The 56,442-nt window shown below is 65.2% G+C and carries 54 protein-coding genes and 1 tRNA gene (1 of these 55 cut by a window edge); 42 read left to right on the forward strand and 13 right to left on the reverse strand.

Annotated features, from left to right (window positions below):
- The first annotated feature begins 219 nt into the window (after nt 1-219).
- The gene (locus DVT68_RS15480; protein ID WP_114826002.1) at nt 220-1,818 is read left to right on the forward strand and encodes an MASE1 domain-containing protein; all 1,599 of its coding nucleotides are present in this window, start codon (nt 220-222) and stop codon (nt 1,816-1,818) included.
- Nucleotides 1,819-1,842: 24 nt separating this feature from the next.
- Here DVT68_RS15480 and DVT68_RS15485 read toward each other — a convergent pair whose 3' ends face one another.
- Complete coding sequence (locus DVT68_RS15485) at nt 1,843-2,313, reverse strand: hypothetical protein (protein ID WP_233523509.1); 471 nt, start codon at nt 2,311-2,313, stop codon at nt 1,843-1,845.
- 602 nt (nt 2,314-2,915) lie between these two features.
- Here DVT68_RS15485 and DVT68_RS15490 point away from each other — a divergent pair.
- The gene (locus tag DVT68_RS15490) at nt 2,916-5,756 is read left to right on the forward strand and encodes an EAL domain-containing protein (RefSeq protein ID WP_114826004.1); all 2,841 of its coding nucleotides are present in this window, start codon (nt 2,916-2,918) and stop codon (nt 5,754-5,756) included.
- A gap of 28 nt (nt 5,757-5,784) precedes the next feature.
- Here the strand turns inward: DVT68_RS15490 and DVT68_RS15495 are convergent, their stop codons facing one another.
- Nucleotides 5,785-6,027 carry a hypothetical protein gene (locus tag DVT68_RS15495; protein ID WP_114826005.1) on the reverse strand — a complete coding sequence of 81 codons (243 nt, stop codon included), beginning with the start codon at nt 6,025-6,027 and terminating at the stop codon, nt 5,785-5,787.
- A gap of 401 nt (nt 6,028-6,428) precedes the next feature.
- On the opposite strand from DVT68_RS15495, the gene DVT68_RS15505 reads away from it, so the two are divergent.
- From DVT68_RS15505 to DVT68_RS15540, 8 genes are all read left to right on the forward strand, one after another.
- Entirely contained in the window at nt 6,429-7,811 is a 1,383-nt protein-coding gene (locus tag DVT68_RS15505; protein ID WP_114826006.1) for a tyrosine-type recombinase/integrase, read from the forward strand.
- Nucleotides 7,812-7,952: 141 nt separating this feature from the next.
- Nucleotides 7,953-8,453, forward strand: coding sequence for a hypothetical protein (locus tag DVT68_RS15510; protein ID WP_158543520.1), 501 nt, complete (start codon nt 7,953-7,955; stop codon nt 8,451-8,453).
- A gap of 211 nt (nt 8,454-8,664) precedes the next feature.
- Nucleotides 8,665-8,889 (forward strand): helix-turn-helix transcriptional regulator, encoded by a 225-nt coding sequence (locus tag DVT68_RS20885; RefSeq protein WP_425477520.1) that lies wholly within the window; start codon nt 8,665-8,667, stop codon nt 8,887-8,889.
- A gap of 313 nt (nt 8,890-9,202) precedes the next feature.
- Nucleotides 9,203-9,898 (forward strand): YdaU family protein, encoded by a 696-nt coding sequence (locus DVT68_RS15520; protein WP_114826009.1) that lies wholly within the window; start codon nt 9,203-9,205, stop codon nt 9,896-9,898.
- Nucleotides 9,898-11,706: an AAA family ATPase gene (locus tag DVT68_RS15525; protein WP_114826010.1), complete on the forward strand. Its 1,809-nt coding sequence runs from the start codon at nt 9,898-9,900 to the stop codon at nt 11,704-11,706. Before DVT68_RS15520 ends, DVT68_RS15525 begins: the two co-directional genes overlap by 1 nt.
- A complete protein-coding gene (locus tag DVT68_RS15530; protein WP_114826011.1) occupies nt 11,706-11,969 on the forward strand; it encodes a hypothetical protein in 264 nt (87 codons plus the stop codon). Before DVT68_RS15525 ends, DVT68_RS15530 begins: the two co-directional genes overlap by 1 nt.
- A gap of 364 nt (nt 11,970-12,333) precedes the next feature.
- Entirely contained in the window at nt 12,334-12,615 is a 282-nt protein-coding gene (locus tag DVT68_RS15535; RefSeq protein WP_233523517.1) for a ribbon-helix-helix domain-containing protein, read from the forward strand.
- On the forward strand, nt 12,612-14,267 hold the full coding sequence (locus DVT68_RS15540; protein ID WP_114826012.1) for an Eco57I restriction-modification methylase domain-containing protein: 1,656 nt from the start codon (nt 12,612-12,614) through the stop codon (nt 14,265-14,267). The genes DVT68_RS15535 and DVT68_RS15540 overlap by 4 nt, the downstream gene beginning before the upstream one ends.
- Here DVT68_RS15540 and DVT68_RS15545 read toward each other — a convergent pair.
- The 6 genes from DVT68_RS15545 to ftsY form a co-directional block, all read right to left on the reverse strand.
- Nucleotides 14,264-15,478 (reverse strand): phospholipase D-like domain-containing protein, encoded by a 1,215-nt coding sequence (locus DVT68_RS15545; RefSeq protein ID WP_114826013.1) that lies wholly within the window; start codon nt 15,476-15,478, stop codon nt 14,264-14,266. The genes DVT68_RS15540 and DVT68_RS15545 overlap by 4 nt on opposite strands.
- A gap of 1,561 nt (nt 15,479-17,039) precedes the next feature.
- Nucleotides 17,040-17,115: transfer RNA gene (locus DVT68_RS15555), tRNA-Phe, on the reverse strand.
- Nucleotides 17,116-17,182: 67 nt separating this feature from the next.
- Nucleotides 17,183-17,461: an oxidative damage protection protein gene (locus DVT68_RS15560; protein ID WP_114826015.1), complete on the reverse strand. Its 279-nt coding sequence runs from the start codon at nt 17,459-17,461 to the stop codon at nt 17,183-17,185.
- Between the two features lie 26 nt (nt 17,462-17,487).
- Entirely contained in the window at nt 17,488-18,519 is a 1,032-nt protein-coding gene (gene mutY, locus DVT68_RS15565) for an A/G-specific adenine glycosylase (protein ID WP_114826016.1), read from the reverse strand.
- Nucleotides 18,516-19,601, reverse strand: a complete 1,086-nt coding sequence (locus DVT68_RS15570; RefSeq protein WP_114826017.1) for an AsmA family protein — start codon at nt 19,599-19,601, stop codon at nt 18,516-18,518. Before DVT68_RS15570 ends, mutY begins: the two co-directional genes overlap by 4 nt.
- 13 nt (nt 19,602-19,614) lie before the next feature.
- On the reverse strand, nt 19,615-20,763 hold the full coding sequence (gene ftsY, locus DVT68_RS15575) for a signal recognition particle-docking protein FtsY (protein ID WP_114826018.1): 1,149 nt from the start codon (nt 20,761-20,763) through the stop codon (nt 19,615-19,617).
- Nucleotides 20,764-20,828: 65 nt separating this feature from the next.
- On the opposite strand from ftsY, the gene rsmD reads away from it, so the two are divergent.
- From rsmD to DVT68_RS15610, 7 genes are all read left to right on the forward strand, one after another.
- A complete protein-coding gene (gene rsmD / locus DVT68_RS15580; protein WP_114826019.1) occupies nt 20,829-21,407 on the forward strand; it encodes a 16S rRNA (guanine(966)-N(2))-methyltransferase RsmD in 579 nt (192 codons plus the stop codon).
- 83 nt (nt 21,408-21,490) lie between these two features.
- Complete coding sequence (gene coaD / locus DVT68_RS15585) at nt 21,491-21,988, forward strand: pantetheine-phosphate adenylyltransferase (RefSeq protein WP_114826020.1); 498 nt, start codon at nt 21,491-21,493, stop codon at nt 21,986-21,988.
- 291 nt (nt 21,989-22,279) lie between these two features.
- Complete coding sequence (locus DVT68_RS15590) at nt 22,280-22,780, forward strand: hypothetical protein (protein ID WP_114826142.1); 501 nt, start codon at nt 22,280-22,282, stop codon at nt 22,778-22,780.
- A gap of 143 nt (nt 22,781-22,923) precedes the next feature.
- The gene (locus DVT68_RS15595) at nt 22,924-23,184 is read left to right on the forward strand and encodes a YfhL family 4Fe-4S dicluster ferredoxin (RefSeq protein WP_114826021.1); all 261 of its coding nucleotides are present in this window, start codon (nt 22,924-22,926) and stop codon (nt 23,182-23,184) included.
- Nucleotides 23,181-24,908, forward strand: coding sequence for a gamma-glutamyltransferase (ggt, locus tag DVT68_RS15600; protein ID WP_114826022.1), 1,728 nt, complete (start codon nt 23,181-23,183; stop codon nt 24,906-24,908). Before DVT68_RS15595 ends, ggt begins: the two co-directional genes overlap by 4 nt.
- A gap of 2 nt (nt 24,909-24,910) precedes the next feature.
- Nucleotides 24,911-25,753 (forward strand): MBL fold metallo-hydrolase, encoded by an 843-nt coding sequence (locus DVT68_RS15605; protein WP_114826143.1) that lies wholly within the window; start codon nt 24,911-24,913, stop codon nt 25,751-25,753.
- Nucleotides 25,754-25,790: 37 nt separating this feature from the next.
- Nucleotides 25,791-26,807: a TMEM43 family protein gene (locus DVT68_RS15610; RefSeq protein WP_233523510.1), complete on the forward strand. Its 1,017-nt coding sequence runs from the start codon at nt 25,791-25,793 to the stop codon at nt 26,805-26,807.
- Nucleotides 26,808-27,098: 291 nt separating this feature from the next.
- Here DVT68_RS15610 and DVT68_RS15615 read toward each other — a convergent pair whose 3' ends face one another.
- From DVT68_RS15615 to DVT68_RS15635, 5 genes are all read right to left on the reverse strand, one after another.
- Entirely contained in the window at nt 27,099-28,361 is a 1,263-nt protein-coding gene (locus DVT68_RS15615; RefSeq protein WP_114826024.1) for an EAL and HDOD domain-containing protein, read from the reverse strand.
- Between the two features lie 93 nt (nt 28,362-28,454).
- A complete protein-coding gene (locus DVT68_RS15620) occupies nt 28,455-28,901 on the reverse strand; it encodes a flagella synthesis protein FlgN (RefSeq protein WP_114826025.1) in 447 nt (148 codons plus the stop codon).
- Nucleotides 28,898-29,218 carry a flagellar biosynthesis anti-sigma factor FlgM gene (flgM, locus tag DVT68_RS15625; protein ID WP_114826026.1) on the reverse strand — a complete coding sequence of 107 codons (321 nt, stop codon included), beginning with the start codon at nt 29,216-29,218 and terminating at the stop codon, nt 28,898-28,900. Before flgM ends, DVT68_RS15620 begins: the two co-directional genes overlap by 4 nt.
- A gap of 87 nt (nt 29,219-29,305) precedes the next feature.
- A complete protein-coding gene (flgA, locus tag DVT68_RS15630; RefSeq protein WP_233523511.1) occupies nt 29,306-29,989 on the reverse strand; it encodes a flagellar basal body P-ring formation chaperone FlgA in 684 nt (227 codons plus the stop codon).
- A gap of 2 nt (nt 29,990-29,991) precedes the next feature.
- Nucleotides 29,992-31,299 carry a methyl-accepting chemotaxis protein gene (locus tag DVT68_RS15635; RefSeq protein ID WP_114826028.1) on the reverse strand — a complete coding sequence of 436 codons (1,308 nt, stop codon included), beginning with the start codon at nt 31,297-31,299 and terminating at the stop codon, nt 29,992-29,994.
- A gap of 165 nt (nt 31,300-31,464) precedes the next feature.
- Between DVT68_RS15635 and DVT68_RS15640 the strand changes: the two genes are divergently transcribed.
- From DVT68_RS15640 to DVT68_RS15760, 25 genes are all read left to right on the forward strand, one after another.
- A complete protein-coding gene (locus tag DVT68_RS15640) occupies nt 31,465-32,397 on the forward strand; it encodes a chemotaxis protein (RefSeq protein ID WP_114826029.1) in 933 nt (310 codons plus the stop codon).
- A gap of 313 nt (nt 32,398-32,710) precedes the next feature.
- A complete protein-coding gene (flgB, locus tag DVT68_RS15645; RefSeq protein WP_114826030.1) occupies nt 32,711-33,112 on the forward strand; it encodes a flagellar basal body rod protein FlgB in 402 nt (133 codons plus the stop codon).
- Complete coding sequence (gene flgC, locus DVT68_RS15650; protein ID WP_114826031.1) at nt 33,112-33,540, forward strand: flagellar basal body rod protein FlgC; 429 nt, start codon at nt 33,112-33,114, stop codon at nt 33,538-33,540. Before flgB ends, flgC begins: the two co-directional genes overlap by 1 nt.
- A 17-nt stretch (nt 33,541-33,557) precedes the next feature.
- Nucleotides 33,558-34,229: a flagellar hook assembly protein FlgD gene (locus tag DVT68_RS15655; protein WP_114826032.1), complete on the forward strand. Its 672-nt coding sequence runs from the start codon at nt 33,558-33,560 to the stop codon at nt 34,227-34,229.
- A gap of 34 nt (nt 34,230-34,263) precedes the next feature.
- A complete protein-coding gene (flgE, locus tag DVT68_RS15660) occupies nt 34,264-35,481 on the forward strand; it encodes a flagellar hook protein FlgE (RefSeq protein ID WP_114826033.1) in 1,218 nt (405 codons plus the stop codon).
- 10 nt (nt 35,482-35,491) lie between these two features.
- Nucleotides 35,492-36,232, forward strand: a complete 741-nt coding sequence (flgF, locus tag DVT68_RS15665) for a flagellar basal-body rod protein FlgF (protein ID WP_114826034.1) — start codon at nt 35,492-35,494, stop codon at nt 36,230-36,232.
- 27 nt (nt 36,233-36,259) lie between these two features.
- The gene (gene flgG / locus DVT68_RS15670; RefSeq protein WP_114826035.1) at nt 36,260-37,045 is read left to right on the forward strand and encodes a flagellar basal-body rod protein FlgG; all 786 of its coding nucleotides are present in this window, start codon (nt 36,260-36,262) and stop codon (nt 37,043-37,045) included.
- Between the two features lie 8 nt (nt 37,046-37,053).
- Nucleotides 37,054-37,737, forward strand: a complete 684-nt coding sequence (flgH, locus tag DVT68_RS15675) for a flagellar basal body L-ring protein FlgH (RefSeq protein ID WP_114826036.1) — start codon at nt 37,054-37,056, stop codon at nt 37,735-37,737.
- The gene (locus tag DVT68_RS15680) at nt 37,737-38,894 is read left to right on the forward strand and encodes a flagellar basal body P-ring protein FlgI (RefSeq protein WP_114826037.1); all 1,158 of its coding nucleotides are present in this window, start codon (nt 37,737-37,739) and stop codon (nt 38,892-38,894) included. The genes flgH and DVT68_RS15680 overlap by 1 nt, the downstream gene beginning before the upstream one ends.
- Entirely contained in the window at nt 38,894-39,850 is a 957-nt protein-coding gene (gene flgJ, locus DVT68_RS15685) for a flagellar assembly peptidoglycan hydrolase FlgJ (protein WP_114826038.1), read from the forward strand. Before DVT68_RS15680 ends, flgJ begins: the two co-directional genes overlap by 1 nt.
- A gap of 18 nt (nt 39,851-39,868) precedes the next feature.
- Nucleotides 39,869-41,746, forward strand: a complete 1,878-nt coding sequence (gene flgK / locus DVT68_RS15690) for a flagellar hook-associated protein FlgK (protein WP_114826039.1) — start codon at nt 39,869-39,871, stop codon at nt 41,744-41,746.
- Between the two features lie 11 nt (nt 41,747-41,757).
- On the forward strand, nt 41,758-42,984 hold the full coding sequence (gene flgL / locus DVT68_RS15695) for a flagellar hook-associated protein FlgL (RefSeq protein ID WP_114826040.1): 1,227 nt from the start codon (nt 41,758-41,760) through the stop codon (nt 42,982-42,984).
- 226 nt (nt 42,985-43,210) lie between these two features.
- Nucleotides 43,211-44,635 (forward strand): flagellin N-terminal helical domain-containing protein, encoded by a 1,425-nt coding sequence (locus DVT68_RS15700; protein WP_114826041.1) that lies wholly within the window; start codon nt 43,211-43,213, stop codon nt 44,633-44,635.
- A gap of 199 nt (nt 44,636-44,834) precedes the next feature.
- The gene (gene fliD, locus DVT68_RS15705) at nt 44,835-46,343 is read left to right on the forward strand and encodes a flagellar filament capping protein FliD (RefSeq protein ID WP_114826042.1); all 1,509 of its coding nucleotides are present in this window, start codon (nt 44,835-44,837) and stop codon (nt 46,341-46,343) included.
- A 16-nt stretch (nt 46,344-46,359) separates the two neighbouring features.
- On the forward strand, nt 46,360-46,788 hold the full coding sequence (gene fliS, locus DVT68_RS15710) for a flagellar export chaperone FliS (RefSeq protein ID WP_114826043.1): 429 nt from the start codon (nt 46,360-46,362) through the stop codon (nt 46,786-46,788).
- On the forward strand, nt 46,785-47,084 hold the full coding sequence (locus DVT68_RS15715) for a flagellar protein FliT (protein ID WP_114826044.1): 300 nt from the start codon (nt 46,785-46,787) through the stop codon (nt 47,082-47,084). The genes fliS and DVT68_RS15715 overlap by 4 nt, the downstream gene beginning before the upstream one ends.
- Before the next feature lie 209 nt (nt 47,085-47,293).
- Nucleotides 47,294-47,866: a PilZ domain-containing protein gene (locus DVT68_RS15720; protein ID WP_114826045.1), complete on the forward strand. Its 573-nt coding sequence runs from the start codon at nt 47,294-47,296 to the stop codon at nt 47,864-47,866.
- 365 nt (nt 47,867-48,231) lie between these two features.
- Nucleotides 48,232-49,656, forward strand: a complete 1,425-nt coding sequence (locus DVT68_RS15725) for a sigma-54 dependent transcriptional regulator (RefSeq protein WP_114826144.1) — start codon at nt 48,232-48,234, stop codon at nt 49,654-49,656.
- A 138-nt stretch (nt 49,657-49,794) separates the two neighbouring features.
- Nucleotides 49,795-50,118, forward strand: a complete 324-nt coding sequence (gene fliE, locus DVT68_RS15730) for a flagellar hook-basal body complex protein FliE (protein WP_114826046.1) — start codon at nt 49,795-49,797, stop codon at nt 50,116-50,118.
- Between the two features lie 48 nt (nt 50,119-50,166).
- Nucleotides 50,167-51,870, forward strand: coding sequence for a flagellar basal-body MS-ring/collar protein FliF (gene fliF / locus DVT68_RS15735; RefSeq protein WP_114826047.1), 1,704 nt, complete (start codon nt 50,167-50,169; stop codon nt 51,868-51,870).
- Nucleotides 51,871-52,023: 153 nt separating this feature from the next.
- Nucleotides 52,024-53,016, forward strand: a complete 993-nt coding sequence (gene fliG / locus DVT68_RS15740; RefSeq protein ID WP_199536094.1) for a flagellar motor switch protein FliG — start codon at nt 52,024-52,026, stop codon at nt 53,014-53,016.
- Nucleotides 53,013-53,669: a flagellar assembly protein FliH gene (locus tag DVT68_RS15745; RefSeq protein ID WP_114826049.1), complete on the forward strand. Its 657-nt coding sequence runs from the start codon at nt 53,013-53,015 to the stop codon at nt 53,667-53,669. Before fliG ends, DVT68_RS15745 begins: the two co-directional genes overlap by 4 nt.
- Nucleotides 53,666-55,030 carry a flagellar protein export ATPase FliI gene (gene fliI, locus DVT68_RS15750; RefSeq protein ID WP_114826050.1) on the forward strand — a complete coding sequence of 455 codons (1,365 nt, stop codon included), beginning with the start codon at nt 53,666-53,668 and terminating at the stop codon, nt 55,028-55,030. Before DVT68_RS15745 ends, fliI begins: the two co-directional genes overlap by 4 nt.
- A complete protein-coding gene (gene fliJ / locus DVT68_RS15755) occupies nt 55,027-55,464 on the forward strand; it encodes a flagellar export protein FliJ (RefSeq protein WP_114826051.1) in 438 nt (145 codons plus the stop codon). The genes fliI and fliJ overlap by 4 nt, the downstream gene beginning before the upstream one ends.
- A 34-nt stretch (nt 55,465-55,498) precedes the next feature.
- Nucleotides 55,499-56,442 carry the 5' portion of a flagellar hook-length control protein FliK gene (locus DVT68_RS15760; protein ID WP_147281750.1) on the forward strand. 277 nt of this gene lie beyond the right edge of the window, so 944 of the gene's 1,221 nt are visible here — the first part of the coding sequence; its start codon is at nt 55,499-55,501; its stop codon lies beyond the right edge, outside the window.

Genomic DNA, 56,442 nt, shown 5'->3' on the forward strand with positions numbered 1-56,442 from the left:
CCAACGGAGGGTCGGGTGGCCACACAACGGGTGGGTGAGGCGGCGCCACAACCATGAACGGGCGCACATTTGCGGGGGTCGACTGAGTTACGATGCTACGATCGCCAGGGCGCCCTGGACCGCTTCACCGGGGTTTCACGTGCAGCTCGATGTCATCCGGGTTTCGCAGCAGGTACGCGGTCCATCAATCGGGGAATCTTGAACAGGGGTAGGGGAGCAATGCTGGAAGCATCGTGGTCGAACCCTTGGTTGCGCCGCGTGGGCGTCGCCGTCTCGTATGGATGCGGGATTGCGCTGTTCCGCCAGTTCGCTATTCCTCATTTTCTCCTTCTGACGGGCGTCCACCTTGCGGTGCTGTTGCTGGCCCCCTATCGCGACTGGCCGGCCCTGGTGGTCGGCGAGGTGGCTTCACTGATACCCATGAGCCTCGCCTATGCCGGCACCTGGGGCGCCGCGTGGGCCGTGTTCAACCTGGCGCCGGGCATCGTGGTCATGGCGCCCTTCGTCTATTGGGCCAGACAACGTTGGCCGATCATCACCTCGCGCCACACGGTGAACATGGCTGCGCTGCTTTCGTGCGCGCTGGTGGTGTCCTTTGTGATGGCGGGCTACAACCTGCTCGGCATGCTCATCACCCGGTTGCCTCCCGGATACGACTTCGATCCCACCGGACTCGCGCTGCAATGGATCCTCGGCAACTATGTCGGCATCCTCGCGATCGTGCCCACAGTGCTTTTCCTGCATCAGCTGCTTGCTGGTGCGCGCCGGCATGAACTGGTGACGCGGCTCGCCGACGACCGGACCGTGCTGGAAGGCGTGTTCCTGGTCGTGCCGGCGCTGCTGCTGCTGGTCTGGCTGGGCCTGGTCTCGGTCAATGCCCGCCAGATGGCCCAGGTGGCCATGTTCCTGCCGATCGTCTGGCTGGCCATGCGCTACGGCTGGCACGGGGCCGCCATCGGCGGGACGGCGGCCAGCCTGGCGGTGGTGGCGCTGATGCCGGCGAGATACGACCAGCAGACCATCCAGGCCGAGGCCATCATCGCCTTCGCCATTTCTTCCATGCTGCTGCTGGGCGCCCGCATTGCGGTGCTGCACCACCGCGCCGAGCGGGATCGTCTGGACGTCCGCATGGCGCTGGCGCTCGCGCAACGCAACGTGCATATCGGCGAGATGCAGCTGCGCACTACCTCGCTGGCGCTGGAGCAGATCCGTGAAACGGTCCAGGCCAGCTTCTCCATGATGATGGGGCGCCTGCGGCACCTGCAGCCGACCATGGAAGACCGCAGCTACCATCGCCAGGCGCTCGTCGCCCAGGACCAGCTGTTCCGCCTGGCAGACAGCCTTTACCCGGTGACCTGGCGCGAGCGCGGTCTGCCCGCTGCGCTTCGGGAAGGCGCCATGCCGCGTGCGCTGGCGGAGACCGGAGTGAATTACTGGTGCGACCTGCGCGGTCCGCTCAGTCGCCTGTCGCAGACGCTGCACATCGCCATCTACCGCATGGTGCTTGAAACGGTCGCCGACGCCTGCGCTAGGCGCAATGTCAGCGACGTGGTGGTGCGCCTGCGCTGTGGCGAGAAGTTTGGGCGCCGCTGGGTGCTGGTGAGCATCACGCTGCGCAGCGAGCCGGAAAAATGCACTGAAGTGCGCTGGGATGAATTGCTGCCGCGTGTGATGCGCTCCACCAGCGGTATGGGCTGGCCCGCGATCCGTGACCGCGCCCTGACCTTCGAAGGCGGCGCCCGCGAGCGGACCATGGCCGATGGTCGCCGGGTCAGCCTGCTGCTGCTGGACCCGGTGACGATCAGCGACGACTTCTGACGCCGCTGATCGTCGACACCGCGATTACTGGATGTGCGAGTTGCAGATGGCCGGGTCGGTGTCGCAGCCATTGGCGGAGAGGGCCATGATCTGCACCGTGCCGTCAGTCAGCGGCGTAGCGGTCACCGTCGTGGCGCTGTCCTGATAGACCGTCGCTGCGGTGGCCGCAGGCGCAGCCGTCGTCGTCACCGCGGGAGCCTGTTGCGGTGTGCTGACCAGCTGCGAGAAACGACCGATCGGCAGGGTGATGAACTGGCCGTTGGCCGTGCCCACCGCGCCCAGCACGTTGCCATTGAGATCATTGATCTGCACGTACTGGATACCGCCAAGCATGAACACGTAGGCGTGGAAGTGTGGGTTGGCGCTGACGTCCCTGGTATTGGGCCAGGCCTGGCCAAGGCCGGAGGCGGGCGGCTGGGCGGCATACGCGGAACCCGAGATGGCCAGTGCGAACAACCCGGCCCTGACGGCACGACTCGACAGTGTTTTCAGCATGAAAGACCCCTTTGTCTGGATGGCTGCCCAAGCGTTGAACATCGGCCCGACTCTAGCATCAACCGTTCGCTGTGCCGCGTGCCTGACGTAGCAGTTCCCGGGTCCGCTCTGCGCGATGTCCGATAGTGGGGCGTCCCACCGCGCAGCTTGGCGCTGCCGGGCATCTCCGGGCCACTTTCCGTTTGCGTTGCACGAGGCCGGGCCGCAGCCGCCTTGCATTTATCGACTTGGCGCTAGCGTCCGTCGGTTTGACCAGGGCTCGTGGTGAACGCCGCCTACATCGGGCGCGTGAGGTGCAGCAACGATACATGACGAGGCGCCTTCCCTTGTTCAAAGTTGCGCGTGAAGCACGGACGTCCAGCCGTCCGAGTGAGCTCCGGAAATCGTTTGGAGCGAGTGAAACCGGTTGCAACTTGTCGGCGGCTGCGCATCTTTCGACATAGTCATCACACGGCTTGTCGCTCCAGTCGGGCCAGGCGACATTGCGCCACCCGAACGGGCAGGCGTAACCTGAAACGGCCAAACCTCTTGCAGAGAGGGCCACGAAAGTCATGGGTGCAGCATCCGGTGAGGAGGGAGCCGCTCGGGCGATCGCATGGCTCATGGATGGGTTTGTCGCCTTAGACGCGCGGTTCCGTCTCATCCACATGAACGACGAAGCCCGCGCCATGTTCGGACGGAACGCGGCGGATTTGCTTGGGCGTCCCGTGTGGGATGCCTTGCCGCCCCCTCTGGATCAGTCGCTGCGTCTGGCCTGTGAAATGGCGATGGGCGAACAGAAATCGGTATCCATCCAACTGGTGGACGCGACGAACGATCGTCACATCGATTGCCGTATCCATCCTTCCGGCGAAGGCCTGGTGCTCGGCTTCCGTGACCCTCGTCCTGCGCAGCGGGCGGAGCAGGAAGGGCTGCGCGACGCAAACCGGTTGGCCTGGGCGCAAAAGCTCGCACAGGTGGGAAGCCTGGAGTGGGACATCGCCAGTTCACAGGTCGTGATGTCGGCCGAACTATGTCATCTCTATGGGCTGCCCGCGGAGAAGCAGGAGTCGACGTTCGACGCCTACCTCGCGTTGGTGTATCCCGACGATCGCGCCAGCATGGCCCAGCACCTGCAGCAGGCGCGCAGCGACCACCAGCCGTTTGAATTCGAAGGACGGTTTCTCCATCCGGATGGTTCAATGCGGACGCTGCTCAACCGCGGTCAGGTGAGCGTGGACGGGCATGGGCGGGCAGTGAACGTGCTGTTGGTCTGCCAGGACATCACTGCCGGCAAGCGTGCGCAACAGGTGGTGATGGGGCAGCACGACATCCTGGTAGGCATTGCCGCGCAACGTCCACTCGCCGAAAGCCTGGCGCGCATCGCCCGCCTGCACGAAGCGCTCAATCCCGGCGCGCTGTGTTCCATCCTGCTGATCGACGATGCCGGCACACGCGTACTGTGCGGCGCGGCGCCGTCGCTTCCCGCCGCCTATAGCGCCAAGCTCGACGGCCTGGAGATCGGAAACCAGCACGGTTCCTGCGGCACTGCGGCCTGGCGGCGCGAACGCGTGGTCGTCGAGAACATCGAAACCCATCCGTACTGGGCCAACTACAAGTCTCTCGCGTTGGCGCATGGTCTCAGGGCGTGCTGGTCCACACCCATCCTCGGCAGCGACGGACGCGTGCTCGGGACGTTTGCGGTGTATTTCCGCGAGCCACGGCATCCGCGCCAGGACGAACTGGACAGCATCGACCAGATGGTGCCGATCGCCGGCGTCGCCATCGAAAGCGCCAGGCTCATCGAGCGCCTTCGTGTGAGGGATAGTTTCTTCGAGATGTCCCTTGAGCTGTTCTGCATCATCGATCCGGCGACGGGGAGGCTGGTGCAATTCAATCCGTCGCTGGAGCGGATCACGGGCTACGACGCCAACGAGCTGGCCGGCCTCGGCTATCGCGAGCTGTTTCCGGTGGAACACGGCGCCGATGGCGGGCATCTCGCCGCTCCGCTGGGAGGGGTGGCGTTTTCGATCCGCGAATTCGTCACGCGTTGCGCCTGCAAGGACGGCAGCGAACGCGTCCTGGAGTGGGTGTCGTTCGCCGCGCCGGATGGACTGGTCTACGCGGTTGCCCGCGACATCACCGCGCGGCGCGAGATGGAGGCGAAGCTTGCCTACGCGTCCACCCACGACGCGCTTACCGGACTTCGACATTACCTGTTGTTCGAGCGGGATCTGGTCAACCGCATGCATGAATCACCCGCGCGCACGTCGGTGCTGGTGATCGGGCTGGATCGGTTCCAGATGGTCAATGCCTCCATTGGCCATCCCGCGGCCGATGAGGTGCTCAAGCGTGTGGCCACGCGCCTTCAACTTGCCTTGCCGGAGCAGGCGCAGATGGCGCGCATCGCTGGCGACCAGTTCGTAGTCGCGGTGGCAGGTATCGAACCTTCGGGCGCGCGCGAACTGGGTGATCGATTGCGCGTCGCCGTGGCGAAGCCGCTGGAGGGACGCAACTACCGCCTGGTGCTGAGCGCGAGCGTGGGCGTCAGCCATTATCCCCAGCACGGGCGCACCGCCGATGACCTGCTGCGACGCGCCGACGAGGCCATGAACCAGGCCAAACGGAACGGGCGCGACCAGCTGGCCGAGCTTTCTGTCGAACAGATGGTCGAACTCGACGACCGAGTCACGTTGGGTTCCCGACTGCGCGATGCGATCGGCCATGGCGAGTTCGAGCTTTATTACCAGCCGCAGCACCGCGCCAATGGCTACGGGCTCGTTGGCTTCGAAGCGTTGTTGCGCTGGAACTGCACTCCTTTTGGCGCACTGCCTCCTGCGCGCTTCATTCCGCTCGCCGAGGCCATGGGGTTGATGCCGGAGGTGGGCGTCTGGGTGTTGGACCACGCTTGCCATCAGGCGCGCGCCTGGTTCGACCTGGGCCATCGCGATTTCATCATGGCGGTAAACGTGTCGGCCCAACAGCTTGTTCGCCCCGGGTTGGCCGAGAGCGTCGAGGAGATCCTGCATCGACATGGCCTGCCCGCTGCGATGCTGGAAATCGAGATGACCGAAAGCTCGCTGATGAAGAATGTCTCCCGCACGCAGGATACGTTGGCGAGATTGCGGGCTCTTGGCGTCCGCTTGTCGCTGGATGACCTGGGCACTGGTTACTCGAGCCTTTCCTACCTGCGCCAGTTTCCGGTCAACAAGCTCAAGGTCGACCAGAGTTTCGTAAGCGGCCTGCCGATGGATACCAAGAACGCGGCCATCATCGGCACCATCGTCGCACTCGGTCACCAGCTGGAGATGCAGGTTGCCGTCGAAGGCGTGGAGACGCAGGCCCAGGCCGCGCTACTCGCGCGGCTGGGCTGTGATGTCCTGCAAGGACACTACCTGGCGCCGGCCTTGTCTGCCCGCGACGCCCAGGCCTATTTCGACCACATCCACTACGGCGCTGCGTGAGTATCCGGTGGTGCGCTTGCGCGGCTTGCTACGGCGTGGGTTTGCCGACCAGTTCCGATGCCATGGCATGGACACGACGCGCAAAGGTGATCCCCGAGGCGAACCGCGCCTTCGCCGCCGCCTCAAGCTGCGCGTCACCCTTGGCCATCTGGATCTCCGTCAGCAGGGTGCTGTAGATGTCCCTGATGGATTCCTGATAAGCCTCGTCAATGGCGGTCTGATCATCCATAACGTCTTCCCCTCCCGAATCCTGCGCGCGGATGCTCGGCATGTTCGTTTCCGAGTCTAGCGCTGGCGCTGCAGGCTTGGCGATCGCGCCTGATTCGCAACGCTGCGATTCTGTGCGTTCAAAAGGGACAGCGGGGAATCGGCGAGGCCGATAGCCGAAATCGAAAACGGCCTGCATCGCTGCAAGCCGTTGAAATCGATGGTGGCCGGGGACGGAATCGAACCGCCGACACGGGGATTTTCAATCCCCTTGGGTGCCTCCTGTGGCCCCGTGAGCTCGCAGGGGATTGTTCGTAACTAGTTGATGTGGCGCATTATAGTGTCTAGAGGCGTCCAGCGCTGTATCATCGAAGCCAGCAACAAACGGCAAATGAACGGCAAATGGGTGTGCCTCACTTGCCGTTTCTCGGACCCGTTACGGCAAATGGCAAACGAGGTACAGCAATGGCGCTCACGGTGCGTGAATTGACGGGCATCAAGCCAGGTCAATGGCTCTCTCATGATGGCGTGCGAGGCGCGGGCCGCTTGATGGCCTACGGCACCAAGGACGGTGGCGCAACGTTCTACTTCCGCTACGTGGTTTCGGGTGGGCGGCGAGATTCACTACCGCTGGGGCCATTTGATCCGAGGGGACAGCGCGGCCTGACCTTGGCCGAAGCGATCGACAAGGCCGGTGATTATTCCAAGCGCTACGTAGCAGGCGAACGCGATCTGCGGCTGGCGCTGGATGCGGAACAGCGCGAACGCGAGCGCCAGCAAGCCGCCCAAGTCCGCGTGGAGGAACAGGCCAGGGCTGAGGCAGCCGGCACGCTGGGCATCGTGCTGATGGCTTACGTCAAGCAACTGGAAGGCAGGGGCAAAGAAAGTGCGGAGAAAGTGCGACGCAGTTTTGAGCTGCACGTCAAGGGAAAATGGCCGGCGCTGTGGGACACGGCCGCGAAGGATGTGACGATGGATGATTTGCTGGCGGTGGTGCGCCCGCTGACGGAAGCGGGCACGCTACGCCAAGCCGACAAGCTGCGCAGCTATTTGCGATCCGCCTATACGGCCGCCATCAAGGCCCGCCAAGACCCGCGCGCGTCGGCAGGCGTGGCCGCACTTGGAATCATCCACAACCCTGCCGCCGAGATTCTATCTATCGAGGGCGCCAACAACGCCCGCACGCGCTATCTGAGCCGTGCCGAGCTGCGAGCCTACTATCGCCGCATCCTGACGCGTCCGGAGCCGGAACGATCGGTGCTCCTGTTCCACTTGTTCACGGGCGGGCTGCGCGCGGAGCAAATGGGGCGGCTCACGCTCGCCGACTACAACTCAGAGCGGGGTACCTTTCGGATGGAGTGCGGCAAGGGCCGCCGCGCGAAGCCGCGCTTTTGGGACGTGCCGCTGATCCCGGCCGCGCGTCATGCCCTAGAAGGCATGGGCTTGGGTCGCAAGCTGTTTTCCTTCGATGGCGGCAAGCACGGGGCGACTGGCAACGCGTTGCAGGCCCGCATCCGTCCCATCGCGGAGGCAATGCTGGAAGCCAACGAACTGGACGCGGGCAAGGGCGCGTTCACCATGGGCGATATTCGCCGCACGGCAGAAACGCTCCTTGCAGAGGAGGGGGTCCCGGCCAATGTGATGGCCTATCTGCAATCTCACGATATGGGCGGCGTGCAGAAACGCCACTACCAACATGCCGAATACCACAAGCAAATGCTGGCGGCCTTGAATAAGTTCCACAAGCTCGCCACGATCGAGCCGGCAACAAAGCCGACCAAGAGCAAACCCGCGAAGCGCAAGCAGTCCAACGTGGTGCCTTTGGCTCCACGGCAGGCAAAGCGCTGATCCGGATAGCATTCCACGGAGATCATGCGGATCGCGGGATAGGGCCTGACGATAGCTGACGGATGGGGAAGTGAGTGGCGGCACCGGATGACTGCAACATCCCGTGCCGCCTTCCACGGCGCGTTAATCAAGGTAACGACCATGGCCGAACGAAGTGTAGCGCCGCGCGCGCGGAGCAAGCCTGTCACTAACCGTGAGCGCGCCGTTGCGGCTCAATTGGAGCAGTGCGAGGTTGAGTTTCGAGCCGGCCGCAAGAAGGCCTGCTTGAAGGCCATCAGCATTTGTTTTCAGTTCGGGAATCCGGTGCCGGCTTGGGCCCAAAGGGCATTTGTCACAGGAGTGACGCGATACGAAACCGCCGAGGCTCGGACACTCGACGAAGCGCTGGGGGTCAAGCGACCGAAGGGCTGGCGACAATCGAGAGCGCGGGCGCGACTCGGTAAAGGCACGGCGGCGTACGTCATGGTAAATGCTCTGACGCACCCGTCGGAAAATAGCGGGCGGCAGAAAATGAGTGTGGAAGAGGCCGTTGCAGACGTGGCGGAGAGGTTGCGTATGAAGGAGGCGGCGGTGTGGCGGTGGCACTCCGACAAAGAGCTCAAAGCTGAGCTGAGTGAAGGCAAGGGCAAGAAGAAGGGCTAGTCAATTCGGCGCCAGCCCACGGCCAATCAATCCATTTCATCATCAAGCCCGCCTTCCCGGCGGGCTTTTTCATGTCATCCGGTTACGAGCAGAAAACAAAAAATAGTGCTCGTGATCTCCGCATTGCGCGCGCGTAGGGTTTGTCCATCCAACTTCGCTCGCAACCAGAGGAGTTCAAATGGACGCCGCTACGAGTCTACCGGGTCGCTTCATGCGGATTCACGAGGTAGTACGAGCCATCGGGCTGTCGAGGGCGACGGTCTACGCAATGGTCGCCCACGACCAATTCCCCGCGCCGATTCCCATTGGTGCCAATGCGGTCGCTTGGCTGGATTCAGCCGTCGCCGAATGGATGAAAAACAAGATTGAAACCGCACAAGCGACGGTTACTGAACCTAGCGCTGCGGCTGACCATCCCGGTCGCTGCTCTAAATAAGCTAAGAAAGAGGCCCGCGCACCGCAGGCGCGGCGGCGGGCAAAACCTCCGAGGTCAAGCGCATGGCCCATACGAATCTTACGCAACTGCGTCGCGCTTGTTGTCAAAAACTCGCGGCGCCCACGCGCGCTGAACTGCTCGCGCAGAAAGCTCGCGCCCTTGAAATAGTCGAGCGCATCTCGGCGCTTAGTCGTGAGCGCGATCTACGGGACGATGAACACGCAGAGGTTCTCGCAGCCCTTCGTTTGATACGTGAAGTCACAAAGTCTATTGCCCAGCGCCGGGGTGTGTTGAGCCCGAAGGACGGGCGGCCATGAAGTACTTCCCATTCTGGATCTCGGACTACCTGGGCGCCACAGGCACGCTATCGCCGGCGGAACATGGCATCTACCTGCTGTTACTCACGCACTATTTCCGACACGAGAACGGCATCGAACGCGAGTTCGCCGGCATCATTTCAAGAGCACGGACACGGACCGAAAAAGCGGCACTCAAACGCGTGCTGGCGATGTTTTTTACGCTGGAAAATGGCGTTTGCCGCAATGCCCGAGCCGAGGATGAATTGGCGAAATACCGCCAAAAATCTGCGAAGAACACCGCGAACGCCCAAAAGCGCTGGCAGAAAGATAAAGATGCGATCGCTTCTGCGAACGCACATGCGATCGCAGGCGCGCTCGTAGATACCGGACACCATGCCACGCCCATGCAATCTCAGAGCTCAGATAGGAGCTCTGGATACTGCGCTGGCGCGCCCGCCGCTGGCGCGGCGCAGTTACGCGACAAGGGGGCGATTTTTACGGCGTGGAAGGCCTTGCCCGATGGCGGCGGGGGCGGATTCGTCAATAACTTGCTGCGAGAGCACAAGCCGGAAGCGCGCGTGCTTGAAGCGTTGGCGAAGACGCTTGCGGAGCCGCGCAACGATCCGAAAGCCTACGTCCTGGCCGTGTTGCGACAGTCCTGGCGGCGGCCGGATGACCCACTGGCCGAGTACTTGGTGGGAGTGATCTGATGCGCGCGACTGAATTGGCCCGGCGTCTCGCCGAGCGCGCCGAGGACGTGGTGCGCGTACTCCTGCCAGCCGGCCGCCGGGAGGGGCACGAGTGGCGTGTCGGGAGCACGGCGGGCGAGCCGGGGCAGAGCCTTGGCGTGCGTCTCTCCGGGGAAAAAAACGGAACCTGGGCCGATTTCTCTACCGGCGAGAGCGGGGACCTCATCGGGCTAGTCCAAGCGGTCAACCGTTGCGGACTACATGACGCGTGTACATGGGCAAACGACTTCTTAGGCATCCGCGACGACCGGCCCCGTGTGCTGGGCCCGCCGAAAGGGTACGCCGTGCCGTCGCGGGACGGCATCAACGGCTTGTCGGCTCCGCACCGCGATTGGCTTGTCAGCGTGCGCGGAATCAACCCCGGTACGATCGAGGTTTACGGCGTCACGTCAAAGGGCGCAGCTATCGTGTTCCCGTACATGGCGCCGGATGGTGAGTGGGTCGGCGCCAAGTTTCGTAAACCAGATAAAACCATGTGGCAAGCCAAAGACTGCCGTCCGTGGCCTTTCGGCATGCCGGCCGTGCCGCCCGGAACCCGCCGCGTAGCAATTACCGAAGGCGAATTGGACGCGATGGCGCTGCATTCGTTTGGCATCCCAGCCATTTCGGTGCCGATGGGCGGTGGCGACAAGCGCAAACAGGTGTGGGTAGATCAGGCCTTCGAGTGGTTCGAGCCATTCGACCGCATTGACCTCGTGCTGGACGCGGACAACGAAGGTGAGAAGGCTGCGCGCGAGCTCGCCAAGCGCCTTGGGCTGGCGCGCTGCTTTGTGGTGGTGCTTCCGCACAAGGACGCCAATGCCTGCTTGCTAGCGGGCATGACCGCCGAACAAGTGCTGGCTTGCATCGATGCCGGCGGCACGCTGGACCCGGAGGGCTTGCACGCCGTCGGTGAGTTCAGCCGGGAGGTCATCGCGGAGGCTGACCGGATTGATGATGGCATCCGCCTCCCTTGGCTGAAAACCCACAATCTGCTGCTCCTGCGTCCCGGTGAAACGTCCATATGGGCGGGTATCAATGGGCACGGCAAAACTGTGGTCGTGAATCACATCATCGCTCACGCCGCCATCGTCCAGGGTGTTCGGTGCTGCGTCGCGTCGCTGGAATATCGCATCGCGTTATGGGCGTTCCGGATGATGGGGCCGCTGGCCGGCACGATAACGCCGACAAAACAGTTTATGGCCCACATCATGGAGAGGCTGGAAGGCCTTCTGTGGGTCATCGAACCGGGCATTACGGCCAAGGCCGAACGCATCCTCGAACTGTTTGCCTATGCCCGCGCGCGCTACGGGGTCGAATTGTTCGTCATCGACAATCTGACCAAGTGCGGATTCGCTGACGACGACTATCCCGGCCAAAAAGCGTTCGTGGAAAAGTTGAGCGACTTCGCGCGCGCGACCGGCGTACACGTCGCCGTGGTCGCCCACATGCGAAAGGGGGATAACGAAGATCACCCGGCGGGCAAATTCGCCGTGAAGGGGTCGGGCGGGATAACCGACATGGCGGACACGGTGGTTGAGGTATGGCGTAACAAGCCACGCGAGCGTGTGCTGGCGCAATGCGAATCCGACAGCTCGCCCGTACCACCGGAAGTCGCCGTCCAATTTACGACGTTGTTGAGTGTCCTTAAACAGCGTGCGAACGGCATCGAACGCCAATTCGCCCTTTGGTTCGATCGGACTTCCGGGCAGTTCATGGAGTCCCGTGGACAGCACGCGCGGCCGCTGGTCGATTTCTCAACCACGGACCGAGAGGAGGTGTCGTCCTGATGGCCGCCCGGGACCGTGAATCCAACCGAGACGCCATGCCGGGCACGGCGTCGCTAGTGGATGGCCTACGTGCCGGCGGCTTCGATCCAAAAGTGCTGTGGTGCCGCGAGGGCGACCGCGAGCTGGGCAGGCGCGAGCCCTTTGATGGGCTGGACGTGAAGCGTGAGCTGGCGGCGGTGGACCGCAAAACCCGATTGGTGCGCGCGAAGCGCGTGCCATGGTATCGCCCGGGCGCGCAGCCACCAGAGGACGAAATACGATGACGGTGCGCGCCAACGGCACGACCGCCGCCGCGAGCAGTCTCCGTCCCAGTGGCCGGGGTCCTTCGACCATTTTATTTGCACCGCGGGGCATTGCAGCCTCGTTTTGTTCCTAGCGCGAAGCACTTTTGAGTTGATGCACCTAGTCCACCACTCTTGCCGTTCGACCTTCACAACCGAGGAGGAACGCAATGTGCTGCCCAGCGGAAGTGTCCTCTTCGGGTCGGAAGCGGGCGAAGCCGATGCCGAACGTTTGCGCGCAGCAGCAACTCCGGCTACTCCGTGCGATCCGCCGGACTCGATCACTCTTTGAGCATGTTCAGGGCATGCTCGTAAGTGGGGGACGGAGTCGCAGTCCGTGTTTGCGATGGTTGGCATATTGGAGGGCGAGACAATTGTGTGCCCGCAGCAAAGTGATGTAGAGTGCTGCAAAAAATACAGGGTGCTGCCCATGCCTGCGAAACGGGGACGAAAACCAGCCGGCAAACCGCGCGCAATACGCGTCACGGCAAGTCTTCCTCCCGATAACTGCGCAGCGTTGGAGGCCATAGCCAAACAGAAAAAGGTGTCGGTCGCCTGGGTCATCCGGGATGCGGTGGAGAAGTATGTCGCCGATCAATGGCCGTCGCTCGGTAGAGAACAGCCATGAACTTCATTGAGAACGAATCGGCACAGAAGCTCCGCGGCGGATACTACACGCCGGACGACCTCGCGACGTTTTTGTGCGCGTGGGTCTTGGAGATCAATCCAACACGAATCTTGGAGCCGAGTTGCGGCGATGGGGTGTTCCTGGGGGCGCTGCGCAAAGCAGGTGCGCCGGAGAACACTGCGGTCACAGCCGTCGAGCTGGATGCCGTTGAGGCCGCAAAGGCCAAGAGGCGCGCCAACGAAGTTGGTCTGCGTGCCAGCAAAATCCACTCGACGGATTTTTTGTCGTGGGCGCTGGATGCGACTGGGAAGTCAGAGGCATCTTTTGATGCGGTGATTGGCAATCCGCCGTTTGTGCGCTATCAGTATTTGCCGGAGCCGTTCCAGAAGAAGGCTGAGCAGGTGTTTCGTGAACTGGACTTGCCGTTCACGAAGCACACTAACGCCTGGGTGCCTTTCATTTTGGCTGGTATGCGCATGTTGCGACCAGGCGGGCGCTTGGCGATGGTTGTGCCTGCGGAAATCATCCATGTGATGCATGCCCAGTCGCTGCGTGCCTATCTCGGCAAAGAGTGCCGCCGTCTGGTCGTCATCGACCCCCAAGAGCTGTGGTTCGATGGGACGCTCCAAGGCGCGGTGCTTCTGCTGGCCGAGAAGCGCAAAAGTAAGGATGACAAGGCCGAGGGTTTGGGCATCTATGAAGTTAGGAACCGCGAGTTCCTTAGCTTGAAGCCGGAGGATGTTTTTGCGGCTCCTCAGTCGATCAATGGCAAGACGGTCGCGGGTAAGTGGACGCGTGCATTGTTGGGCAAAGAGACGCGCGACCTTTTCGACGAGCTGGTCGAGCACCAGGAGGTTCATCGCTTCATTGATGTGGCCGACGTGGATGTTGGTATTGTCACAGGAGCAAACAAGTTCTTTCTTGTTACTGATGACGTCGTTGCCGAGAATGGATTGGAGCGGTGGGCGCACCCGATGTTTGGTCGTAGCGAACATTGCCCCGGCATCATTTACGATAAGAAACAGCACGCGGCCAACGCTAAGGCGGGCAACCCGACGAACTTTCTATGGTTCTCCGATCGCGACGTGCTTCGCTATAAGAAGTCGAGAAATTACATCGAGGCGGGTGAGGCGGATTCACTTCACACGCGCTACAAATGTCGTATCCGATCGCCGTGGTTTGCCGTTCCCTCTGTCTATTCGACTGAGATTGGGATGCTGAAGCGTTCCCACGATCTGCCACGCCTGATCTTAAACAAGGTGGGTGCCTATACCACCGATACGGCCTACCGCATCCGCACGTTAGGTGACGTCTCGGCAGATAAGCTCGTATCGTGCTTCATCAACAGCCTGACGGCCCTTAGCGCCGAGCTGGAAGGTCGGCACTACGGCGGTGGCGTGCTTGAACTGGTGCCGTCAGAAATCGAGAAGTTGGTATTGCCCTTGCCGAGCAATGTCAATATCAGTTTGAAGGATCTCGATCAAAAGATTCGCACCGGGTCAGCCATGGGTGTGCTTGAATCCAACTCACGTGTCGTGCTGGGTGGCTTGGGGCTTTCCGGTGCCAAGCAGGATGACGTCTTCAATGGCTGGAAGCGGTTGCGCAACCGTCGACACAGGATTTCCAGCCAAGAGATGGTCGAAACCGTTTAGTCGATTTCGAGTACGAACTTCTTTGGGTTGGCGTCATCTCGGTAGAGCGACAGCCGACGGCCGATGAGGTCGGTGCGGGCGACGTATTCGCGAACAGGCCCCCAGCTAAGGCGTGTCATGGCATTGCGCTGCCTATAGCTCTTAGTGTTGGTGCTAGTGGTATGCGCGATGCGCAAATCGAATTCACCATAACTGACCCCCTTCACGACCAGTTGGAACTTGGCATGCGCCTCATCCACCGTGGCGCTCTTGCGAGTCCAGGTTAAAGCCGGAAAGACTTCATCGCGGAAGTAGTGGCGGTGATCCACGTCGGCCGTCAGCAGCCCCTTGTCGAGGTTGATGGAACCGGTCGGGTTAGTATTGCGGCCCTCTTGAGGGATAACTAGGTCACGTCTGGTTAGTTCTTTGCTTTCCCACACGAGCGTTAGCTCAACACCGTTGGCAGGCTGTGGTTCTGGCACTGGTGCCGCTGCCGCGTTCCCTTTTTTGGCGATGGCTTTCTTTGCGGGGGCCTTAGCTACCGCTTTCTTTGCGGCGGCCCTTTTGGCTGCGACGATCGAACCGACGATCGGTGCAACCTTGAGTTTGATGCGGGGTGTTGAATCGTCAGACGTGGACGTGCCCGAGGTGGAGGGCTTGGGGGGCGCGGCGGCCATTTCATCGACCAACAAACCAATCTTGTGCTGCAACTTCAACTGCGCTGACGTGGTGATCTTGCTGATGTTGTCGGGATGGGTGGGCGGGAGGTCGTCGAAGCTCTTCTCGATGTTTTCTACCAACTCTTTGTCGGCGGCGTTTTCCAAGTCGCACTCGACAATGATGCCCGCTTCGATGTTGTTGTTCAGGCCACCAGGAGTGAGGTTAGCGCTGCCAATGATTAGCTTCGCGTGCTTTGCACCACGAACCAGATAAATCTTTGGATGATAGATAACCCTACGGGTGCCGGTGTCTACTGTATACAACGCAACGCCAAGGTTGAGCAGGCGCTCGGCCCCTTGGAGGGATGTGATGTCGTTGCGAATGCCAATGTGGGCTGTTGCTTTTTCCTTGTGAGTCTTTAGCGCACTCTCCAAGAGTTCAACGCCGCCCAGATTTACGAAGGCAACGCTGACTATGACGCGCTCGATATTTGGCACGTCAAAGAGGTTGAGGATGGCGTCTTTGTGCGTCTTGGGGGTGAAGCCTTGAAGGATGAAGCTCTTATGTGCCATGCCTGATGGTCCCCAGTTTGCCGTCCCGGCAAAGCCAGGCGGCTGGCTTTGCTGAATCGGCGGAAGGCTATCACAGGGGATTCCGGCGGTGAATCGTCGGACGTGGGGCCATCTTGGAAGTATCCATTTGGCTCGTGAGGCTCAAGCCGCACCTACCCAGCACCACCGCACCACCGTCAAAGCGGGCACTCAGCTCATGCTGTCTGGCTTGCAGTTCGTCCGGAAATACGAGATTGCTTCGGCATCCATCGTCACCCAGGCGCGAATTTCAGGGCGAATTTCGTCGTGGATGTTCGAGGATGCGCGCGAGATGGCTGACGACAGAGTCCGGCAACTAGTTGCCGCTTAGGGGTTCGCAGGTCGTGAGATACTGGCGGCGTAAGTTGGCGACATGCGCCCCTAGCCATCCCCCCGTCATTACTTGGGAGCCACTAAGTGTTTCTGGGATCACCAGTGACGGGCTTTTTGCCCGCATTGTGGAGCCCGTTCTCAGTGAGGTGTTCGCGGTAGTCAACGAGGACATTGACGGGCGGTGGTATGTCAACTTGTCGCCCCGCGGCCGTTCGCAAGCCGCCTCGTGCTCTTCCAGGGTGAGGAACCGTGACCACGGTAAAAAGCTGGTGGAGCGGTGGACCGCCCATCACTGGCGCAATATCCCGCCACAGCGACTTCCGGGCGGTATCAACGGGAAGGTGCGTTAGTTTGCAGGCCGGGGGCTCGGACGAATGACCAAACAGGGCTCGTGGAGCATGTCGAGTGACTTACTCCACCCGGTGCGCAGGAGCGCCGCACCAATTAGCGAATAGCACTCGCCATCGCCTCCAACGGCGTTGGTGCTCTGAGGATCGGGCAGGGCTTGTTGGAACGCTTCAACAGCAACCTGCGCATCACCCAAATGCGCAACACCTTTATCCTGCCTTGTTACGAATGCTTCCCAGAGGAAAAGTCCGTGGCCGTGTTCGCAGAAGGCGTGCCAGTCGAGAAAGGCGGGTATGTCGCTCCGAACACTGCGCCGGACGCGGCGGAGGACCCAGGGCACTTGAACCAATCCCACGGTCAGTGTGCCGGCACCGCCGCTCGCGCTCCACGGTGCATTTCCTCTCCCTGGCGCACATTCACCGGTGCGCGCGTTGGTCAAGTTGTGTTCGTCCTCACGGAGAGGCACAGAAAGTGGGCACTCAAAGCCCAAGGCGACCGGGAGGCCCGCGTCCAATAGTGACGCCACATGATCAGCCAGCGTCGACGGAAGCACACCGGTCGCACCGTCAGACGAGTACCAAGCGAATCGACTAGCAGGAATAGTTCTTGCGGCACCTACATCGGCGGCGACGATGGCAACGTGATCGGGCTGCATGGTAGTTCCCGTGTGTCACGGGTGACTCTACTTGATCGCCAGCGGCGTAGGTCTTGTGGAAGTCGCCCCGAGTCGGTGAGACGTGCATCTACTGAAAACGACTTGCCAAGCTCGCAACAAGTGGCAAATGTACGGCAAATGGAGTCGGCCAACAAAAAAGCCACCTAATGGCAAATAGCCAAGGTGGCTGATTTATAGCGCTTTATATGGTGGCCGGGGACGGAATCGAACCGCCGACACGGGGATTTTCAATCCCCTGCTCTACCAACTGAGCTACCCGGCCAGAATGTGTCGCACGCGTCTAAGACGTCGCGTGGAGCCGTGCATTAAATCGGATGTACGGCCCGGCGTCAAGACTTTGTGTCGGGGGCGACGTAGCCCTCGGGCTGTTTTACGTCGCCGCCGAACAGGAATTTCTCCATTTCGCCGGCCAGGAACTGGCGCGACTTGGGATCGAGCGGGTTGAGGCGGTATTCGTTGAGCAGCATGGTCTGGTGGGCGAGCCACTGTTGCCATGCTTCCTTGGAGATTTCGGCGTAGATGCGCTGGCCCAGCGGGCCGGGCCAGGGGGCGAAGTCCAGGCCTTCGGCGTCCCGGTCAAGCTTGGCGCAGTGAATGATGCGACTCATACGGTACGGCTCATTGATGGGGTGGCTCAGAGATCTTGCAGCAGGCTGCGCACGGGGGCAGGCAGGCCGAGGGCGGCGCGTTCGCCTGCATCGCACCAGCGATGCCCCGCATTATCGGCGATGCGCCGGTGTGCTGTCGCCTCGTCGAACAGCACGGGCTCGACCTTGAGGCGGTAATGGCTGAATACGTGCACGAAGGAGGGCAGTGACTGCGCATCGTCGATTTGCGCCAACGACTGCGCGGTGCGCCAAGCCTCGTCGTGGTTGCTCGCCTCCGGCAGGCTCCACAAGCCCGACCACACGCCCTGCGGTCCGCGCCGTTCGAGCAGCACGCGGCCCTGCGCGTCGCGCAGGATCAACATCACCGTGTCGCGGGTGGGCACGCGCTTGCTCGGCTTGGCGCTGGGCAGTTGCGAGGTGAGGCCGTCGCGCTTGGCTACACAGGTGGCGGCGAGCGGGCAGGCGTCGCACTGCGGGCGCGTGCGCACGCAGAGGGTGGCGCCCAGATCCATGATGGCTTGCGTGTAATCGGCCACGCGATCAGCGGGCGTCAGCGCGTCGGCGTGTTGCCACAGCAGCTTCTCCACCGCGCTTTGCCCGGGGTGCCCATGGATGCCCAGATGGCGCGTGAGCACGCGCTTGACGTTGCCGTCGAGGATGGCGAAGCGCAGGCCGTGCGCCTGCGCCAGGATCGCTCCGGCGGTAGAGCGACCGATGCCCGGCAACGCAGACAGTGCGTCGAAATCACGCGGCAGCTCGCCGTCATGCTGTGCGACACAGATCTGCGCGGCGCGTTGGAGGAAGCGAGCGCGACGGTAGTAGCCAAGTCCCGACCACAACGCCAGCACCGTGTCCTCGTCGGCGGCGGCAAGGTCGCGCAGCGTTGGCAGCGCAGCTACGAAGCGCTGGAAGTACGGGATGACCGTGACCACCTGCGTCTGCTGCAGCATCACCTCGGACAGCCACACGCGATAGGCATCGCGTGGATGCTGCCAGGGCAGGTCCTTGCGGCCGTGTTCGTCGAACCAGGCCAGTAGTGCGGTGGCGAAGGGATTCATGGGGACGTGCGCGGCGTCACCGGTTTGACGGGGGACGGCTTGGCCGGAGGCGTAGCGGTGCTGGCCGGAGCTGGCGCGTCGGCGCCGGCGCGGATGGTCAGGCCTTCGATACTGATCTCACCCGCGTCGATCTGTGCGATTTGCGCCTGGCCGTTGACCGGCGGCACGGCGAGCCTTGGGCCGTCGTCGTGGTCGAGCTCCGACCACCAGTTTATGAGCGCCAGCGGTGGCAGGTGCAAGTCGGCGTGGTTGTTGGGACCGTCAAGCTTGAGGGCGAGCATCAGCGGACTGCTTTCGTCGGCCGGCGTCAGTGTGATGTCGGTGTCGTACACGCCGGCGTCGGCGTGATCGAGCTTGCCCGACAACCGCGCCGAGGCGTCGGCCGCGCCCCGCCAGCGGGCGTTGCCCTTGAGCGCCAGCGTGAGGGCCGTGCTGTGGGTGAGGTGCAACTCGATGTTGTCCAACTGCAGCGCGCCGCCCTTGATGTTTGGCGTGAGCGATAGGCGCAGTTCGGTCGGCGTGCCTTTCGGATCCTTGCCCGACATGGTGAGCCAGAACCCGTGCTCGGGCGCGAGTCGGCCGGATTTCAGCTCCACGTCGCCGAGCAGCAACTGGTTGCCGCGCACCAACGTGCCGCGCGTGACGTGCACGCCGGCATCGATGCGAGGGATGGTCTTGGGCACCGCGGCAGGACCGGAAGGCAGCCCGGCGAACCACGACTGCAGCGCATCGAGGTCCACGCGTGGCGAATCGATCTGCATCTGCGAGATCACCGTCTCGCCGTGCACCAACGTGCGCCACGGCAGCGCCAGCGAGCCGCGCGCTGCGAGCAGGATGGGCATGTTGGCGTTCTGCGCGCTCAGCGTGATGCCTTCCAGCTCGAGCGCGGGGCGCGGGAACAGGGCCGGCGTGGCGGGGCTGGCCAGGCTCAGTTCCAGCCCGGCGCTGCGGGCTTGCGCCTGCAACATGGCGGTGATGCGCTCGGGCTGCAGCAGCAGGTGGACGGCGATCAGCGCGACGGCGACCAGCACCAGGGTGGTGCTGCTGACGATGAGCAAGGTGATGCGGAGCCAGCGCGGCACCGGTCGCCGCTCCTCAGCCCTGGCCCAGGGACGCGGGCAGCAGCCCGTCCACGTAGGCATCTGCGTCGAACACGCGCAGGTCGGTGGCGGTCTCGCCCAGACCCACGTAGCGGATCGGCAGGCCGAACTCGCGGGCCAGCGCAAACACCACGCCGCCCTTGGCGGTGCCATCCAGCTTGGTCACCACCAGGCCAGTGACGCCGACGATCTGGCGGAACTGGCGCACCTGGTTCACGGCGTTCTGCCCGGTGGTGCCGTCGATCACCATCAGCACCTCGTGCGGCGATTCGGTATCGATCTTCTTCAGCACGCGGGCGATCTTGCCCAGTTCGTCCATCAGACCGCCCTGTGTGTGCAGGCGGCCGGCGGTGTCGGCGATCAGCACGTCGGCACCACGCGAGCGGGCAGCCTGCAGTGCATCGAAGATCACGCTGGCGGAGTCGGCATCCTGGCCTTGCGAGATCACCGGCACGTTGTTGCGCGCGCCCCAGGTCTTGAGCTGTTCCACCGCGGCGGCGCGGAAGGTGTCGCCGGCGGCGAGCATCACCTGGCGTCCTTCGTCGCGGAAGCGGCGGGCCAGCTTGCCGATGGTGGTCGTCTTGCCGACGCCATTGATGCCCACCGTGAGGATGACGTACGGCTTGCGGCCATCGACGGACAGCGGCGTCGCGACCGGGCGCAGCAGGGTGACCAGCGACTGGCGCAGTGCGGCCAGCAGTGCCGAGGCATCGGCAAACTCGCGCTTGTGCATGCGCCTGCGCAGGTCCTCGACCAGCGTCGTGCTGGCCTCAACGCCGACATCGGCGGTGATGAGGGTGGTTTCCAGCTCGTCCAGCAGATCGTCGTCGAGCTTGGGATGGCGGTTGAACAGCGAATTGAGGCCGCGCGCAAAGGAGCTGCCGGCGAGGCGCTCACGCCAGCCGCGCTTGGCCGCCGGCGCAGCCTCGGCGATGGCGGCGCGTTCGAACGCCTCATCCTCGGCCGGGGCTTCCGGCGGGGGCGGGGTTTCGGCCAGCGCTTCGTCGAGGGCGGGCGTGGCGTGGTCGAGCGAGATGGCGTCCGTGTCGTGCGCGAAACCGGTCGCCGGGGGCTGCTCGGCCGCGGGCGCCGTGGGCTGGCCCGGGGGTGTCTCGGCGGGTTTCTTCTTCCAGAACTTGAGCATTGCGGCGGGGATTCAAAGACAATGGCGGGCATGCTACCACCCCGACCCTCACTCACCGCTGAGTCATGACCGCCACCAAGGGCGCCCCGGGGCGTATCCGCATCATTGGCGGGCAGCTGCGCAATTCGCGTCTGGATGTTCCCGAGCTGCCGGGCCTGCGGCCCACGGCTGAGCGGGTTCGCGAGACCCTGTTCAACTGGCTCGCCCCTGTTATCAGTGGCGCCCGCTGCCTGGATCTTTGCGCGGGCACCGGCGCGCTCGGCATCGAGGCGCTGTCGCGCGGGGCGGCCAGCGTGCAGTTCGTCGAGCGGGATCCCCGGGTGGCCCAGGCCTTGCGCGACAACCTGTCCAGGCTGAAAGCGGCCGGCGGGCAGGTGAGCACGGCCGACGCATTGGCCTTCCTGCAGGGTCCACCCCAGCCCTTTGGCCTGGTGTTTCTCGATCCGCCGTTCGCCCAGGATTTGTGGTCAAGCCTGGCCCAGCGACTGGAGCAGGGTGGATGGTTGGCGCCGGGGGCATGGATCTACGTCGAATCCCCCAGGGCGGCGGCGCCGACGTTGCCATCGACGTGGCTCGGTCATCGTGAGGGCGCGGCGGGCGAAGTGCGCTACGCGCTGTACCGCCGGGCGCCGGTCGTTTCCTGACCCTGGCGTACGGTTTTCGGGGCCCTAGGCGGAGCCGGCGAACGGGCCTAAGCTAGCCGCCCCCGTCTGCCGTGATCTGCCCCGTGAACAAGCCACCGGTCAACAACCGTCTCGCCGTCTATCCGGGCACCTTTGATCCGATCACCAATGGTCACGCGGACCTGGTGACGCGTGCCGCGCCGTTGTTCGATCGCATCATCGTGGCGGTGGCGGAGAGCCCCAACAAGGGACCCGGCTTCAGCCTCAACGAGCGCATTGCGCTGGCGCGTTTGGCGCTGGCCGATCTGAAGAACGTGGAAGTGCGTGGCTTCGATGGCCTGCTGGCCCACTTCGTGGAAGAGGTGGGCGCGCGCGTGATCATCCGTGGCCTGCGCGCGGTGTCCGACTTCGAATACGAGTTCCAGTTGGCCAGCATGAACCGGCACCTGATCCCGCAAGCGGAGACGTTGTTCCTCACGCCGGCCGAGCAGTACAGCTTCATCTCCTCCACCCTGGTGCGCGAGATCGGCCGTCTGGGTGGCGATATCTCCGGCTTCGTGCATCCGGCCGTGCAGCAGGCGATGCGCCAGCGCTGGCGCTGAGCGGTTCCCGAAACGCTCGCCCGCAGGAGCGGATGCCGTGGCGCGGGCTGCAGGATGGAATCGCAGCGCAGCATGCCGGCAGGTGTCGGCCGGGGCTGGCGTCGTGTATCCTCGCGGGCATCCTGCGGACAGGACAGTTACCCGTCGCGGACCAGAGGTTGAAGAGCCTGGCCACCCCAGCGTAGGCCGACCCGTTTCCGCTGGTTCACCGGCGCCGTCGCGTGACGGTTGCATGGCCCAGTCTTCCAATGGATTCTCAAGACCAAGCTTCCACCATCCAAGGTGACCCTCATGTACAAGTACGCCCTCCTCGCCGCCATCGCGCTCACCGGCACGCTGTCGATCACTGCCTGCAGCCAGCAGGACCAGGCCCAGCAGCCGACCGAGCAGGTCCAGGCCGTTTCCAAGCCGACCGATCCGAATGACTCCAAGGCGTGGAACGCCTATCTGGGCCAGATCGTCCAGAAGAACATGCAGGGCATGACGGCCGACCGTCCGTTCCCGTACCTGGTTCCGGCCGGTGACACCGACGACGCCAACGCGCTGCGCCAGCGCCAGCTCGAGCAGGTGCAGGACACCGTCGCCCGCGGCGTGCTGCCGGGCAACATGCTGGTGTTCGCCGGCCCGGATTCGGGCAAGACCGCCGAGTTCGTGACCGATGCGTTCAAGGACGCCAAGCCGGGTTCGTTCAAGGACGTGATCGTGCTGGTCATCGGCGACGCCGCCGACAAGGACAAGGTGACCACGGCGCTGCAGCCGACCGGCGCCACCGTGCGCTACGTGAACATGTAAGTTCGCGCTGTCCACGCGATATCCGGGCCCGCGGCGTGAGAGCGCCGCGGGCCTTCTTTTTTGGCGGTCACCGTGCCTGCAGGGAAGCGGGTGTCGAGGGATCTTGCGACGCAACACGCGCGCCTACCGTGTAAACTCGTCGAATGTCCCTGAAAATCCTCGACACCTGCGTCAACTGCGACGTATGCGAACCGGTTTGTCCGAACAAGGCCATCTCGCTAGGCGAGGAGTACTACGTGATCGACCCGGCGTTGTGCACCGAGTGCATCGGTCACTACGACCAGCCGCAGTGCGTGGAGGTGTGCCCGGTCGAATGCATCATCGTTGACACCGAGCACCCCGAAACGCATGAGCAGCTCACGTTGAAGTACCAACACCTGATGGCTGTGAAGGACGAGGCATGACCTATCCGTTGAACTGGCGCATCGCGCTGCTGGGCTTGCTGCTTTCCACCAGCGTCGCGTACGCCGCCGATGGCCGCCAGCCTGAATCCTCTCCAGCCAGCCCCGCCGGGCATGCCATTGCGCATCGCCCTGGTCGCGCCGGCATCGCCAGCGCCAACTTCCACGCCACCGAGGCCGGTTTCGAAGTGCTGGCCAAGGGCGGCAATGCGTTCGATGCCGCCATCGCGGTGGCGTCGACGCTGTCGGTGGTGGAACCGGAAAGTTCGGGCATCGGTGGCGGCTTCATGGCGGTGATCCATCGCGCCGACGGGCGCGAGGTGTTCATCGACGCGCGCGAAACCGCGCCGGCCGCGGTGAACCCGAAGGATTACCTGGACAAGGATGGCGAGCCCAATCGCGACACCGCGCTCAACGGTCCGCTCTCGGCCGGCATTCCCGGCGAGCCGGCCGGACTGGCGTGGCTGGCTGCGCATTACGGCAAGCTGCCGCTGAAGGAATCGCTTGCGCCGGCCATCCGCGTCGCGCGCGATGGTTTCGAGCCCGACGGCCGCCTGATCAACGCGATTGCCGAGCGCGAGCAAGAGATCCGCCGCTGGCCCGCGTCGGTGGCCAAGTACCTGCCGGGCGACAAGCCGCCGGTGAAGGGCCAGGTCTGGCGCGATCCGGACCAGGCGCGGACGCTCGAACTTCTGGGCGAGCACGGCCACGACGGCTTCTATCGCGGCGAGACGGCCAAGAAACTGGTGGACGCCGTGCGCGCCTCGGGCGGCAACTGGACCGCCAAGGATCTCGAAAGCTACCAGGTGAAGGAGCGCGCGCCGATCGTGGTGGACTACCGCGGTTATCGCGTGCTCACGGCGCCGCCGGCCTCGTCGGGCGGCGTGGCGGTGGCCGAGATCCTCAACATTCTCTCCGGCTACGACCTGGCCAGGATGGACGAGGCGCATCGCACGCACCTGGTCATCGAGGCGATGCGCCGTGCGTTCCGTGATCACAACGACTATCTCGGTGATCCGGACTTCGTGAAGATGCCGCTGGACATGCTGCTGTCGCCTTATTACGCGGCGGGCCTGCGCCAGACCATCCTGCTGGACAAGGCCACGCCCTCGTCGATGCTGCCCGCCAGCATCGCGGTGGATCCGGGCATGCACACCACGCATTTCTCGGTGATCGACAAGGACGGCAACATCGCCTCGATCACCCTCACGGTGAACTACACGATGGGCTCAACCTTCGTGGCGGGCGACACCGGCGTGCTGCTCAACGACGAGATGGACGACTTCGCGCTGGTGCCGAACAAGCCCAACGTGTACGGCCTGCTCGGCAGCGCGGCGAATGCGCCGGCGCCGGGCAAGCGCATGTTGTCGTCGATGACGCCGAGCATCGTGTTCGGCGCCGATCGCGTCGGCGTGATCGGCTCGCCGGGCGGTTCGACCATCATCACCCAGGTGCTGGAAGGCATCCTCGCCTTCATCGACGGCAAGGACGCCGAGGGCATCGTCAGCCAGAAGCGCTTCCATCACCAATACATGCCTGATCGCGTGGACATGGAGCCGGGCGCGTTCGACCCGGCCACCGCCGAGGCGCTGACGCGCATGGGCCACACGCTCAAGGAGCGCAATCCCTGGGGCTACATGAACGTGGTGACCTGGGACCTGAAGAGCAACAAGCTCGATGCGGCCAGTGATCCGCGCCGCGAGGCGGGCCTGGGCAAGGTGCAATGAACATGCAGATGTGGTCGCTTACCGGTAACTCGCAGCAGTTGGATGGCGGCGCCATGTTCGGCAATGCGCCGAAGGCTCTGTGGTCGCGCTGGATCCAGCCCGATGCGGAGAACCGCATCCCGCTGGCTTGCCGTTGCCTGCTGGTGAAGGACCTGGATGGCCGCAACGTGCTGTTCGAGACCGGCATTGGCGCGTTTTTCGAGCCGGCTCTGCGCGAACGCTACGGCGTGGTGGAGGACCGCCACGTGCTGCTGGATTCGCTGGCCGAGGTGGGGCTGACCCACGAGGACATCGATGCGGTCGTGCTCTCGCACTTGCACTTCGACCATGCCGGCGGCCTGCTCGCGGCATGGGAAGAGGGGCAGCCGCCGCGGCTGTTGTTTCCGAACGCCACCTTCCTGGTAGGTGGCGAGCACTGGCGGCGCGCGCTCAAGCCGCATCCGCGCGACCGCGCATCGTTCATCCCCGAGTTGCAGCCGCTGCTGGAAGCCAGCGGGCGGCTTGAGCTGGTCGAGGGCGAGCATTCACACGCGCTTGGCAGTTCGGTGCGTTTCAGCTATTCGGACGGCCATACGCCCGGGCTGATGCTGGCCGAGGTCGGGGGCGTCGTGTTCTGCGCCGACCTCATCCCGGGACGGTTCTGGGTGCACCTGCCCATCACCATGGGCTATGACCGTTTCCCGGAAAAACTGATCGAGGAGAAGCGCGCCTTCCTCGAGGATAAGTTGGCACGCGGCGTGCAGCTCTTTTTCACGCACGACCACGGCTGCGCGGTGGCGCGTGTGGTGCGTGACGAGCGCGGTCGTTTTGGCTCCACGGATGAGCTCACCGAATTGAGGGGTTAGGCCTGCCATGGATGGTCGACAGGGGAGGAGTACCGACATGCAGCAGTGGTTGCGACGGATTCTGGGGGCCCTCCTGCTGTTGGGGGCCGTTGGTCTGGTGGCGATGACCGAACAGGGCATCCTCGACCATCGTCATGCCGCCGACCGTCATGGTGGGCAGATCCTGGACCTGGGCGCCGGCGGCGGCCCGGAACCGGGCCAGCACGGCTACCTGGTGCGCGTGTCGGGAACTCCGCGCGTGGTCGAGTCCCCTTACGATCCCGAATTTGGCCAGCGCGCGCCGTCGCCGGTGCTGATCCGCCACGTGGAAATGTTCCAGTGGCACGAGGTGCGCCTCGGCAACGATGTGCACTATGAACTGGACTGGGTCGATCGCCCGGTGGACGCCAGCCGCTTCGAGCATCCGTTCGGCCATACCAACCCCGAGCGCTTCCCGGTCCAGGGCAAGCAGTTCGACGCGGGCCAGGTGCGGCTGGGCGGCTATGCCTTGTCGCCGACCTTGCTGCATGCCTTGCCGGGGAGCGACACGCTCACGCCCGACCTGAAGTCCCTGCCGACCAACCTGGCGGCCAGCTTTGCGGCCTACGGCAATTACCTCACCACCAGCGCCAGGCCGGAACAGCCGCGCCTGGGTGACCTGCGTGTGAGCTGGGAGATCGTGCCGGTGCAGGAAGTCACTGTATTCGCCCAGATCGACGGCGACCGGCTGGTCCCGGCGGTGCATGCGGCCGACGGCAAGGGCTATGACGTGCAGAGCGGCGATCGATCGCTGGTCGACGTGGCGCCGGATGTGCCGACCTCGCCGTCGTTCATCTGGTTGCGCCGCATCGCGGCGCTGTTGCTCGGCACCTTCGGCGCTCTCTTGCTGCTGCCGGAACGCAGCCATGGCGGGCACGCCCTGATTCTGGCGGCGGGCGCCGGCGCGTTGCTGATCGGCGCGGTGGCCTGTGTGCTGTGGCTCGGCACCGACCTCGCCGCCGGCGCCGCGTGGTTCGCGCTGGCGCTGGCCGGCCTGGCGGTGACGGTGTGGCGGATCCGGATGGCAGTGGAGTAGTTGTTGCCGCGGCGCCCGCGCATTTCCCTCTCCCCTTTGGGGAGAGGGGAGGGTGAGGGGCCAACCTCGCGACGTCACTTCGTCAGGGCGTGCTTCCTCGATGCCTCATCGCGAGCACCCACGGCACACCACCGCAAAGGTGGCAATGCCGCCGTAAAGGTGGCGATACCCCAATCCTCTCTCCAGAGGGAAGTAGAGCTTGGGGCTCCCCGATGCAAAAAAAGCCGGCACGTGGCGCCGGCTTTTCTTTTTCCGCTCCCCAAAGGGGAGAGGGGAAGTCACAAGACTCCGTCAGTTCGGTCGCTGATCAGCAAACGCGTAGACGTGGTCGGCCCACTGGGTGGCTTCCAGGTAAACCGCAGCCATGCGGCGGATCACCTGCGGCTGCACTTCGCCGCCACGCAGGTTGCCGGCCTCCCACGCGCGAATCTGCTCAAGCAGCGGCGCGAACGGGCCCTTGTTTTCCAGCAGTGCGCCGCTGATCTCGCGCGCCAGCGGCAGGTGCCACAGCACGAAATCCATCGGCGCTTCCATCAGCGTGTCCAGCAGCGAGAACAGGCCGGCGGTGAACGCCATCTCGCGCTGTTCCGGAGGCATGTGCTGGGCGAGCTTTTCGCACATGTGCGCGCGGATCAGCGCGGCGCGCAGCAGTTCAGGCGGACGGTCGCCCGCGCCACCGAGCGCCATGGTGTAGATCCAGTTACGCATGCGCGAAGCGCCGAAGAAGATCGCCGCCTGCTGCACCGACTTCAGCTGGCGTGGCAGCGCGAAGTAGGCGGAGTTCACGCAGCCCAGCAACTTGTAGCTGAGGATGGCGTCGTCGCGCACGATCTGGCCCAGCTCGACCGGGCCGGGGTTGCCTTCCTGCAGGGCCTTCATCAGGCGCAGCAGGCTCAGGCGGCTGGCGGTGAGCACCGGTACCTCGACCGGTTCCGGCTTGAGCAGGAACTGGCCCTGAATCGCCTGCACCGGCAACTGTTCGCAGTGACGGTAGGTGACATGGTCGTCGACGTGCCCGGCCACCACGTGGATGCCGCGCGCATGCAGGTATTCGCTGCGGGAGCGGAGCGTGGCCGGATCCAGCCTGCTCGCGTCCAGGCGCACGTATTGCACCACCTTGAGCAGCGGCTCGACCGCGGCATTGAATTCCAGTGCGGTGTCGCTGGCGTCCAGCATCAGCGCACAGCCGCGCTGCGCCATGCGGGCCAGGCGCTCGACCAGGGCGGGATCGCTGGCCGCCTCCGGCTGCAGCAGCACGCCGAAGCGAGGCTGGTGTTGGAGCACGTCGGTCTCTTCCATCAGCAGGTCACGGGTGAGATGCAGGAAGGTCCGGTTGCCGCGCACCAGGCGCGCGAGCGCGCCGTCCGTGATGGTGGCGAGCGCGCGACGCATCAGCGTGGCCTCATCCTCCATCTCGTTCTGAAACACGATCTCGTACGCGAAAAGTTCGCGTTTGGTATCGAGCATCGGCAGGCGGATGACCGGCAGCGGCTGCTCGTGGGCAGCTGCGCCTGATGCCTCGGATGCGGAGGGGATGGCCGCGGCTTCGCTCATGGTCGGTCGATGTGATGAGGTGGTTGGGAGTCGGCGTGGGCTGCCGTGTGCAGAGGGGCGTGCAGCGCGTGAACGTTGGCGCCCATCATGTTTTCAGGCTTCGGCCAGGGGTTGTGAGCGCAGGCTCGAGCGCAGTTCACCCGCGCGACCGTAGACGCTGGCCTCCAGGTCGTTGCCGGTCAGCACCGCCAGGGCCTTGCGCACCTGCTGCAGACGTACGCCCACCAGGGCGCCGTTGCGCTGGTTTAGCTGCTGGCAGGCGCGCAGCGACTGCAGGATCTCCTGCCAGTCCGGGGCCAGCTCGCGGCTGGCTTCGGGCGCGCCCTGGCTCAACTGCATGCGCTCGCCATCGAGTTGTTCGAGCCGAAGCATCAAGGCGTGCTTGGCGGCGCCGGCGCGGTTGAGCCCATCCACGTCGGCGGTTTCCAGCGCGCTGCGCTCGGTCTGCAGCGCATCGGCCAGTTGTTCCACTGCCAGCCGCATCTCTCCGACCGCGGCCGTCAGGGCATGGTCCAGTTCGGCTTGCAGTGCGTGGTTCATGACTTCGTCGTGAGCTGGCTTTCCAGCGACATCATGCGGTCCGCGATGCGGCTGGGATCGATCTTGTAGGAGCCGTTGGCCAAGGCCTGCCGCACCTGTTCCACCTTCTTGGTATCGACGGTGGCGCCGGCGCCGGTGCGAGCCGCTTCCTGCAGCGCGCGCGCCGAGTCGGTCAGTTGCACGCGGTCGTCGGACGCGTTGCTGCCGGCGGTCGCCTCGCTGCCGGCTGTGCCGGAAGCATTCTGCGTCGCGCTGCCCTGGCCACTGGGGGCCTGGGGAAGCTTGGGCAAGCCGTTGTTGGAAATGGTGGTGTTCATGGGGTCCGTTCTCTATGCGGTTTTGGCCCTGTTACCGTCAGGATCGGCCGAGTGGCCGCAAACTTTAGTTCGTCCATATGACTGCGGCTATGGCAGGGCCAGCACCTGGCCCGGGGCGGTCACCATCGCGTCCACCACCTTGCCGGAGCTGCCGTTGCGGACCCGCAGGCGCGAACCGCTGTCGCCGCTGCCCAGCGCCACGCCGTTGGCGCGCACCTCGATGCCGTCCAGGCGCGAGACCAATTGCACCTGGTCGCCGGCCTTCACCGCGGTGCGGCCGCCCAGGGCGTTGGGGGTGAGCACCATGCCGGCGCCCATCGCCCGCGACAGCGTGCGGCCCTCGGTGTCGCCCAGTTCGCTGAGGTAACCATAGCCCAGCCGGGTGATATCACGTTCCTCGCTGCGCACATCGTCCGCGCGGACGCCGTCGCCGCGCTGCAGTGGTCTGGCGATCACCAGCACCTGGCGGAACACCTGCAGCTGCACTGGCACGCGCAGGGTCCAGCCGTCCGATTCGGTGCAGTGCACGGTAACGTTCATGCGCGGCATCAGGCGGGTGCCCTCCTGCAGGCTGGCGCGCAGGGCCGAGGCGCAAGGGGCCAGCTGCAGGCGCGGGTCCAGCGTGGCGGCCTGCGCCACCACGCGACTGCCGGGCGTGGCGTACTGATCACGCAGCCACTGCTCCGCGGTCGCGCGCGCCGCCTGCGCCGAATCGACGGCATGGGCGGGGAGCACGAGGGCGCTCAGCAGCAGGGCGACCAGCGAGCGCATCGTCATAGGTCGGTAAGCAGCACGTTGAGCTGAAGCAGCAACGCCTCACGCTCGCTCTCGAGCTGGGCTACCAACTGGCTGGCGTGGTCAAGCTGTCCGTCGCACACCAGGGTGGCGAACATGCCGCCATGCTCGCGCAAGCGCGTCCCGGCGGCAGCCAGTGCGCTCGCTGCGGGGTTGGTCTCGCGACCAGCGGTAAGGCGATCGAGTGTGCGATTCAATGCGCGCGTATCGAACCAGCGGCGGTCGAGCGCCGCCGGCTCCTGCAGGGCCAGCTCCATCGCCTGGCGCAGGCCTTGCGCGGCCTCGCGCACGGTGAGGCTGAGGCTGGCCGGGTCGGCGCCGCTCTCGCTCTCCAGCCAATCCAGCGCGAGGCGGTGCGACAGCAGGGCGGCACGGCTGAGCGCTTCGGCCTGCCGGCTTGCCTCCGCCGCTCGGCGATGCCACGCGCCAAGCGCAGCCTGTGCGGCGACGGCGCGGGCGTGCTGGGCGTCCTGGTTCTTGTGCATCGTGACGATGCGCTCGGCGACCTGGCGCAGCGCCTCGCCGTTGTCCTGCAGCGAAGCGCCGGTCTGGCTGACGCCGGTCTGGGCGCGCTCGAGGCGCTGCAGGCCCTGCTGCACGTCGCCGTCCAGTTGCAGCGAGAACTCGCCGATGGAACCGGTGACCTGCTCGATCTCGGCGGTGGCCTGGCTGGTCTTCTCCGCCAGTTGCTTCACCTCATCGGCGACCACAGCGAAGCCGCGGCCGGCTTCACCGGCACGAGCGGCCTCGATGGCGGCGTTGAGCGCCACCAGGTTGGTCTGGTGGGCGATCTCCTGCACCGCGTCGGTGAGCTTGCGGATCTGCGCGACCTGCTCGGCCAGCTTGGACTGGTTGCGATTCATCGCCGATAGTGCGGTGCGCAGCAGTCGCAGCTGGCCGTCCAGCTCGCTGACGCTGCGCTCGCTGGCCTCGCCAGTTTGCCGCGCATAGTCCAGGCCGGCGCCGATCTGCTGCAGCGACGTCGAGATTCCGGCGCTGCCGTCCGTCAACCGGCCGACATCATCCCGGCTTTCCTCGGCCGACTGGCGCATGGCGGCCTGTTCGCGCGCCAGCTGCTGCGAGGCGGTCAGCACCAGGCCCTGTTGTTCCAGTGTCTGCAAGGCCACCGCCGCCGGGGGAGGCGTGGTGAACACCGCCGAGAGCAACGGCGCCAAGGCCTGGGCCGCCCGGGGGTGGCGGGCGGACAGCTGCTTCACGCGCGCCTGGTCGCCCGCGGCAGCGGCGCGCGCAAGCTCGGCGAGGTGCTGGCTCCAGATCAGACTCATGGGTGGATCATTCCTTCCTGCAAGGGTCGTCCCCGCATCGGCGGGAAACGTCGGAACTTGAGAAGCAAGCGACGTGCCACGGGTCCCGGGCGCCCTCAAGCGACTGGGCTTGCGGCCGATACGCCGGCGGTAACCCGCGGCAATGCCGCCTGGCGAGGAGTGCGCATGAGCGGCGCGTGGATGGACAGAGTGGAACAGCAGACCCGCCTGGCGGGACACAACCGCGTGGCGATGCTGCTGTTCCGGATGGGCGATGCGCAGTTGTTCGGCATCAATGTGTTCAAGGTGCGCGAGGTGATGCGCCGCCCGCCGATGGAGCGCATGCCCGATGCCTCTTCGCTGGTGGCCGGTAGCTGCAACTACCGAGGGATGACCATTCCGGTGATCGACCTGGCCGTGGCGCTGGGCTATCCCTCGCTGCGCGAGGAGCCATCCGCGCACTTGATGGTCACCGAGTTCAGTCGTTCGGTGCAGGGCTTCCTGGTGGCCGAGCCGCAGCGGCTGGTCCATTGCGATGGCGAGTCACTGGCGGCGCCGGCGCCCGCGCTCGGTTTCGGCACCCGCGTCAACGCGGTGACGCGCGTGGATGGCGCGCTGGTGGCGGTGGTCGACGTGGAGCACGTGCTGGCCAGCCTCAATGTCACGCCCACCGAGCTGTCCGCTCCCATGCAGCGCATCGCGCGCGTGCACGACCTGCAGCCGCGCCGCGTGATGGTGGTCGACGACTCACTGGTGGCGCGCAACCAACTGGTCAACCTGTTCCGCCAGATGGACGTGGAATGCGTGGTGGCGCAGGACGGTCGCGAGGCGTTGGAGCGCCTGCGGGAATTGGCGCAGGCGGACGAGGGCGAGGGCGTGACTCTGGTGGTGTCGGATATCGAGATGCCGCGCATGGACGGTTACGCGCTGACCCGCGCGATCCGCGAGGAGTCCGAGCTGCGTCCGCTGAAGGTGGTGCTGCACAGCTCGATCAGCGGCATCTTCAATGAAGCGATGGTGCGCGAGGTGAATGCCGATCGCTTCGTGGCGAAGTTCCAGCCGGATCTGCTGGCGCAGACGGTGCTGGAGTTGATGCCGGAGAATTTCGAGAAGTTTTGAGGGGTGGCGCCCGGTCGTCCTACCTGCCCACCTTGTGAAGGCAGCGATTCGGATAGCCCCACTCTTCCCCGATGGTCATCCCTGCGAAAGCAGGGATGACGAGGGTCGGGCGTGAGGGATGGCGCCAGGGTTGCGCTTCTCGCCTCGCGACGAGAAGCCGCTGTCCGCCGCGTCGGAAATCCGACGGCGCACTCCCGGCGCACTAGCCTGGCGCCCCACAAACCCAGCAGCGGCAAGGCTTGCCGCGCCTATCAAAGAGCGTGGCACGCAACTTGCTCAAAGCCTCCCGCGGCCAACGCCGCAGGAGCGACTGATGAGTGCGATCAACGACAACCTGTTCGGTCTGCATACGCAGGCGCTGGATCTTTGGCAGCGTCGCAGCGAAGTGCTGGCCAGCAATCTGGCGAACGCAGACACGCCGGGCTATCTGGCGCGTGATGTCGACTTCAAGCAGGCGCTGGCGAGCGCCGGCGGACAGGGCCAGAACCTGCCGCTGACCATCACGCAACAGGGCCAGATCGATCCGCAGGCGCAGGCCGCGCAACAGCTCGCCTACCGCGTGCCCGGCCAGCCGACGATGGATGGCAACACCGTCGATACGCAGGTCGAGCAGGCCAATTTCGCGGCCAACGGCGTGCACTACCAGGCCAGCCTGTCCTTCATCACCGCGCAGATCCACATGCTGCGCACCGCCATCACCGGAGGCCAGAGCTGATGTCGATGTTCAAGATTTTCGACGTGGCGGGCTCGGGCATGGCGGCCCAGTCGCTGCGCCTCAATACGGTGGCCAGCAACCTGGCCAACGCCGACAGCGTGTCCAGCACGCCCGAAGGCGCCTATCGCGCCAAGGAACCGCTGTTCGCCGCCGTGCAGCGCGCGCTGGGTAGCGCGTCGAACGCCGAGGGCGACAGCGCAGTTGGCGTGCAGGTGAAAGGCGTGAGTGAAAGCCAGGCGGACGTGCAGAGCCGCTACGAGCCCGGCAACCCGATGGCCGATGCGGACGGCTACGTCTACGGCAGCAACGTCAATCCCATCGACGAGCTGGTCAACATGATTTCCGCCTCGCGTTCCTACCAGAACAACGTCGAGGCGATGAACACCACCAAGCAGCTGATGATCAAGACCCTCGACCTCGGCAAATAAGCCGGGAGGAACCCCACGTGTCCACTATTCCCAGCACCAGCGCAACCACGACCAGCACCACCAGCACGTCCAGCGTCAACTCGGCGTTGTCGAGCACGATGACGCAGGCCGACTTCCTCAAGCTGATGACGGCCCAGCTGCAGGCGCAGGACCCCACCAACCCGGTGGACAACTCGCAGTTCGTCTCGCAGATGGCGCAGTTCAGCCAGCTGTCGGCGACCCAGCAGCTGGATACCGACCTGCAGTCGTTGAGCAGCAGCGTCACCTCGGCGATGCAGACCTCGCAGGTGCTGAACTCCTCCAACCTGGTCGACCGCCAGGTGATGGTGCCCTCCAGCACCATGAGCTTCGACGGCAGCACCAGCATGCTCGGTGCGGTAAACGTCACCACGGCCACCACCGTCAACGTGCAGGTGCTCGACAGCAACGGCAACGTGGTACGCACCATTCCGATGGGCGCGCAGAGCGCCGGCCTGGCCCAGTTCAGCTGGGACGGCAAGGACGACAGCGGCAACACCGTCGCCGCCGGCAACTACACGCTGAGCGCCACCTCCGGCAACACCTCGCTCGACACCTATGTGGCGGGCACGGTCACCGGCGTGGGCTACGGCGGCAGCTCGCTGGGCACTTACCTGCAGGTATCGGGCGTGGGCGGCGTGTCGCTCAGCCAGGTCGCACAGATTCTCTGACGCCCCGGCGTCCATTCATCACGAGGAACCGAACATGGCTCTGAATACGGCGCTCAGCGGCATCAACGCGGCACAGTCCGACCTCAACGTCATCGCGAACAACATCGCGAATGCGAACACCACCGGCTTCAAGGGTTCGCGCGCGGAATTCGCCGACATCTACGCGGTGACCGGTCTCAACCTCAATTCCACCGCGGTGGGCAGCGGCGTGCGCCTGCAGGACGTGGCCCAGCAGTTCAGCCAGGGCGACATCCAGACCACCAACAACAGCCTGGACCTGGCCATCAGCGGCAACGGCTTCTTCGCGGTGAACAACGGCAGCGGCGTGACCTATACGCGCGCCGGCGACTTCCAGAAGGACTCCAACGGCTACGTAACCACGCCGGATGGCTCGCGCCTGCAGATCTATCCGACCAACGGCATCGGCGGCTTCGACACCAGCACGCTGAAGGACCTCAACCTGATCACTGCGCAGAGCAACGCCACTGCCACCTCGCTGGTCACGATGACGTCCAACCTGCCGGCCAGCGACGCGGTGCCGAGCACCACCTTCAGCACGACCGACTCGACCAGCTACAACGCGGCCGCGCCGGTCACCGTGTACGACTCGCAGGGCGGCTCGCACCAGGCCACGATCTACTACGTGAAGACGGGCACCAACACCTGGGACGCCAACCTCTACGTTGATGGCCAGAACGCCGGTACCCAGTCGATGACGTTTGACACCAGCGGCAACCTCGCAACGCCGAGCAACGGCCAGTTGGCCTTCAATAGCGTCAGCCTGGGCAATGGCTCCTCGCCGATGACGCTGTCGCTCAATGTCACCAACACCACCCAGTTCGGTACGGCCTATTCGGCCGGCACCATCACCCAGAACGGCTTCGAGGCTGGCACGCTGTCCAATATCGACATCGACAGCAAGGGCGTGGTCACCGCGTACTACTCCAACAACCAGAGCACCCAGATCGGCCAGGTGGCGATTGCCAACTTCGCCAACGTGCAGGGCCTGCGCCAGATGGGCAACACCACCTGGGCGGCAAGCACCGACTCGGGTCCGGCGGTGATGGGGACGGCCTCGAGTGGCGAGTTCGGTTCGCTGCAGTCCGGCGCGCTGGAAAGCTCCAATACCGCCGACACGACCTCGCAGCTGGTGAACATGATCCAGGCGCAGCGTGACTACCAGGCCAACGCGCAGGTGCTGTCGACCGACAACACACTGGCTTCGGCGCTGTTCAACGCCGTCTCGCGTTAATTAGACCACCATGGACCGTTCCGTCTACGTGGCGATGACCGGGGCGACGCAGATCATGCGCGCCCAGGAGGCGGTGAGCCACAACCTGGCCAACGCCTCCACGGTCGGCTTCAAGAGCGAGCTCACCGCATTCCAGAGTGTGCCGGTGCTGGGGCAGGGTGCGAACTCGCGCATCAATGCCGTGGCGCAGGGCATCGGCCAGGGCAGCGGGCAGGGCTCGCCAATCCAGACCGGCCGCTCGCTCGATATCTCGGTGCGTGGCTCGGGCTGGATTGCCGTGCAGGCGCCGGACGGTTCGGAGGCCTATACGCGCGCGGGCGACCTGCAGCTGACTTCCGATGGCGGGCTAGTCGATGCACGAGGCAACCCGGTGATGGGTGGCTCCGGTCCCATCACGATTCCGCCGGCGTCCGAAATCAGTGTGGGCTCGGACGGCACGCTTTCCAGCGTACCGCTCGGGCAAGGCCCGAACTCGGTGACCGCGCTGGATCGCATCAAGCTGGTCAATCCCGATCCCACCCAGATGGTGCAGGGGTCGGACGGCCTGATGCACCTTGCCGACGGCGGCGCCGCGGATACCGATGACACCGTCACCGTGGCGTCGGGCGTGCTCGAAGGCAGCAACGTCAATCCGTCCGCCGAGCTGGTGAAGATGATCGCGCTCTCGCGCCAGTACGACATGCAGGTGAAGTCCATCAAGAGCTCCGAGGACAACGCCGATTCCGCCCTCAAGCTGATGCAGGCGAGCTGAGCCGCCAGCCTAATCATGGAGTGACCGATGTTTTCTTCCCTGTGGATCGCCAAGACCGGCCTTGACGCGCAGCAGACGCGCATGGACGTGATCTCCAACAACCTGGCCAACGCCAACACCACCGCGTTCAAGAGTTCGCGCGCCGCGTTCCAGGACCTGATGTACCAGAACAAGGGCCAGCCCGGCGGCCAGACCACCGAGCAGACGCTGTCGCCTTCGGGCCTGATGCTGGGCACCGGCGTGCGCGTGGTGGCCAACGAGAAGCTGTTCACCGAGGGCAGCATCACCCAGACCGGCAACTCGCTGGACGTGGCGATCCAGGGCCGCGGCTTCCTGCAGGTGAGCATGCCCGATGGCACGGTGTCCTACACCCGCGACGGTTCCCTGCACACGGACGCGAACGGCCAGCTGGTGACCTCCGACGGCTATCCACTGGAGCCGGCCATCACCATTCCGGCCAACGTGCAGAGCATCACCATCGGCACTGACGGCACCGTGTCGGCGACGACCACCGCCTCGGCCACGCCGACCACGCTGGGCACCATCCAGCTCGCCGACTTCATCAACCCGGCCGGCCTGCAGCCGACCGGGCAGAACCTGTACGTGGAAACCGCCTCCAGCGGCGCGCCGCAGACTGGCCAGCCGGCGCTCAACGGCATGGGCTCGCTGGCGCAGGGTTCGCTGGAATCGTCGAACGTCAACGTGGTGGCCGAGATGGTCAACATGATCGAGACGCAGCGCACCTACGAGATGAACTCCAAGGCGATCAGCAGCACCGACCAGATGTTGCAGGACCTGACCGACAAGATGTGAGCACTGCCATGACGTCCTTCCATTCCCTGTCCCGCGGCGTGCTCGTGCTGGCCCTGGCCGCGCTTGGCGGTTGTGTCATGCAGCCGCCGCACGACGACCACCAGTGGGCCGCCACCATGCCGGTGGAAAGCGCCGCGCCGCCGCCGACCGATGGTTCGATCTACCACGCCGACCAGGGCATGGAACTGTTCAACGACGCGCGCGCGCACCGCGTCGGCGACATCCTCACCATCACGTTGGTGGAAAGTACCCAGGCCTCGAAGAAGGCCACCACCAATACCAGCAAGAAGGACAACACCGACATCACCACGCCGACCATCCTGGGTCATGCGCTGAAGGTGGGCGGCAAGAACGCGGATATCTCCACCGCCGGCACGCGCAGTTTCGACGGCAGCGGCGACAGCAGCCAGAGCAACCAGCTCAACGGCTCGATCACGGTGACCGTGGCGCAGCGCCTGTCCAACGGCAACCTGCTGATACGCGGCGAGAAGATGCTCACGATCAACCAGGGCCAGGAGCAGATCCGCATCTCCGGCATCGTGCGGCCGCAGGACATCCTGCAGGACAACAGCGTGCCGTCGACCCGCGTGGCCGACGCGCAGATCGGCTACACCGGCAAGGGCTCGCTCGCCGATGCGAACACGCAGGGCTGGCTGTCGCGCTTCTTCAATTCCAAGTGGATGCCGTACTGATGAACGCATCGCTATCCAGCGTCCTGCGCGGGCTCGGTCGTGGCGCGGTTGCGGTCTCCCGTGGCGTAGCGATCGTCTTGTTCGCCTGCCTTTCGGCGAACCAGCCGGCGCACGCTGACAAGATCCGCGACCTGGCCCAGGTGGGCGGGGTGCGCAGCAACCAGTTGATCGGTTACGGCCTGGTGGTGGGCCTGGATGGCAGCGGCGACCAGACCACGCAGGCGCCGTTCACCACGCAAAGCCTGGAAAACATGCTGGTGCAGTTTGGCATCACGGTGCCGGCCAACGTGCGTCCTCAGCTGAAGAACGCAGCGGCGGTGACGGTTACCGCCCAGCTCCCACCCTTCGCCAAGCCCGGCCAGGTGATCGACATCACCGTGGCCTCGATCGGCAACGCCAAGAGCATCCGTGGCGGCGAGCTGCTGATGACGCCGCTGCGTGGCGCCGACGGCAACGTCTACGCGATGGCGCAGGGCAGCGTGGTGGTTGGCGGCGTCAGCGCGCAGGGCAAGAGCGGCTCCAGCGTGCAGGTGAACATCTCGGCCAGTGGCCGTGTGCCCAACGGCGCCACGGTGGAGCGCGCGGTCGCCTCGACCTTCAGCAACGGCGGCGACCTGATGCTCAACCTCAATACCGCCGACTTCACCACCGCCACGCGCATCGCCGAGTCGATCAACCACACCTACGGCGCAGGTACCGCCAGCGCGGTCGATGGTGGCTCCGTGAGCGTGCGTGGCCCGGTCGATCCCAGCCAGCGCGTGGCGTGGATGGGCGCAATCCAGGGGCTTGAAGTGACTCCCGGCGATGCCCCGGCGCGGGTGGTGGTCAATTCGCGCACCGGCACCGTGGTGATCGGTTCGGAAGTGCGGGTGACGCCCGCGGCGGTGGCGCACGGTTCGATCCAGGTCACCATTTCCGAGCAGCCGCAGGTCAGCCAGCCGGAGGCGTTCAGCCGCGGCCAGACCGCGGTGGTGCCCAGCAGCAACGTGCAGGTCAGCGAGGACGGCGGCCACATGTTCAAGTTCGGCCCCGGCACCAACCTGGACACCATCGTGCGCGCCGTGAACCAGGTGGGCGCCTCGCCCAGCGACCTGATCTCGATCCTGCAGGCGCTCAAGCAGGCCGGCGCGTTGCATGCGGAACTGGTGGTGATCTGATGCCGTTGACCGGCGACGCCACCAACAGCCTCAATACCTGGACCGACCTGTCCGGGTTTCAGGCGTTGCGGCAGTCCGCGCAGAGTGACGCCAGCGCCGCATTGCCGGCGGTGGCGCGACAGTTCGAGTCGATCTTCACCCAGATGATGCTCAAGTCCATGCGCGATGCCAGCGCTGGAGACGGGCTGTTCGACAGCGAAGCCGGCAACGCCTGGCGCGACATGTTCGACCAGCAGCTTTCGGTGCAGCTGTCCCAACACGGCCCGGGCCTGGGCATTGCCCAGATGCTGATGCGCCAGTTGGGCGGCGCCGCCACCAACGGCGCCGACAAGGCCAGCGCGGCCGCGGTCGACGATGGTTGGCAACAGCGCCTGCGCTCGGTCGCGGGGTCCGCCAAGGGCGCCGGCGAGCGCGTGCTCAAGTGGCTGCCCGACGATGCGCAGGCGTTCGTGCGCGAGCTCGTGCCCTACGCGCAGAAGGCGGCCGACAAGCTCGGCGTATCGGTCCGCGCGGTGCTGGCGCAGGCCGCGCTGGAAACCCAGTGGGGCCAGCACATGCCCGCCCACACCAACGGCGACACCAGCAACAACCTGTTCGGCATGAAGGCCGGCGGCAGCTGGGATGGCGAGAAGGTCAGCGTGCCCACGCTGGAGTTCGAGGATGGTGTGCCGGTGCGCCGCCACGCCCAGTTCCGCGCCTACGCCAACCCCGGCCAGTCGTTCGACGACTACGCGCAGTTGCTTGCAGACAACCCGCGTTACGCCAGGGCGCTCAACCACTGCGAAGACGTGGTGGGCTTTGCCCGTGGCCTGGTCAACGGCGGCTACGCCACTGACCCGGAGTACGCGCAAAAGATCGTGGCCATCGCCAACAGCCCGCAGATGCGTGACGCACTCGACGCTATCCGTCGCGAGACACTCAAGAAAGCCGGCGTCGCGCCGAATCCCTCCGAGTGATCCGTTCAGGAATGACCCATGTCTAACCTCCTCAGCATCGGCGCCTCGGGCCTCAGCGCCGCCCAGGTGGCGCTCAGCACCGTCAGCAACAACATCAGCAACGTCAACACGACGGGCTATAGCCAGCAGAGCGTGGTGCAGGTCGAGGCCATCACCAGCCAGGGCGGGCGCTACACCATCGGCAGCGGCGTCGACGTGCAGAGCGTGCAGCGCGCCTACAGCGACTTCCTGACGTCCGCCGTGTGGAGCAGCAACTCGAGCCTGCAGGCGGCCACGTCCTACAACAATCTGGCCACCACGCTGAACGGCGCGCTCAGCGCCAGCGGCAGCCTGCAGACCGCGCTGGACAACTTCTACGGCGGCTTCACCACGGTGGCCAACACGCCGGGCCTGGCGTCCAGCCGTCAGTCGCTGCTGGGCAATGCAAATTCGCTGGTGACCACGTTCAATACGCTGGGCCAGCAATTGCAGGCGCAGCAGGGTCAGATCAACAGCCAGATCAGCAGCACGGTGAACAGCATCAACACCGTCGCCGCCAACATCGCCAGCCTCAACACGCAGATCGTGCAGGCCGGCAAGAATCCGCCCAACGATCTGCTGGATCAGCGCGACAATCTGGTGCAGACGCTGTCCGGCTACCTCGGCGTCTCGGCCACGACCCAGTCCGACGGCTCCATCAGCGTCTACTCGACCAATGGCCAGGCGCTGGTCAGCGGCGGCAACTCGTATGCCATCTCCGCCGCCAACAACGCCTACGACGCGGCGCGCACCGATGTGTTCGACAGCACGGGCAACGACATCTCCTCGCGCATCAGCGGGGGAACCCTGGGCGCGCTGCTCAGTTACCGCAGCAACGTGCTCGACAGCGCGCAGAGCCAGCTCGGCCTGCAGGCCGTGGGCCTGGCCAGCAGCATCAACGACCAGCAGGCCAAGGGCCTCACGCTCTCCGGCCAGCAGGGCGGGGCGATGTTCAGCGTGCCGACGCCCGCCGTGCAGGCGAGCAGCGCGAACCAGGGCAGCGCGAGCCTCTCCGCCTCGATCAGCGACGTCGGGCAACTGACCGGTTCGAACTACATCATGCGCTACGACGGCAGCGCGTGGAGCCTGCAGACCACCGGTGGGCAGAACGTGCCGCTGACTACCAACGCGGACGGTTCGCTCTCGGCCGATGGCCTGACCTTCAATGTGTCGGGCTCAGCGCAGGCCGGCGACAGTTTCCAGATTCAGCCCACGACCCAGGCCTCGACCGGCATCGCGGTGTCGATGACCGATCCCAACGACATTGCGGCGGCCGCGCTGATGTCGGGGAGCGCGGGCGCCAGCAACACTGGATCGGCCAGCCTTGGCGCGGTGACCGTGCAGGACACCGGCAACGCGGCGCTGACCAACAGCGTGACGTTGAGCTTCCCTTCGGCGGCTAGCTACCAGGTCACCGACAGCTCGGGCAACGTGATCGCCAGCGGCTCGTACGCGGCTGGCCAGACCATCAGCGCGAACGGCTGGAGTGTCACGCCGTCGGGCACGCCCTCCGCCAACGACAGCTTCAGCATTGGCCTCAACAGCAATGGCCTGAAGGACACCAGCAATGCGCTGGCGATGGCCTCGCTGTCCAACACCGGCGTCCTCGCCAGCGGTACGCAGTCCATCGTGGCCGCGTACGGCCAGCTCACCACCACCATCGGCACGGCGGGAAGCCAGGCGCAGACCAACCTCACCACGCAGACCAGCCTGTACAACCAGGCGGTGTCCGCGCAGCAAAGCGTTTCCGGCGTGAACCTCGACGAGGAGGCCGCCAACCTGGTTCGCTACCAGCAGGCCTACCAGGCCTCCGCGCAGATCATCTCGACCGCGCAGACCATCTTTTCCAGCCTGCTCTCTGCCGTCCAGACCGCCTAGGAATAAGCCCCATGCGTCTCTCCACCAGCTGGATGTTCCAGCAGTCGGTCAATCAGATGATCTCGCAGCAGAGCGCGCTGGCGAACACCCAGAACGAGGTGTCGTCCGGCCAGCGCATCAACGTGGCCTCCGACGACCCGGCCGGCGCGGGTCAGATCGTCAGCCTCAACCACGTCATCGCGCAGAACACGCAGTTCACCGCCAACATCGACAGCGCGACCACCAGCCTCAACACCGAGGCCAGCACGCTCAGCTCGATCAACAGCGCGCTCGACAGTGCGCGCACGCTGGCCCTGCAGGCGGTCAACGGCACGCTGTCGGACGCCGACCGCACCAGCATCGCCACGCAGCTTGGGCAGATCCGCAGCCAGCTGATCCAGATGGCCAACAGCACGGACAACAACGGCAATCCGCTGTTTGCCGGCACCAGCTCAACGACGACGCCGTTCCAGGTGGCGGGCAACGGCGCCGTCACCTATACGGGTAACGACAGCCAGCAGCAGACCTCCATCGGCTCGGGCTTGCAGATCGCCACCAGCGACCCGGGCGCCGGCCTGTTCATGAACATCCCTGCCGGCAACGGCTCGTTCGAGGCCTCCGCGGGCGCGTCCAATTCCGGCACGCTCGTGGTCGGCGCCAACAGCGTGACCGACCTCTCCACCTGGAACAGCAGCCTGGCCAGCAGTGGCGGCGGGTACACCATCACCTTCGGCGCCAATGGCGCCTGGTCCGCAAAGGATGCCAACGGACAACCGGTGCTCGACAGCAGTGGTAACGCGGTCACCGGCACGTATACGGATGGCGGCTCCATCAGCTTCAACGGCATGAACATCGCCTTGAGCGGGACGCCCTCGACGGGCGATACGGTGTCGGTACAGACCGGCGGCAAGCAGGATGTGTTCACCACCCTCGACAACATGATCGCGGCGCTGCAGCCCGGCTCTTCGGATACGCAGCTGACCAACGTGATGAGCCGGCAGCTGGAATCGATCGACCAGGCGCAGTCTTCGATCAGCGCGACCCAGGTGGCGGTGGGTGGCCGGCTCGACACGCTGCAGGCGCAGCAGAGCACGTACTCGGACTTGAACGTGACCTACCAGTCCGCGCTGTCCGATGTGCAGAACGTCGATGCGTACACGGCGATCAGCAACCTGTCGCTGCAGCAGACGGCGCTGCAGGCGTCGCTGCAGCTGTTTGCACAGGTCAAGTCGATGAGCCTGTTCAATTATCTCAAGTAAAGGCAAATCAGGGTCGGTGGGCATGGAAATGCTCGCCGTGACGGAACAAGGGACGAATTGGGATTGGCTTGGATGGTGAGCGCCATCACGGAATCAGCCGGAGTGGCTCAAGTAATCGCAAGACACGCCGAAAAGCTCAGCGAGGCGGATGGCAATCCACACACGGACCTTGCCGCCGGTACGCACCAAGCCAACTGACCGGTCACCGGTTCCGTAGGAGAAAATCATGTCTCTTGTTATCAATACCAATATCTCGTCGCTGAACGCACAGAACAACCTGACCAAGTCGCAGAGCGCCTTGGCCACGGCCACCCAGCGTCTGTCGTCGGGTCTGAAGATCAACAGCGCGGCTGACAACGCCGCCGGCTTCGCCATCTCGCAGCGCTACACCACCCAGATCGGTGGTCTGCAGCAGGCCAGCTCCAACGCCAGCGACGCCATCAACCTCGCCCAGACCGCCGGCTCGGCGCTGGACCAGGTGACCGCCAACCTGCAGGCCATCCGTGACCTGGCCGTGCAGTCGGCCAACGGCACCTACACCGACGCCGACCGTTCCTCGATCGACCAGGAAGTGCAGCAGCGCCTGGCGGAAATCACGCGCATCGCCAACCAGACCACGTTCAACGGTTCGAACGTGCTCGACGGTTCGATGCAGACCAAGAGCTTCCAGATCGGCGCCAACGTCGGCCAGACCATCAGCGTGAACCTCGGCACCAGCGTGAAGTCCAGCGCCATGGGCCAGATCGCCACCAGCTCGACGGGTGACATCAGCGCGCTGTTTGGCACCACGGCGGCCACGCCTGGCACCCCGTATGCGGGTACTGCGGGTACTGCGACCACGGACTGGTCGTCGGCCAGCGCCGTCTCGGGGCTCGGTGTTGTGAACTATAACGGCACCAGCGTCGACTGGAGCACCGCAAGCACCGTCACCGACGCCGCATCGGCTGCCAGCTGGCTGCAGGGTAAGCTGGGTGCCGGCTACACGGTGACTGACGGTGGTGGCACCACCGGCGCGTTGACCATTGCTGGCCCGACGTCTGCCGGTACCCCGGCCTCGTCTGGCCTGACCTTGGCCGCTGGCGACCTGAACATCGACGGCAAGGACATCACCGGCTCGTTCGCCACCGTGCAGGACCTGTCGGATGCGATCAATGCGGCGGGCATCACTGGCGTGAGCTCGGCTGTCAGTGGTGACGGCAAGTCGCTGAACCTGTATGCCAACAGCGCGCTGACCATCTACGGAACGGCAGCCGACTCGGCTTCCACGGCCACCAACGCCCTGAAGTTCTCGGGTGCGGCCGCCACGTCTGGCGCGGCAACGGCCATTACCGCCTCGGGCAGCCTGCAGGGCAGCGACGTGAAGTCGGTGGACGATGCGAACGCCCTGATCTCGCGCGTTGACGTGGCGCTGAAGTCGGTCAGCGACTTCGCTGCCCAGCTGGGCGCGGTGCAGAACCGCTTCCAGTCCACCATCTCCACGGTGGCGGCGCAGACGACCAACCTGCAGGCTTCGCAGTCGACCATCCAGGACGCGGACTTCGCGGCCGAGACGGCCAACCTCAGCAAGGCGAACGTGCTGCAGCAGGCGGGCATTTCGGTGCTGGCGCAGGCCAACTCCAACCCGCAGCAGGTGCTGAAGCTGTTGCAGTAACGGACGTACGGTCAGGTCGCGGCTCTCCCGGGCCGCGGCCTCCGACGACCGGCCTCATCGCCTTGCGGGTTCGCATGCAGCGGCCCGCCAGGCAACACGGGAGCCACCGGCAAAGCCCTCGCGCTGAGGGTTTTGCCGGGGGCTCGAGTCCCTTCGCCTCGCGGCGGAGTTCATTCGGGATCAGGGACCAGCCAGCGCCATGACTACCAGCAGTGCCTCCTCTACCAGCAGCCTGAGCTCGCTGCTCAGTCAGCTCACCTCGAGCACGTCGGGAACCAGTTCCTCGTCGAGCAGCTCATCGAGCAGTTCGACGACGTCGACCGGTACCAGCAGTTCATCCAGTGGCACCATCAGCTCGCTTGGCATCGGTTCGGGCCTGGACGTCAATTCGATCGTCACGGCGCTGGTGAACGCGCGCAAGGCGGCGCCGCAGCAGCAGATTACCGATCGCACCACGCAGACCAACAACCTGCTGACCGGCCTGTCCTCGCTGAACTCGGCGCTGGGTGGCATCCAGAGCGCACTGGCCACGCTGACCTCGATCAACACGTTCAGCAGCTATAACGCCACGTTGACGCCGACCGGCTCGAGCAGCGGCATCGGTAGCGTCACCACGATGTCGAGCGCCCAGGCGGGTACCTACACCCTCGACGTGAGCCAGCTGGCCACGGCGCAGAAGCGCGCCAGCAGCGCGTACGCCTCCGGCGCGGTGGTGGGACAGGGCACGCTCAATATCACGGTTGGCTCCAGCACCATGAATATCGCGGTGTCGGCCACCAATACGCTGTCGGACATCGCCAGCGCCATCAACAGCTCCTCGTCGAACCCCGGCGTCACGGCGACCATCGTCAATGGTGTCAACGGCCAGCAGTTGATGCTGAGTTCCAGCAAGACCGGCGTGGCCAATGCCTTCACGATCAGCGCCAGCAGCGACAGCAGCAGCGGGCTGAGCTCGTTGGCGACCGCGCTCAACACGGCCGGCAGCAACGAGGCGCAGGACGCCAAGCTCACCATCGACGGCATCGCGGTGAGCAGCGCGACCAACACCGTCACCGGCATGATGGATGGCGTCACGCTCAACCTCACATCCACCGGCACGAACACGCTGACGGTGGCTCAGGACAACACGGCAGCCACCAATGCCATCCAGGGCCTGGTGACCGCTTACAACAGCTATGTGAGCACGGTCAGCTCACTGTCGAGTTACGACTCCAGCTCCGGAACGGCGGGCGTGTTGCTGGGCGACACCACGCTGACTTCGGTGCAACGTCAGATCAATTCGGTGCTGAGCAATGCGGTCGCGGGTAACAGCATTGGCACCCTGGCCAACCTGGGCATCACTCGCAATGCGGATGGCACGCTCAGTCTCGACACAACCAAGCTGTCGTCAGCGTTCCAGTCCAACCCGAGCGCGGTGAAGGATCTCTTCACCGGTACCAACGGCTACGCCACCACGCTGAACACGGCGATCAATTCGTATACGTCGACCAGCGGCATCATCCCCACGCGGATGAACAGCCTGAACAACACGCTGACCCAGCTCAGCCAGCAGCAGACGGCACTGGACTCGCGCATGTCGACTTACCAGACCCAGTTGCAGCAGCAGTACACGGCGCTGGACACGCTGATGTCGACGCTCAATAGCACCAGCAGCTACCTGACCACCCAGCTGGCGGCGCTGAACAACTCAAACAGTTCGAAGAACTGAGCCCAGGGAAACGGACATGACCTACGGCTATTCGCGCAACGCCAGTGCGATGTACCAGGACACCAGCGCGCGCGGAAGCGTGGAAGGCGCCGATCGTCATCAGCTGACCGGCATGCTTTACGACGGTGTTATCGAACGCATCAACCAGGCCCGTGGCGCCATGCGCCGGGGCGATGTGCCGGCCAAGGGCACGCACTTCAGCCGGGCGATCGCCATTATTGGTGAACTTCGCGCAACCCTTGATCACGAGGCGGGCGGCCCGCTCGCAGGGCGGCTCGACGCGCTTTACGACTACGCGACCCGTCGTCTGCTGCACGCCCAGCTCAACAACGATGAGCGCGCTTTGGACGAAGTGATCGAGCTGATCACCCCCATTCGCGATGCCTGGCGCCAGATCCGCGAGAGCTTTCTGGCGACGCAGGGGCGCCCGGCCAGCGCGGCGTGAAGGACGCGCGCATGGTGGCGGAGGAACTCCTGCGAGTCAGCACGGAGATGGTAAGCCTGGCGCAGGCCGGGGCGTGGGGCGATGTGACGGCGCAAGAGGCTGAGCGTGCTCGCCTGCTCGCCCAGTTGCCCGTGGCCGACCCCGCCCAGCGCCAGACGCTGCAGAACTTGCTGGCCCACAATGAGCAGATCCTGCAACTGGCCGGCGCGGCGCGGGATGCGCTGGGTGAGGCGTTGGGCCAGCACCAGCAGCGACATCGCGCGCTCAGCGCCTATCTGCACGCCGGCATCGACTGACTGGCGCGTCGGCAAGTGGCTTGGAGCAAAGCGCGCATAATGCTGCGCAGCTTCTCTGGACTGTCGGAAATCTCTTCGAGCGTCATCCCCTCAAGCGCGGGTATTCCTTGGCTTCCATGCCGCGGAAAGCGGGAGCCAGGTTCCGTGGGGATCGGACTGGCGAGCGGACTCGAGATTCATACCAACCACTTGGCTGTCAGTAGACCGCAATGACCGAGCAAACCTCGCACGTCGATACCTGGCAGGCCTTTTCCAGCCGCATCACCTTCGAAGATGGCTTGCATGCCAGCAGTGTGCCGGTTGACCTGCCGCTAAGTGGCCTGCGCGAAGGGGCCATGCGCGAGCGCAACCTCAACGTGCTGGGGACGCTGGCCGCCTTCGGCGAGCGACGCAACGAGTCGGCGGACGAGGACACGCCGATGGCGCTGGACCTGATGCGCCTGGACAACAAGCTCAACGTCCTGATGGGCATGCTGGATCAGCTGCTCCAGCGCGACCTGCCACTTCCGCCGCGGCAGCCCGTGGAATTCAACGCCATCGGCGCCGTATTGCCCGTGGTGGTCTGGCCCCGGGTACAAGCCGCCGGCCTGCTTCGCCTGCACTTCGACGGTTGCCTGGCATTGCCGCTGGAGCTGCCGGCACGACTCGTGCAGGAGCGTGATATGGATCACGTTTTCGTGGCGTTTGAATTCATGGACGACGTGATGGGTGACGCACTTGAGCGGCTCGTATTCCGTCATCACCGACGCAAAGTGGCAGGTCGTCGACTGACATCACCGTGAGGCGGCGGCCTACACCCTGCTCGTAATGTGACCGCTATCACGTTACGAAAAATCGACACGAAAGTTCTTTGACGCCGTTCTCGTACGAGTGTCGCTGAAGGTCACTTTTCCTGCGCACTGCCAGGTGTCGGTTTGACTAATGAATTCAGCGAGATGCGGCGTACCCTCGAGCATACCCACGGGTCCTGCGACGCCAGGTGACGCGCACCGGCACCTGACGGCGGGCCGAGCTGCCGGAAATCCGTACGACGCTGGCCTTCTTCTTGCTCACTTCCGGACGTGACGGCGTCGAATAGTCGACACGGAAGTAGTGCAGTCCAAGGTTCAGGGGTCCAAAGATGAAGCAGCACGCACGTGAGGGTGGCATGGGGAAGTTCGACGTTCTGGTGATCGAATCGGATCAGCAACGGGCGGAATCCATAGTCTCGGCACTTCAGTTTCTCGGTTATCACCCACAGCGCGGTGACGACGGCATGGAAGTGGACGAGGCGACCCATGCGTGGCGTGCGGTCTTTGTCGGCAACGTCGGCGATGATGCCGCGGCCGAGCAGCAATTCGCCCGGCTTGGCGCCGCCGCGGCGCACGTGATGGTGCTGCTTTCCAACGATTCTCCATGGGTGTCGCGGCTGGGTGCGGATGCTTCGCCGTTTGCGGCGCGGGTGGGCATCGTGGAATTCCCGCTTCGTTATGAGCAGTTGACCGAGGCCATGCGTGGCCCCCAGGTTCCGGCAGCGGCGCGCCGCACGGATCTGCGCCTGGTGGGAAGCTCGGCGCCGATGTCGCGCGTCAACGCCCTCGTGCGCCAGGTGGCACCGTTCGACTCCAGCGTGCTGGTGCTGGGTGAGTCCGGCACTGGCAAGGAGATGGTGGCGCGCGCCATCCATGAATGTTCCTCGCGACGTGACAAGCCGTTCGTGGCGATCAATTGCGGCGCCATTCCGGCCGAGTTGCTGGAGAGCGAACTGTTCGGCCACGAGAAGGGCGCGTTCACCGGCGCCATCAGCACCCGCAAGGGTCGCTTCGAGCTGGCCGAGGGCGGCACGCTGTTCCTCGACGAAATTGGCGACATGAGCCTGCCGATGCAGGTGAAGCTGTTGCGCGTGTTGCAGGAGCGGGTGTTCGAGCGCGTCGGCAGCAATCGTACCCAGCGTTGCGACGTGCGCATCATCGCCGCCACCCATCGCAACCTCGATGCGGCCATCGCCCATGGCCAGTTCCGCGAAGATCTCTACTATCGCCTCAGCGTGTTCCCGCTGGAGATGCCAGCGCTGCGCGAGCATATGGATGACCTGCCGGAACTGGTCGCGGAATTCAACCAGCGCCTGTCCCGTCGTGGCCTGGCCAACGTGCGCTTCAGTGCGGGCGCGATGCATGCGCTGCATGGCTACGCCTGGCCGGGCAACGTGCGCGAATTGAACAACCTGGTGGAGCGCCTGGCCATCCTGTACCCGCACAGCGAGGTGCGGGTGAGCGACCTGCCGGAGAAGTACCGCGGGCAACAGATCGTCGAAGAGGTGCGCGGCGCTGCGCTGCTGTCGCTGATGAACGGGCAGTCCAGCGTGGCGTCGGAATCGACGATGCTGGCGCCTGCCGATTCGCTGGTGATGTTGCCGGAGGGTGGGCTGGACCTGAGGGATCACCTGGCTGACATCGAGGTGGGTCTCATCCGTCAAGCGCTTGACGTCACCGGTGGTGTGGTGGCGCACGCGGCCAAGCTGCTGCGCATGCAGCGCACGACGCTGGTGGAGAAGCTGCGCAAATACGGCCTGCAGCCGAGCCTGCAGGCTTGAGGGCAAAAGTGTGTAGTGAGAAGTGAGCGATGAGAGAGAGCTTATCTCTCGCTACTCACTCCTCTTCACTCACTTCTCGCCCATGGCATGCATCGTGCTTCTACACCCCCGAACATCGTCACGCGTTGGAATTCCGACATGAGCCAGATCGACGTCAACAACCTGTTGTCGCAGATGCGCCAGCTTTCCTCGCAGGTGAAGCCGGCCGAGCAGTCCTTCACTGCGGCAGCGCCCGCGCAGACGGATTTTTCCAACCTGCTCAAGCAGTCCATCGCTTCGGTGGCGGATGCGCAGACGCAGGCCGGGCAGCTGGCGGCAGGCTTCGAGCGCGGCGACGCCGGCGCTGACCTCGGCCACACCATGGTCGCCATCAACAAGGCCGACCTTTCGTTGAACACGCTCACCCAGGTGCGCAACAAACTGGTCGATGCGTACAACAACATCATGAACATGCCGGTCTGACCGGTCTGTCCACGACGCCTACGCATCCACTGAGCACGAGCAGTATTCATGGCCGATAACGCCCTCGCGACCACCGACGACAAGGCCGGTTCTCGCCTGGACCTCAAGCAACTCGCCCGCACTCCGGCAACGCGCCAGCTGCTGTTGCTGGTCGGTGTCGCCGCGGCCGTGGCGCTGGGCGTGGCGGTGGTGCTGTGGTCGCGTGGCCCGAACTACGGCCTGCTGTACGCCGGCCTCGAACAGAAGGATGCCGCCGCCGTTACCCAGGCGCTGCAGGCATCCAACACGCCGTATACGTTGGGCGCAGACGGCAGCTCCATCATGGCGCCGGTCTCGGACCTTGCCGCCATCCGCCTGAAGCTTGCCGCGCAGGGTCTGCCGCAGGGCAGTGCAGCGACTGCGGCCACGCCCGCCGGCGATTCGCCGTTCGGCATGAGCGACCTCGCCGAGCGCACGCGCTACCAGCAGATGCTGGAGACGGATCTGGGCAACACGATTGCCGGCCTGCAGTCGGTGCGCGCGGCGCGCGTGCACCTGGCGCTGCCCAAACCATCGGCCTTCATTCGCGACAACCACGAAGCCAGCGCGTCGGTGTTGGTCACGCTGTACCCCGGCCGGCAGCTTGATGCGAGCCAGGTGGCGGCGATCGTGCACCTGGTGGCGTCGAGCGTGCCGAACCTCGATCCCAAGCAGGTATCCGTGGTCGACCAGCAGGGCCAGCTGCTTACCAGCAGCGATCCCGCCAATGCCAGCGCGGTCGGAGATGCTCGGCTGCGTCTGGCGACGCGCATCGAAAACACCTATGCGCAGCGTATCGAAGAACTGCTGACTCCGCTGGTGGGGCCGGGCAAGGTGCGCGCGCAGGTCTATGCCGACCTGGATTTCAGCGAGACCGAGAAGGCCACGGAGACTTACGGCCACGAACACCCGGCGCTGCGCAGCGAACAGACCAGCAGCCAGCAGCGCACTGGTGAGGCCGGCAATGATGCAGGCGTGCCTGGCGCTCTCAGCAACCAGCCGCCGAACACCGTGGCCCAGCCCACGGCGGCTCGACCGGCCGCGGGCAAGGCGCCGGCCAAGGGCACCGCCGCCACCACCGCGCAGGCCAGCGCGCCGGGCGAGACTTCGAGCAGCGCCACGCGCAACTACGAACTCGACCGCACCATCAGCCACGTGAGCGATCCCGCTGGTCGTCTTGCGCGCCTCACCGTTGCCGTCGTGGTGGACAACAAGTCCGTGCCCGGCGACAAGGGTGGCAGCAAGAGCGTGCCGTTCACCGCGCAGGAACTCGAACACCTGACCACGCTGACCCGCAATGCAGTGGGCTATAGCGAGCCCCGCGGCGACAGCGTCAGCGTGATCAACCAGCCGTTCCACCAGGATGCGACAGGCGACAACGCACCGACCTCGACGCCGTTCTGGGAGCGCCCCGGCATGCTCGACCTGATCAAGCAGGCCGCCGGCATCCTGGTGGCGCTGCTCGTGGCGTTCGGCCTGCTGCGACCGCTGCTTCGCGGTCTGACCCGGGCGCCGTCGCCGGGCAAGGGGCTGGCCGTGGCGGAGGAACCGACGCCGCAGACCATCTCGGTGCGCGTGGACGACGATGAGGGCGACGAGCTGATGCGCCTCAACAGCGTGCCGCCACAGCTGGCCTACGAGCAGCGCATCGGCCTGGCGCGCCGCATGGTCAGCGAGAATCCCAAGCATGTCGCGCAGGTGGTCAAGAGCTGGGTGGGCGAGGATGGCGGCTAAGCGTTCACTCGTCGCCGGCCATGGCGTGGCGCTTCGGAAAGCGCCCCGGCAGCCGATATGCCATGGACCTGTCGCGCGCGTCGCCGCGGCAGGACGACCGGACACGGGAACGCACGCGACCGCGCGGGACAGATCATGAAGGCAGATACACAAATCGGCGGCGCGCAGCGCGCGGCCATCCTGCTGCTCACCCTCGGTGAGCAGGACGCGGCCGAGGTGCTCAAGCACCTCAGTGCGCGTGACGTGCAAGCGGTGGGCACCGCCATGGCGAGCCTCACCAACGTGTCGCGCGATCAGGTCGAGCTGGTGCTCAGCCGCCTCAACGAGGACATGGGTCGCCACACCTCGCTGGGCGTGGGCACCGAGGAGTACATCCGCAAGATCCTGGTCAACGCGCTGGGCGAGAGCAAGGCGGGCGGCCTGATCGACCGCATTCTGCTGGGCCGCACCAGCAAGGGCCTGGAGTCGCTCAAGTGGATGGAGAGCCGCGCCATCGCCGAGATGATCAGCCAGGAGCACCCGCAGATCATCGCCCTGGTGCTGGCGCACCTGGAGCCGGATCAGGCGGCCGAAGTGATCGGCTACCTGCCGCCGCGAACCCGCAGCGACGCGGTGATGCGCATCGCCACGCTCGACGGCGTGCAGCCGCATGCGCTGAACGAGCTGGACGAGATCATGGAGCGCCAGTTCTCCGGCAACACCAAGAAACTCAAGTCGGCCAGCGTGGGTGGCCTCAAGGCCGCCGCCAACATCCTCAATGCGATGGAGACCAGCCGCGAAAACGAGCTGATGGCCGCCATCCGCGGCCACGATGCCGGCCTCGGCGGCCGCATCGAAGAGCTCATGTTCGTGTTCGAGGACCTGGCCGAACTGGACGACCGCAGCATGCAGACGCTATTGCGCGAAGTGCCGACCGCCCGCCTGGTCACCGCGCTCAAGGGCGCAGAGCCTGGCGTGCGCGAGAAGATCTTCGCCAACATGTCCAAGCGCGCCGCCGACATGCTGCGCGACGACCTGGAAGTTTCCGGCCCGGTGCGCCTCAGCGAGGTGGATTCGGCCCAGAAGGAAGTGCTGGCGATAGCCCGCAAGTTGGCTGATTCCGGCGCCATCAACCTCTCCGGCACGGGTGACGAGCTGGTCGCATGAGCGCCGTGATGAGCCGCGACAACCTGGCCATGCTCAAGCGCTGGATGCCGCCGGAAGTCGGCGAGCCCGCAGCGCCGGAGCCGCCACCGCCGCCGCAGGAACCGGTGGCGCAGCCCACCGTGCGCGAGCTCGAGGCGCTGGAACAGCAGGCGCGTGAGGAAGGTTACGCCGCAGGCCACGCCGAGGGCATGGCGGCTGCGCGCGATCTGGTCAATGCCCGTCTCGCGAAACTCGACGCGCTGCTTGGGTCGGCGCATCGCCCGCTGCGGGCGATGGATGAAATGGTGGAGCTGGAGCTTGCACGCCTGGCCATGACCGTGGCGCGTCAGGTGCTGTCGCACGAGTTGCGCACCACGCCCGACCTCGTGGTCGAGGCGGTGCGCCAGGCCACGCTGGCGTTGCCGGCCGCCACCGGCAAGCTGCGCGTGCGCCTTCATGCCGACGATCTGAACCTGTTGCGCTCGCTCGATGTGGCCGAATCGAACTGGCAGCTGGTGGCCGATCCCACCCTCCAGCGCGGCGATTGCGTGCTGGAGAGCGAGCGCTCGCGCCTCGATGCGCGCGTTGAAACGCGGCTGGCCGCGGTGGTTGACGCCGTCCTCGGCGCGGATGCCGACGATGAGGACGCGGACACCGACGAGGTGCTCGGATGAATGCGCCGCCTGGCCACTCGCCCGCGGCGCTGTGGCAGGAGCGTCTGGCGCGCCGTCGCCAGCGCGCGGTGGGCACGCGCACGCTGACGGTCGAAGGCCGCTTGCGTCGCGTGGTCGGCCTCACCCTTGAGGCGGAAGGATGCGAAGCGCCGCTGGGCGCGCGCTGCATGGTCGGCACCGCAGACGGCAGCGAGCTGGACACTGAAGTGGTGGGCTTCGCCGACGAGCGATTGCTGTTGATGCCGGTGACCGAGATGCACGGCGTGCTGCCGAACGCACCTGTGCGCCCCTGTTCGCATGTCAGTGGCCTGCCCGTTGGCACGGCATTGCTGGGTCGCGTGATCGGGGCCGACGGGGCGCCGTTGGACGGCCTTGGGCCGCTGGACGTGGACGAGCATGCCGCGCTCAAGCGCGAGCCGATCAACCCGATGGCGCGCAAGCCGATCGACACGCCACTGGATACCGGCGTGCGCGCGATCAATGCGCTGCTCAGCGTGGGGCGCGGCCAGCGCCTGGGTCTGTTCGCAGGCTCCGGCGTGGGCAAGTCGACCCTGCTGGGCATGATGACTCGCTATACCGACGCCGACGTGGTGGTGGTCGGACTGATCGGCGAGCGTGGCCGCGAAGTGAAGGAATTTGTCGAGCACACGCTCGGGCCGGAAGGGCGCGCGCGTGCGGTGATCGTCGCCGCGCCTGCTGACGCGCCCCCGCTCAAGCGCCTGAGGGGCGCCCAGTACGCCACCGCCATCGCCGAATGGTTCCGTGACCGCGGCCAGCGCGTGCTGCTGCTGATGGACTCGATCACGCGCTACGCCCAGGCCCAGCGCGAGATCGCCCTCGCCATCGGCGAGCCGCCCGCGACCAAGGGCTATCCGCCGTCGGTGTTTGCCATGCTGCCGGCGCTGGTCGAGCGCGCCGGCAACGATGCCGAAGGGCGCGGGTCGATCACCGCGTTCTATACCGTGCTCACCGAGGGCGACGACTATCGCCATGACCCCATCGCCGACGCTTCGCGCGCGATCCTGGATGGCCACATCGTGCTGTCGCGCGACCTGGCCGAAGCCGGCCATTACCCGGCCATCGACATCGAAGCGTCGATCAGCCGCGTGATGCCGGCCGTGGTGCAACGCGAGCACCTGCGAGCGGCGCAGCGCTTCCGACAGGTGTATTCGGCCTATCGCCAGCAGCGTGACCTGATCGCCGTGGGCGCCTATCAGAAGGGGTCCGATCCCCAGGTCGACCATGCCATCGCCATGTGGCCGCGCCTGCGAGACTTCCTGCAGCAGGAAGTGGACGCGCCGACCACCCTGGCCGACGCCATCGCTGCCCTCGAGAATCTGACCGCCGGGAGCAAGCCGTGAGTTCCCGTGCGAACCGCCTCCAGCCTGCCGCGGATCTGGCGCGCGAGCGCCAGGAGCAGGCCATGCAGAAGCTGGCCGAGCAGCAGCAGCGCATGGCCAAGGCCGAGCAGCAACTGGTCGAGCTGGAGCGCTATCGCGAGGAATACTCGCAGACGGCCGGCGGCGTCAGCGTGGCGGTGCTGCTCAACCGTCGCCAGTTCGTCGAGCGCATCGACCAGGTGATCGGCCAGCAGCGCATCGAGGTGGCGCGCCAGCAGCGTCACCTCGACCACATGCGCGGGCAGTGGCGCGAAGCCCATGCACGCGAACAGGCGCTGGGCAGCGTGATTGATCGCTACCGCGAGCAGGAGCGCAAGAGCGAAGAGCGCCGCGAACAGAACGAGATCGACGAGCGCATGCAGCACCGTCGCCCCGCGCGGGATTGGTCGCGATGATCGCGCGACGCCGCCACCCCATGGAGATCTCCCCGTGACTTCTTCTGTCGCCTTGGCCGTTCCCGCCACGCCTGCCACGAACACCGCGGCGCCTGTGTCGCAACCAAGTGCTGCGACCGCAGCCGGTTCCGGCAGCTTCGCCCAGCCACTGGCCCAGGCTCGCCAGCAACAGGCGGCGACGCCGGCGACATCGGCGACTCTCGCAAAACCAGCACAGCAGTCGCCGTCACAGCCATCCGCATCAGCGCCGACGCCTGCGGCGCCTTTGACGCCAACGCAGTCCGCGACGACCGGCGTCAACACCCATGCGTCGCATGGCGCCGCCGCGCACGAGAAGGACGAGGACCAGACATCGTCCTCGATGCCTTCAGGCGCCGCGGCAGCGATGCTGGCCTTGCTGGGGCAGAGCATTCCCGCCAACGCCACGCCGACACCGTCCGCTTCGTCAACCGCCAACGCCAACAACACCGCGTTGGCTGCGACTTCATTGCAGGCAGCGATGCCGGCTAGCACATTGCCGGGCGTGCTTCAGGCCACCGGGCAGAGTCAGTCGGATGCCGACGACCTGGTGGATACCGCAAAGTCCCTCGACGCACTTGCCGACAAGGCTCTGGCGGATTCAGGCGCCGATGAGGACGACACCGCGACGCCAGTGGCGTCGGGGGATTCGGCGGGCGCCACCAAGGTGCTCGCCGCATTGACGGCATCCGCCTCGTCGAGCAAAGGGTCCAGCGATCACAGCGATCCGCTGGAAGCGCTGCGTGCGATGACGGCCGCGCCGCTGCAGCAGGCGCCCGCTCAAACACTGGTCACGCCAGCCGCGCACTCGCTCACCATGCAGGCCAGCGCCGGCACGCCCGCCTTCGCCCAGGAACTCGGCCAGCAGGTGGCGTGGCTGGGCGGGCAGGACGTGAAACAGGCACGCATCCGGCTACACCCGGAAGACCTGGGCGAGCTGGACGTGAAAGTCAGCGTGCA

Source organism: Dyella solisilvae (assembly GCF_003351225.1).
Classification (GTDB): Bacteria; Pseudomonadota; Gammaproteobacteria; order Xanthomonadales; family Rhodanobacteraceae; genus Dyella; species Dyella solisilvae.

What these genes read in the sequence shown, in the direction of transcription:
- DVT68_RS15480 (WP_114826002.1), top strand. Translation starts at nt 220, where the DNA reads ATGCTGGAAGCATCGTGGTCGAACCCTTGGTTGCGCCGCGTGGGCGTC.
- DVT68_RS15485 (WP_233523509.1), bottom strand. Translation starts at nt 2,313, where the DNA reads ATGCTGAAAACACTGTCGAGTCGTGCCGTCAGGGCCGGGTTGTTCGCA.
- DVT68_RS15490 (WP_114826004.1), top strand. Translation starts at nt 2,916, where the DNA reads ATGGATGGGTTTGTCGCCTTAGACGCGCGGTTCCGTCTCATCCACATG.
- DVT68_RS15495 (WP_114826005.1), bottom strand. Translation starts at nt 6,027, where the DNA reads ATGCCGAGCATCCGCGCGCAGGATTCGGGAGGGGAAGACGTTATGGAT.
- DVT68_RS15505 (WP_114826006.1), top strand. Translation starts at nt 6,429, where the DNA reads ATGGCGCTCACGGTGCGTGAATTGACGGGCATCAAGCCAGGTCAATGG.
- DVT68_RS15510 (WP_158543520.1), top strand. Translation starts at nt 7,953, where the DNA reads ATGGCCGAACGAAGTGTAGCGCCGCGCGCGCGGAGCAAGCCTGTCACT.
- DVT68_RS20885 (WP_425477520.1), top strand. Translation starts at nt 8,665, where the DNA reads ATGCGGATTCACGAGGTAGTACGAGCCATCGGGCTGTCGAGGGCGACG.
- DVT68_RS15520 (WP_114826009.1), top strand. Translation starts at nt 9,203, where the DNA reads ATGAAGTACTTCCCATTCTGGATCTCGGACTACCTGGGCGCCACAGGC.
- DVT68_RS15525 (WP_114826010.1), top strand. Translation starts at nt 9,898, where the DNA reads ATGCGCGCGACTGAATTGGCCCGGCGTCTCGCCGAGCGCGCCGAGGAC.
- DVT68_RS15530 (WP_114826011.1), top strand. Translation starts at nt 11,706, where the DNA reads ATGGCCGCCCGGGACCGTGAATCCAACCGAGACGCCATGCCGGGCACG.
- DVT68_RS15535 (WP_233523517.1), top strand. Translation starts at nt 12,334, where the DNA reads ATGGTTGGCATATTGGAGGGCGAGACAATTGTGTGCCCGCAGCAAAGT.
- DVT68_RS15540 (WP_114826012.1), top strand. Translation starts at nt 12,612, where the DNA reads ATGAACTTCATTGAGAACGAATCGGCACAGAAGCTCCGCGGCGGATAC.
- DVT68_RS15545 (WP_114826013.1), bottom strand. Translation starts at nt 15,478, where the DNA reads ATGGCACATAAGAGCTTCATCCTTCAAGGCTTCACCCCCAAGACGCAC.
- DVT68_RS15560 (WP_114826015.1), bottom strand. Translation starts at nt 17,461, where the DNA reads ATGAGTCGCATCATTCACTGCGCCAAGCTTGACCGGGACGCCGAAGGC.
- mutY (WP_114826016.1), bottom strand. Translation starts at nt 18,519, where the DNA reads ATGAATCCCTTCGCCACCGCACTACTGGCCTGGTTCGACGAACACGGC.
- ftsY (WP_114826018.1), bottom strand. Translation starts at nt 20,763, where the DNA reads ATGCTCAAGTTCTGGAAGAAGAAACCCGCCGAGACACCCCCGGGCCAG.
- rsmD (WP_114826019.1), top strand. Translation starts at nt 20,829, where the DNA reads ATGACCGCCACCAAGGGCGCCCCGGGGCGTATCCGCATCATTGGCGGG.
- DVT68_RS15590 (WP_114826142.1), top strand. Translation starts at nt 22,280, where the DNA reads ATGTACAAGTACGCCCTCCTCGCCGCCATCGCGCTCACCGGCACGCTG.
- DVT68_RS15595 (WP_114826021.1), top strand. Translation starts at nt 22,924, where the DNA reads ATGTCCCTGAAAATCCTCGACACCTGCGTCAACTGCGACGTATGCGAA.
- ggt (WP_114826022.1), top strand. Translation starts at nt 23,181, where the DNA reads ATGACCTATCCGTTGAACTGGCGCATCGCGCTGCTGGGCTTGCTGCTT.
- DVT68_RS15605 (WP_114826143.1), top strand. Translation starts at nt 24,911, where the DNA reads ATGCAGATGTGGTCGCTTACCGGTAACTCGCAGCAGTTGGATGGCGGC.
- DVT68_RS15610 (WP_233523510.1), top strand. Translation starts at nt 25,791, where the DNA reads ATGCAGCAGTGGTTGCGACGGATTCTGGGGGCCCTCCTGCTGTTGGGG.
- DVT68_RS15615 (WP_114826024.1), bottom strand. Translation starts at nt 28,361, where the DNA reads ATGAGCGAAGCCGCGGCCATCCCCTCCGCATCCGAGGCATCAGGCGCA.
- DVT68_RS15620 (WP_114826025.1), bottom strand. Translation starts at nt 28,901, where the DNA reads ATGAACCACGCACTGCAAGCCGAACTGGACCATGCCCTGACGGCCGCG.
- flgM (WP_114826026.1), bottom strand. Translation starts at nt 29,218, where the DNA reads ATGAACACCACCATTTCCAACAACGGCTTGCCCAAGCTTCCCCAGGCC.
- flgA (WP_233523511.1), bottom strand. Translation starts at nt 29,989, where the DNA reads ATGCGCTCGCTGGTCGCCCTGCTGCTGAGCGCCCTCGTGCTCCCCGCC.
- DVT68_RS15635 (WP_114826028.1), bottom strand. Translation starts at nt 31,299, where the DNA reads ATGAGTCTGATCTGGAGCCAGCACCTCGCCGAGCTTGCGCGCGCCGCT.
- DVT68_RS15640 (WP_114826029.1), top strand. Translation starts at nt 31,465, where the DNA reads ATGAGCGGCGCGTGGATGGACAGAGTGGAACAGCAGACCCGCCTGGCG.
- flgB (WP_114826030.1), top strand. Translation starts at nt 32,711, where the DNA reads ATGAGTGCGATCAACGACAACCTGTTCGGTCTGCATACGCAGGCGCTG.
- flgC (WP_114826031.1), top strand. Translation starts at nt 33,112, where the DNA reads ATGTCGATGTTCAAGATTTTCGACGTGGCGGGCTCGGGCATGGCGGCC.
- flgE (WP_114826033.1), top strand. Translation starts at nt 34,264, where the DNA reads ATGGCTCTGAATACGGCGCTCAGCGGCATCAACGCGGCACAGTCCGAC.
- flgF (WP_114826034.1), top strand. Translation starts at nt 35,492, where the DNA reads ATGGACCGTTCCGTCTACGTGGCGATGACCGGGGCGACGCAGATCATG.
- flgG (WP_114826035.1), top strand. Translation starts at nt 36,260, where the DNA reads ATGTTTTCTTCCCTGTGGATCGCCAAGACCGGCCTTGACGCGCAGCAG.
- flgH (WP_114826036.1), top strand. Translation starts at nt 37,054, where the DNA reads ATGACGTCCTTCCATTCCCTGTCCCGCGGCGTGCTCGTGCTGGCCCTG.
- DVT68_RS15680 (WP_114826037.1), top strand. Translation starts at nt 37,737, where the DNA reads ATGAACGCATCGCTATCCAGCGTCCTGCGCGGGCTCGGTCGTGGCGCG.
- flgJ (WP_114826038.1), top strand. Translation starts at nt 38,894, where the DNA reads ATGCCGTTGACCGGCGACGCCACCAACAGCCTCAATACCTGGACCGAC.
- flgK (WP_114826039.1), top strand. Translation starts at nt 39,869, where the DNA reads ATGTCTAACCTCCTCAGCATCGGCGCCTCGGGCCTCAGCGCCGCCCAG.
- flgL (WP_114826040.1), top strand. Translation starts at nt 41,758, where the DNA reads ATGCGTCTCTCCACCAGCTGGATGTTCCAGCAGTCGGTCAATCAGATG.
- DVT68_RS15700 (WP_114826041.1), top strand. Translation starts at nt 43,211, where the DNA reads ATGTCTCTTGTTATCAATACCAATATCTCGTCGCTGAACGCACAGAAC.
- fliD (WP_114826042.1), top strand. Translation starts at nt 44,835, where the DNA reads ATGACTACCAGCAGTGCCTCCTCTACCAGCAGCCTGAGCTCGCTGCTC.
- fliS (WP_114826043.1), top strand. Translation starts at nt 46,360, where the DNA reads ATGACCTACGGCTATTCGCGCAACGCCAGTGCGATGTACCAGGACACC.
- DVT68_RS15720 (WP_114826045.1), top strand. Translation starts at nt 47,294, where the DNA reads ATGACCGAGCAAACCTCGCACGTCGATACCTGGCAGGCCTTTTCCAGC.
- DVT68_RS15725 (WP_114826144.1), top strand. Translation starts at nt 48,232, where the DNA reads ATGGGGAAGTTCGACGTTCTGGTGATCGAATCGGATCAGCAACGGGCG.
- fliE (WP_114826046.1), top strand. Translation starts at nt 49,795, where the DNA reads ATGAGCCAGATCGACGTCAACAACCTGTTGTCGCAGATGCGCCAGCTT.
- fliF (WP_114826047.1), top strand. Translation starts at nt 50,167, where the DNA reads ATGGCCGATAACGCCCTCGCGACCACCGACGACAAGGCCGGTTCTCGC.
- DVT68_RS15745 (WP_114826049.1), top strand. Translation starts at nt 53,013, where the DNA reads ATGAGCGCCGTGATGAGCCGCGACAACCTGGCCATGCTCAAGCGCTGG.
- fliI (WP_114826050.1), top strand. Translation starts at nt 53,666, where the DNA reads ATGAATGCGCCGCCTGGCCACTCGCCCGCGGCGCTGTGGCAGGAGCGT.